This window comes from Bradyrhizobium lablabi (assembly GCF_018131005.1).
GTDB classification, from domain to species: Bacteria; Pseudomonadota; Alphaproteobacteria; order Rhizobiales; family Xanthobacteraceae; genus Bradyrhizobium; species Bradyrhizobium lablabi_D.
The window spans coordinates 1-57,671 of sequence record NZ_JAFCJK010000011.1 but is presented as its reverse complement, the minus strand read 5'-3'; the positions used below and the strand labels follow the sequence as shown (position 1 = coordinate 57,671).

49 protein-coding genes, 1 tRNA gene and 1 pseudogene (1 of these 51 running past the window's edge) are annotated in these 57,671 nt (G+C 62.4%); 40 read left to right on the top strand and 11 right to left on the bottom strand.

Annotated elements, in window-relative coordinates; all coding sequences use genetic code 11:
• Positions 1-68 carry the start of a phosphoserine phosphatase SerB gene (gene serB, locus JQ553_RS28010; protein ID WP_212503277.1) on the bottom strand. 826 nt of this gene lie to the left of the window's left edge, so only the first 68 of its 894 coding nucleotides appear in the window; the start codon lies at positions 66-68; its stop codon lies beyond the left edge, outside the window.
• Here serB and miaA point away from each other — a divergent pair.
• The 8 genes from miaA (at position 67) to ilvC (ending at position 8,120) form a co-directional block, all read left to right on the top strand.
• Positions 67-987, top strand: coding sequence for a tRNA (adenosine(37)-N6)-dimethylallyltransferase MiaA (miaA, locus tag JQ553_RS28005; RefSeq protein ID WP_212503276.1), 921 nt, complete (start codon positions 67-69; stop codon positions 985-987). The genes serB and miaA overlap by 2 nt on opposite strands.
• Before the next feature lie 342 nt (positions 988-1,329).
• Positions 1,330-3,105 carry an acetolactate synthase 3 large subunit gene (locus tag JQ553_RS28000; protein WP_212503275.1) on the top strand — a complete coding sequence of 592 codons (1,776 nt, stop codon included), beginning with the start codon at positions 1,330-1,332 and terminating at the stop codon, positions 3,103-3,105.
• Positions 3,106-3,119: 14 nt separating this feature from the next.
• On the top strand, positions 3,120-4,103 hold the full coding sequence (locus JQ553_RS27995) for a threonine dehydratase (protein ID WP_212503274.1): 984 nt from the start codon (positions 3,120-3,122) through the stop codon (positions 4,101-4,103).
• An 18-nt stretch (positions 4,104-4,121) separates the two neighbouring features.
• The gene (gene ilvN / locus JQ553_RS27990) at positions 4,122-4,664 is read left to right on the top strand and encodes an acetolactate synthase small subunit (protein ID WP_212503273.1); all 543 of its coding nucleotides are present in this window, start codon (positions 4,122-4,124) and stop codon (positions 4,662-4,664) included.
• Positions 4,665-4,667: 3 nt separating this feature from the next.
• Positions 4,668-5,351: a class I SAM-dependent methyltransferase gene (locus tag JQ553_RS27985; RefSeq protein ID WP_212503272.1), complete on the top strand. Its 684-nt coding sequence runs from the start codon at positions 4,668-4,670 to the stop codon at positions 5,349-5,351.
• 102 nt (positions 5,352-5,453) lie between these two features.
• A complete protein-coding gene (locus JQ553_RS27980; RefSeq protein WP_212503271.1) occupies positions 5,454-6,332 on the top strand; it encodes an EamA family transporter in 879 nt (292 codons plus the stop codon).
• 6 nt (positions 6,333-6,338) lie between these two features.
• Entirely contained in the window at positions 6,339-6,950 is a 612-nt protein-coding gene (locus JQ553_RS27975; protein ID WP_212503270.1) for a LysE family translocator, read from the top strand.
• 150 nt (positions 6,951-7,100) lie between these two features.
• A complete protein-coding gene (gene ilvC / locus JQ553_RS27970; protein ID WP_212503269.1) occupies positions 7,101-8,120 on the top strand; it encodes a ketol-acid reductoisomerase in 1,020 nt (339 codons plus the stop codon).
• A gap of 128 nt (positions 8,121-8,248) precedes the next feature.
• On the opposite strand, the gene JQ553_RS27965 is transcribed toward ilvC, so the two are convergent.
• The gene (locus tag JQ553_RS27965; protein ID WP_212503268.1) at positions 8,249-9,355 is read right to left on the bottom strand and encodes a DUF2336 domain-containing protein; all 1,107 of its coding nucleotides are present in this window, start codon (positions 9,353-9,355) and stop codon (positions 8,249-8,251) included.
• A gap of 415 nt (positions 9,356-9,770) precedes the next feature.
• Here JQ553_RS27965 and JQ553_RS27960 point away from each other — a divergent pair, with 415 nt between their 5' ends.
• On the top strand, positions 9,771-11,483 hold the full coding sequence (locus tag JQ553_RS27960; RefSeq protein WP_212503267.1) for a sulfatase-like hydrolase/transferase: 1,713 nt from the start codon (positions 9,771-9,773) through the stop codon (positions 11,481-11,483).
• Between the two features lie 50 nt (positions 11,484-11,533).
• Here the strand turns inward: JQ553_RS27960 and JQ553_RS27955 are convergent, their stop codons facing one another.
• From JQ553_RS27955 to JQ553_RS27945, 3 genes are all read right to left on the bottom strand, one after another.
• Positions 11,534-13,090: an ABC transporter permease/substrate-binding protein gene (locus JQ553_RS27955; RefSeq protein WP_212503266.1), complete on the bottom strand. Its 1,557-nt coding sequence runs from the start codon at positions 13,088-13,090 to the stop codon at positions 11,534-11,536.
• Positions 13,087-13,875 (bottom strand): ATP-binding cassette domain-containing protein, encoded by a 789-nt coding sequence (locus JQ553_RS27950; RefSeq protein WP_212503265.1) that lies wholly within the window; start codon positions 13,873-13,875, stop codon positions 13,087-13,089. Before JQ553_RS27950 ends, JQ553_RS27955 begins: the two co-directional genes overlap by 4 nt.
• A gap of 161 nt (positions 13,876-14,036) precedes the next feature.
• Entirely contained in the window at positions 14,037-14,252 is a 216-nt protein-coding gene (locus JQ553_RS27945; protein ID WP_212503264.1) for a hypothetical protein, read from the bottom strand.
• A gap of 230 nt (positions 14,253-14,482) precedes the next feature.
• On the opposite strand from JQ553_RS27945, the gene JQ553_RS27940 reads away from it, so the two are divergent.
• The 6 genes from JQ553_RS27940 to JQ553_RS27915 all read left to right on the top strand — a co-directional run bounded on the left by JQ553_RS27940 (position 14,483) and on the right by JQ553_RS27915 (position 21,492).
• A complete protein-coding gene (locus tag JQ553_RS27940) occupies positions 14,483-15,319 on the top strand; it encodes a metal-dependent phosphohydrolase (protein WP_212503263.1) in 837 nt (278 codons plus the stop codon).
• Positions 15,320-15,409: 90 nt separating this feature from the next.
• Complete coding sequence (locus JQ553_RS27935) at positions 15,410-16,120, top strand: hypothetical protein (protein ID WP_249144630.1); 711 nt, start codon at positions 15,410-15,412, stop codon at positions 16,118-16,120.
• A 201-nt stretch (positions 16,121-16,321) separates the two neighbouring features.
• On the top strand, positions 16,322-19,075 hold the full coding sequence (locus tag JQ553_RS27930; protein WP_212503262.1) for a calcium-binding protein: 2,754 nt from the start codon (positions 16,322-16,324) through the stop codon (positions 19,073-19,075).
• Positions 19,076-19,193: 118 nt separating this feature from the next.
• Positions 19,194-20,009 carry an ABC transporter ATP-binding protein gene (locus JQ553_RS27925; RefSeq protein ID WP_212503261.1) on the top strand — a complete coding sequence of 272 codons (816 nt, stop codon included), beginning with the start codon at positions 19,194-19,196 and terminating at the stop codon, positions 20,007-20,009.
• Positions 20,009-20,794 carry an ABC transporter permease gene (locus JQ553_RS27920; protein ID WP_212503260.1) on the top strand — a complete coding sequence of 262 codons (786 nt, stop codon included), beginning with the start codon at positions 20,009-20,011 and terminating at the stop codon, positions 20,792-20,794. Before JQ553_RS27925 ends, JQ553_RS27920 begins: the two co-directional genes overlap by 1 nt.
• 134 nt (positions 20,795-20,928) lie before the next feature.
• Complete coding sequence (locus JQ553_RS27915; protein WP_212503259.1) at positions 20,929-21,492, top strand: hypothetical protein; 564 nt, start codon at positions 20,929-20,931, stop codon at positions 21,490-21,492.
• Positions 21,493-21,670: 178 nt separating this feature from the next.
• On the opposite strand, the gene JQ553_RS27910 is transcribed toward JQ553_RS27915, so the two are convergent.
• Positions 21,671-22,693, bottom strand: coding sequence for a nitronate monooxygenase family protein (locus tag JQ553_RS27910; protein WP_212503258.1), 1,023 nt, complete (start codon positions 22,691-22,693; stop codon positions 21,671-21,673).
• Positions 22,694-23,102: 409 nt separating this feature from the next.
• Here JQ553_RS27910 and JQ553_RS27905 point away from each other — a divergent pair, with 409 nt between their 5' ends.
• From JQ553_RS27905 to JQ553_RS27890, 4 genes are all read left to right on the top strand, one after another.
• The gene (locus JQ553_RS27905; protein WP_212503257.1) at positions 23,103-23,291 is read left to right on the top strand and encodes a hypothetical protein; all 189 of its coding nucleotides are present in this window, start codon (positions 23,103-23,105) and stop codon (positions 23,289-23,291) included.
• Positions 23,292-23,328: 37 nt separating this feature from the next.
• Positions 23,329-24,039: a dihydrofolate reductase family protein gene (locus JQ553_RS27900; RefSeq protein ID WP_212503256.1), complete on the top strand. Its 711-nt coding sequence runs from the start codon at positions 23,329-23,331 to the stop codon at positions 24,037-24,039.
• 12 nt (positions 24,040-24,051) lie between these two features.
• On the top strand, positions 24,052-25,329 hold the full coding sequence (locus JQ553_RS27895) for an NAD(P)/FAD-dependent oxidoreductase (protein WP_212503255.1): 1,278 nt from the start codon (positions 24,052-24,054) through the stop codon (positions 25,327-25,329).
• 188 nt (positions 25,330-25,517) lie between these two features.
• Positions 25,518-26,783: an MFS transporter gene (locus tag JQ553_RS27890; protein WP_249144629.1), complete on the top strand. Its 1,266-nt coding sequence runs from the start codon at positions 25,518-25,520 to the stop codon at positions 26,781-26,783.
• A 182-nt stretch (positions 26,784-26,965) separates the two neighbouring features.
• Here JQ553_RS27890 and JQ553_RS27885 read toward each other — a convergent pair whose 3' ends face one another.
• Positions 26,966-27,415, bottom strand: a complete 450-nt coding sequence (locus JQ553_RS27885) for a cupin domain-containing protein (protein WP_212503254.1) — start codon at positions 27,413-27,415, stop codon at positions 26,966-26,968.
• Positions 27,416-27,639: 224 nt separating this feature from the next.
• Here JQ553_RS27885 and JQ553_RS27880 point away from each other — a divergent pair, with 224 nt between their 5' ends.
• The 10 genes from JQ553_RS27880 to JQ553_RS27835 all read left to right on the top strand — a co-directional run bounded on the left by JQ553_RS27880 (position 27,640) and on the right by JQ553_RS27835 (position 37,812).
• Complete coding sequence (locus tag JQ553_RS27880) at positions 27,640-28,668, top strand: ABC transporter substrate-binding protein (RefSeq protein WP_212503253.1); 1,029 nt, start codon at positions 27,640-27,642, stop codon at positions 28,666-28,668.
• A gap of 19 nt (positions 28,669-28,687) precedes the next feature.
• Positions 28,688-29,389 carry an NUDIX hydrolase gene (locus JQ553_RS27875; protein WP_212503252.1) on the top strand — a complete coding sequence of 234 codons (702 nt, stop codon included), beginning with the start codon at positions 28,688-28,690 and terminating at the stop codon, positions 29,387-29,389.
• 149 nt (positions 29,390-29,538) lie between these two features.
• Positions 29,539-30,849 carry an ABC transporter substrate-binding protein gene (locus JQ553_RS27870; RefSeq protein WP_212503251.1) on the top strand — a complete coding sequence of 437 codons (1,311 nt, stop codon included), beginning with the start codon at positions 29,539-29,541 and terminating at the stop codon, positions 30,847-30,849.
• A 23-nt stretch (positions 30,850-30,872) separates the two neighbouring features.
• Positions 30,873-31,646, top strand: coding sequence for an ABC transporter ATP-binding protein (locus JQ553_RS27865; RefSeq protein ID WP_212503250.1), 774 nt, complete (start codon positions 30,873-30,875; stop codon positions 31,644-31,646).
• 5 nt (positions 31,647-31,651) lie between these two features.
• The gene (locus JQ553_RS27860) at positions 31,652-32,356 is read left to right on the top strand and encodes an ABC transporter ATP-binding protein (protein WP_212503444.1); all 705 of its coding nucleotides are present in this window, start codon (positions 31,652-31,654) and stop codon (positions 32,354-32,356) included.
• A gap of 7 nt (positions 32,357-32,363) precedes the next feature.
• Complete coding sequence (locus JQ553_RS27855; protein ID WP_212503249.1) at positions 32,364-33,245, top strand: branched-chain amino acid ABC transporter permease; 882 nt, start codon at positions 32,364-32,366, stop codon at positions 33,243-33,245.
• Positions 33,242-34,252: a branched-chain amino acid ABC transporter permease gene (locus tag JQ553_RS27850; RefSeq protein ID WP_212503248.1), complete on the top strand. Its 1,011-nt coding sequence runs from the start codon at positions 33,242-33,244 to the stop codon at positions 34,250-34,252. The genes JQ553_RS27855 and JQ553_RS27850 overlap by 4 nt, the downstream gene beginning before the upstream one ends.
• On the top strand, positions 34,218-35,159 hold the full coding sequence (locus JQ553_RS27845) for a polyphosphate kinase 2 family protein (protein WP_212503247.1): 942 nt from the start codon (positions 34,218-34,220) through the stop codon (positions 35,157-35,159). The genes JQ553_RS27850 and JQ553_RS27845 overlap by 35 nt, the downstream gene beginning before the upstream one ends.
• A gap of 518 nt (positions 35,160-35,677) precedes the next feature.
• Entirely contained in the window at positions 35,678-36,181 is a 504-nt protein-coding gene (locus JQ553_RS27840; protein WP_212503246.1) for a hypothetical protein, read from the top strand.
• On the top strand, positions 36,178-37,812 hold the full coding sequence (locus tag JQ553_RS27835) for an ABC transporter substrate-binding protein (RefSeq protein ID WP_249144628.1): 1,635 nt from the start codon (positions 36,178-36,180) through the stop codon (positions 37,810-37,812). Before JQ553_RS27840 ends, JQ553_RS27835 begins: the two co-directional genes overlap by 4 nt.
• A 257-nt stretch (positions 37,813-38,069) precedes the next feature.
• On the opposite strand, the pseudogene JQ553_RS27830 reads toward JQ553_RS27835, so the two are convergent.
• A pseudogene (locus JQ553_RS27830) lies at positions 38,070-38,585 on the bottom strand (NYN domain-containing protein); the annotation flags it as partial.
• A 178-nt stretch (positions 38,586-38,763) separates the two neighbouring features.
• Between JQ553_RS27830 and JQ553_RS27825 the strand changes: the two are divergent.
• Complete coding sequence (locus tag JQ553_RS27825) at positions 38,764-39,822, top strand: AraC family transcriptional regulator (protein WP_249144627.1); 1,059 nt, start codon at positions 38,764-38,766, stop codon at positions 39,820-39,822.
• A 502-nt stretch (positions 39,823-40,324) separates the two neighbouring features.
• Positions 40,325-41,884, top strand: a complete 1,560-nt coding sequence (locus tag JQ553_RS27820; RefSeq protein WP_212503244.1) for a 2-isopropylmalate synthase — start codon at positions 40,325-40,327, stop codon at positions 41,882-41,884.
• Between the two features lie 8 nt (positions 41,885-41,892).
• Here JQ553_RS27820 and JQ553_RS27815 read toward each other — a convergent pair whose 3' ends face one another.
• Together JQ553_RS27815 and JQ553_RS27810 are read right to left on the bottom strand one after the other, a co-directional pair.
• Positions 41,893-42,144 (bottom strand): hypothetical protein, encoded by a 252-nt coding sequence (locus tag JQ553_RS27815; protein WP_212503243.1) that lies wholly within the window; start codon positions 42,142-42,144, stop codon positions 41,893-41,895.
• A gap of 127 nt (positions 42,145-42,271) precedes the next feature.
• The gene (locus JQ553_RS27810; RefSeq protein WP_212503242.1) at positions 42,272-43,477 is read right to left on the bottom strand and encodes a LanC-like protein; all 1,206 of its coding nucleotides are present in this window, start codon (positions 43,475-43,477) and stop codon (positions 42,272-42,274) included.
• A 1,331-nt stretch (positions 43,478-44,808) separates the two neighbouring features.
• Here JQ553_RS27810 and JQ553_RS27805 point away from each other — a divergent pair.
• The 9 genes from JQ553_RS27805 to JQ553_RS27765 all read left to right on the top strand — a co-directional run bounded on the left by JQ553_RS27805 (position 44,809) and on the right by JQ553_RS27765 (position 55,872).
• Entirely contained in the window at positions 44,809-44,973 is a 165-nt protein-coding gene (locus JQ553_RS27805) for a hypothetical protein (RefSeq protein WP_212503241.1), read from the top strand.
• Between the two features lie 802 nt (positions 44,974-45,775).
• On the top strand, positions 45,776-46,780 hold the full coding sequence (locus JQ553_RS27800) for a TRAP transporter substrate-binding protein (protein ID WP_212503240.1): 1,005 nt from the start codon (positions 45,776-45,778) through the stop codon (positions 46,778-46,780).
• A 192-nt stretch (positions 46,781-46,972) separates the two neighbouring features.
• Positions 46,973-47,545 carry a TRAP transporter small permease gene (locus JQ553_RS27795; protein ID WP_212503441.1) on the top strand — a complete coding sequence of 191 codons (573 nt, stop codon included), beginning with the start codon at positions 46,973-46,975 and terminating at the stop codon, positions 47,543-47,545.
• On the top strand, positions 47,545-48,828 hold the full coding sequence (locus JQ553_RS27790) for a TRAP transporter large permease (RefSeq protein ID WP_212503239.1): 1,284 nt from the start codon (positions 47,545-47,547) through the stop codon (positions 48,826-48,828). Before JQ553_RS27795 ends, JQ553_RS27790 begins: the two co-directional genes overlap by 1 nt.
• 122 nt (positions 48,829-48,950) lie before the next feature.
• Positions 48,951-49,541 carry a Spy/CpxP family protein refolding chaperone gene (locus JQ553_RS27785; protein WP_212503238.1) on the top strand — a complete coding sequence of 197 codons (591 nt, stop codon included), beginning with the start codon at positions 48,951-48,953 and terminating at the stop codon, positions 49,539-49,541.
• Between the two features lie 173 nt (positions 49,542-49,714).
• Positions 49,715-49,790 (top strand) — tRNA-Lys (locus JQ553_RS27780).
• Positions 49,791-50,969: 1,179 nt separating this feature from the next.
• A complete protein-coding gene (locus JQ553_RS27775) occupies positions 50,970-52,763 on the top strand; it encodes an adenylate/guanylate cyclase domain-containing protein (RefSeq protein ID WP_212503237.1) in 1,794 nt (597 codons plus the stop codon).
• Between the two features lie 832 nt (positions 52,764-53,595).
• On the top strand, positions 53,596-53,799 hold the full coding sequence (locus tag JQ553_RS27770; protein ID WP_212503236.1) for a hypothetical protein: 204 nt from the start codon (positions 53,596-53,598) through the stop codon (positions 53,797-53,799).
• 462 nt (positions 53,800-54,261) lie between these two features.
• Positions 54,262-55,872 (top strand): MASE4 domain-containing protein, encoded by a 1,611-nt coding sequence (locus JQ553_RS27765; RefSeq protein WP_249144626.1) that lies wholly within the window; start codon positions 54,262-54,264, stop codon positions 55,870-55,872.
• A 333-nt stretch (positions 55,873-56,205) separates the two neighbouring features.
• On the opposite strand, the gene JQ553_RS27760 is transcribed toward JQ553_RS27765, so the two are convergent.
• Complete coding sequence (locus JQ553_RS27760) at positions 56,206-57,186, bottom strand: AraC family transcriptional regulator (RefSeq protein ID WP_212503235.1); 981 nt, start codon at positions 57,184-57,186, stop codon at positions 56,206-56,208.
• Between the last annotated feature and the right edge of the window lie 485 nt (positions 57,187-57,671).

Below are 57,671 nucleotides of genomic sequence, written 5' to 3'. Positions count from 1 at the left end.
CCGTCGACAATGGTAGAGTCGAGCGCTGGGCTGGCGGGATTGCAAATGAGCGTTGCGACGAGGGACATGCGGGCGAATTCGGGGTCGTTGGACAAGGCTGTGCTTATCGCAGGGCCGACCGCCAGCGGCAAGTCGGCCCTGGCGCTCGGGCTTGCGCAGCGAACCGGCGGGGTTGTGATCAACACCGACTCGATGCAGGTCTATCGCGATCTACGGATCATCACCGCGCGCCCGACCGAAAATGAGGAGGCTCTGGTTCCGCACCGCCTCTACGGTCATGTCGATGCGAGCGTGAATTTCTCGGCCGGCGCCTGGATCGCCGATGCCGCAAAGGCGCTCGCTGACGCGCGTACCCAAGGCCGCCAGCCGATCTTCATCGGCGGCTCCGGCCTCTACTTCAAGGCGCTCACGCGCGGACTGTCGGCCGTGCCGCCGATCCCTGCCGCGGTGCGCGAGGGCGTGCGCGCGCGGCTGGAGCAGGACGGCGTCGAGGCACTGCATGCCGAGCTCGCGCAGCGTGATCCGGTGTCGGCCGAGCGCCTGAAGCCGCGCGACCGCACCCGCATCGCGCGCGCGCTCGAAGTGGTGGAGGCCACCGGCCGTCCGTTGCCCGACTGGCATCGCGACGGCCTGCCGCCGCTGCTGCCGCCGGGCGAATTTTCCGCGCTGTTTCTCGCGCCGCAGCGAGATGAGCTCTACGCCCGGATCGACGCGCGGTTCGACGCGATGCTTGCCGCTGGCGCGCTGGAGGAGGTCGAGGCTCTGGCGGCCCGGAAGCTCGACCCGCTACTGCCTGCCATGAAGGCCCATGGCGTGCCGGCCCTGATGCGGCATCTGAAGGGCGAGATCAGCCGGGGGGAGGCCGCCGAGATCGGCCGGGCCGATACCCGTCACTACGCCAAGCGGCAGTTCACCTGGTTCCGCCACCAGCTGCCGGAATTCGCCTGGGTCGCGCCCGAGGCGGCGACGCCGTGGTTTGTGGGGTAACGAGCTAACCTGCCATGCGCTGTTGCAGGCGCAAAACCGCTCGCCGGGCGACGGAAACCCCGTTAAGCTACAAATATCGAGAAAATCGCTGCCTTGCCTTGACATTCGGGCTTTGGCCGTTATGTTTCGCGCAACCTTCGGGAAGTCTGAGCCGCCTCATGCGTAACATTATTACCAAACTCCTTATCGCCGTCGTACCCAGGCGCACCGCCGGGGATGGCTAGCGGCCATCCAAATTCAGGCGGTGTGCATGGGGCCTCTGGGGCCCTTTTTTATTTCCCGAACCAGAACTGCAAGAAACCAAGAGAAGCCGCGCAAAAACCAGCGCATTCGGAGCGAGCCATGACCGATAAGAGCCACGACCCAAATCAGATGACCGGCGCCGCGATGATCGTACGCGCGCTCATCGATCACGGCGTGCAGCACATTTTCGGGTATCCCGGCGGCGCGGTGCTTCCGATCTATGACGAGATCTTCCAGCAGAGCGAGGTCGAGCACATCCTGGTGCGCCACGAGCAGGGCGCCGGCCACGCCGCGGAGGGTTATGCGCGCTCGACCGGCAGGCCGGGCGTGGTGCTCGTGACGTCAGGTCCCGGCGCCACCAACATGGTGACACCCCTGACCGACGCGCTGATGGATTCGATCCCGCTCGTCTGCATCACCGGCCAGGTGCCGACGCATCTGATCGGCAATGATGCGTTCCAGGAATGCGACACGGTCGGCATCACGCGGCCCTCCACCAAGCACAACTGGCTGGTGCGTAACGTCAACGACCTTGCCAAGGTGCTGCACGAAGCCTTCTACGTCGCAACCACCGGCCGCCCGGGTCCCGTCGTGGTCGACGTTCCGAAGGACGTGCAGTTCGCGACGGGCGCATACCATCCGCCGCGCAAATCGGACGTTCACGTCTCCTACACGCCGCGCGTGAAGGGCGACGCCACGCTGATCCGCAAGGCGGCCGCGATGCTCGCATCTGCGAAGCGCCCGGTGATCTACACCGGCGGCGGCGTCATCAATTCCGGCCCGGAAGCGTCGAAGCTACTGCGCGAACTGGTGGAGGCGACGGGCTTTCCGATCACGTCGACCCTGATGGGATTGGGCGCCTATCCGGCCTCGGGCCCGAACTGGCTCGGCATGCTCGGCATGCACGGCACCTACGAAGCCAACATGACGATGCATGATTGCGACGTCATGCTGTGCGTCGGCGCGCGGTTCGACGACCGCATCACCGGCCGCACCGACGCGTTCTCGCCGGGCTCGAAAAAAATCCACATCGATATCGATCCATCTTCGATCAACAAGAACATCCGCGTCGACGTGCCGATCATCGGCGACGCCGGCAACGTGATCGGCGACCTCCTCCAGGTGTTCAAGGCGGAGGCGAAGAAGCCCGACATCAGGGCCTGGTGGCAGCAGATCGCGCAATGGCGCGCGCGCAACTCGCTGGCCTACAGGAAGAACAACGATGTCATCCTGCCGCAATACGCAATCCAGCGCCTGTTCGAGTTGACCCGCGGCAGGGACACCTACATCACGACCGAAGTCGGCCAGCACCAGATGTGGGCCGCGCAGTTCTTCGGCTTCGAGGAACCGCACCGCTGGATGACCTCCGGCGGTCTCGGTACGATGGGCTATGGCCTGCCGGCGGCGCTCGGCGTGCAGGTTGCGCACCCCGACAGCCTCGTGATCGACATCGCCGGCGACGCCTCGGTGCAGATGACGATCCAGGAGATGTCGACGGCAGTCCAGTTCGAACTGCCGATCAAGATCTTCATCCTGAATAACCAGTACATGGGCATGGTGCGGCAGTGGCAGCAGCTTCTGCACGGCAATCGCCTGTCGCATTCCTATTCGGAGGCGCTGCCTGACTTCGTCAAGCTCGCCGATGCCTACGGCTGCGTCGGCCTGCAGGCGACGAAGCCGTCCGATCTCGACGGCGCGATCAGGGAGATGATCTCGGTCAAGCGCCCGGTGCTGTTCGATTGCCGTGTCGCGGCGCTCGAAAACTGCTTCCCGATGATCCCCTCGGGCAAGGCGCACAACGAAATGCTGCTGCCGGAAGAGGCGACCAACGAGGCTACCGCAACCGCCTTCGCCGGCGGCAAGGCGCTGGTGTGAGGTGAGAGGGGCAGATGTTTGACCTCGAACAGCTCGAACGCGCCCACGAGATCGTGGGCCAGGCGGTGCCGCCGACGCCGGCGCATGCCTGGCCGCTGCTGGCCGAGCGGCTCGGCACCCGCGTTGTGGTCAAGCATGAAAACCACACGCCGACCGGCGCCTTCAAGGTGCGTGGTGGACTGGTTTATCTGGAGCGATTGAAGCGCGGGCGGCCGGATGTGCCAGGGATCATCTCGGCGACGCGCGGCAACCACGGCCAGAGCCTTGCCTTTGCTGCGAGCCGCCATGGCGTGCCCGCGGTGATCTACGTGCCGCGGGGCAATTCGGTCGAGAAGAACCGCGCGATGCGCGCATTCGGCGCCGAGCTGGTCGAGCATGGCGAGGATTTCCAGGCGGCGCGGGAAGAGGCGGAGCGGCGCGCACAGTTTGCGGGTCTCCACATGGTGCCGTCTTTCCATCCGGATCTCGTACTGGGCGTTGCGACCTACGCGCTCGAGCTCTTCAGGAGCGCGCCGGACCTCGACGTGCTCTACGTGCCGATCGGGCAGGGCTCGGGCATCTGCGGCTGCATCATGGCGCGTGACCTGCTCGGTCTGAAGACGGAGATCGTGGGTGTGCAGTCGACCGAGGCGCCGTCCTACGCGCTGTCGTTTGCCGCGCGTACCGTGGTGAACACCGACAGCAGCAGCACGTTGGCCGACGGCATGGCAACCCGCAACCCGGACGCGGAGGCCCTCGCGATCATTCTGAAGGGCGCCTCGCGCGTCGTCCAGGTCACCGACGACGAGATCGCCTCCGCGATCCGCGTGCTCTGGACCGACACGCACAATCTGGCCGAGGGTGCAGGCGCCGCGCCGCTCGCGGCCGCGCTGCAGGAAAAAGCAAGTCTCGCCGGCAAGCGCGTCGGCCTGATCCTGAGCGGCGGCAACATCGATTTCGATCTGTTCCGCCGTTGGGTCGGGACGGACGCACCATCCGCCCAACGGGCGGTGGCGTGACGATTAGAGGGGACGACAATGAACCAGCCCGCATCCGCCTACTTCCTGGAAGAGCGCCAGGATCCGACCGAGACGCATACGCTATCCGTGCTCGTGCAGAACGAGCCCGGCGTGCTCGCCCGTGTGATCGGGCTGTTCTCCGGCCGCGGCTACAACATCGATAGTCTCACGGTGTCGGAGACCGAGAGCCAGAAACATCTCTCGCGCATCACCATCGTTACCACGGGCACGCCGATGGTGATTCAGCAGATCAAGAACCAGCTCGACCGTATGATCCCGGTCTACCGCGTGGTCGACATGACGTTGACCGGCCGCTCGATCGAACGGGAGCTGGCGATGGTCAAGGTGAAGGGCGGCGGCGACAACCGCGTCGAGGCGCTCCGGCTGGCGGACGCGTTCCGGGCGCGGGTGATCGATGCTACGACCGAGAGCTTTGTGTTCGAGATCACGGGCAATTCTGCCAAGATCAATCAATTCATCGACCTGATGCGTCCGCTCGGCCTGGTCGAAGTCTCACGAACTGGGGTGGCCGCGATTGGGCGCGGGCCGGAAGGGATGTGAATCATGTTGGCGCGCGACTGGTACTATACGCAACGGCGGCAGGTCGGTCTCGATACCGCGGTCGCTTCGATCTATGACAATCACGACGACAGCGATCTCCGCGCCCGCCACGCGTTGACCATGCTGGGGGTCAAGCCGGGTTGGCGGGTCGCCGACATCGGCTGCGGCAACGGCGTGCTCGCGACCGAGGCGGCGCTGATGGGCGCCGAGGTCGACGCAATAGACATTTCGCCGGCAATGCTCGGGCTCGCCGACATCTACGCCCGCGACCGCAAGGCGCGCATCCGCACACAGCCGGCGGGCCTGCTCAGCTTCGCCTACCAGCCGAACTCCTATGACCTCATCGTCAGCGAATTCACGCTGCACCATCTGCCAGACTTCTGGAAGGCGGTGGCGATGTCGCGGATCTTCAACGCGCTGAAGCCGGGTGCGAACTTCTATCTGCGCGACATGGTGTTCGTCAGCATGCCCGACGGCGTCGAGCGCGACGTCGAGGGCTGGGCCGACTTCTCGATCAAGAATCACGATTTCGAGCGCGAAAGCGTGATGACCCACATGCGTGACGAATACTCCACTTTCGGCTGGGTGATGGAGCGCATGCTGACCGAGGTCGGCTTCACGCTGGTCTCGGCCGATTATCACGCCCCGCTTCACGGCACCTATCTCCTGCGCAAGCCGAAGGGCTAGAACAACAAGACAGCGCGATCCGCGGCGACTGATGTCGACAGGATCATGCTCAGCAAGAACCGAGCCGGAAACGAAGAGCCACGCCAACGAAGAGCCAGGACAATGAAGCCGGCCGACGTCTGCATCGCGGTCATGGTCGCAGCGATCTGGGGACTTGCGTTCGTTGCGAGCCGGCTCGCGCTCGACGAACTGCCGCCCGAATTGATGACCGCCTTGCGTTTCGCCATTGCGGCCCTGCCGTGCCTGATTCTGCGCAAGCCGAGACAGGTGTCCTGGCCGCTGCTGATCGCCATCAGCTTCACGCTGTTTCTGGGCCAGTTCCTGGCGCAGTCGATTGCAATTGCGCATGGCGTGCCGGTTGGCCTTACCAGCGTGATCGTGCAGAGCCAGGCTCTGTTCACCATCGGTCTTGCCGCGCTCCTGTTCGGCGAATTGCCTTCGCGAATGCAGTCGGCCGGCATCGCTATTGCCGCGATCGGACTTCTGATGATCTGCGGCACGGTGGGCTATGACTTCAGCATCACGGCCTTTGCCATCCTGATGATCTCGCCGGTCTCGTTCGCGATCGGGAACCTGCTGCTGCGGCCGGCGCAAGGTGCGCCGATGTTCGATCTGTTCGCGTGGCTTTGCCTTTGCTCAGCGGTCCCGTTGCTCGTTCTGTCGCTGCTCACCCTTGGAGCGAAGCCGGTGTGGCAGTCGCTGTCGCAGATGTCGCCGACCGGCATCGTCTCCATGCTGTTCGTCGGCGCCGTCTCGACCAGCATCGCCTACTGGCTGTGGGGACGGCTGTTGCGGGACTATCCGGCGGCGCAGGTGGTGCCGTTTGCGCTGCTGGTGCCGTTCGTCGGCTCAGCGGCGTCGAGCATCGTGTTCGGCGAGAGGTTCGGGTCGCTGCGCCTCGCCGGCATGATCACCGTCATTGGCGGCATTGCCGTGATGCTGTTGTCGAAGCGGCCGAAAACCATGCCGAAGGTCGGGTGAGGGCACATGTCGCATTCATTGATGCTGGCTTTCGTCGTGTTCGCCGTGGTGATGTTCTTCACGCCTGGTCCGAACAACATCATGCTGCTGTCGTCGGGCCTGACCTACGGCTTCCGCCGCACCGTCCCTCATATCGCCGGCATCACGGTTGGCTTTGCCTTCATGATCGGCGCGGTCGGCGTCGGGCTCGGCACTGTCTTCATCGCCTATCCGGTGCTGCAGACCATCCTCAAATATGCGGGCGTGGCCTATCTGGTCTATCTCGCTGCCGCGATCGCGATGGCGGAGCCGCCGAACGCCGACCGGAAGGAAACAACTCCCGGCCGCGGCCCCATGACCTTCTGGGGCGCCGCCATGTTCCAGTGGATCAACGCCAAGGGCTGGGTGATGGTGATCGGCACCATCACCGCCTATGCGGCGATTGCAGCCTTCCCCTGGAACATCGCGATCCAGATCAGTTTGAGCCTGATCCTGGGCACCTTGTCCTGCACCGCATGGGCATTGTTCGGCACCGCGCTGCGGCCGATCCTGACCTCGCCGCGGGCGATCAAGGCGTTCAACGTGGTGATGGCGATCCTGCTTCTGGCCTCGCTCTACCCGGTCTTCATGGACGCATGATGCCGCACTGCGCCATGCGAGATGAGGGTTTCCCCTGAGGCGGAAAATGCTCTAGACAACGCCGGAAATTTGCGGGCGCCCGGCGGCTTTGTCCGCACTGAATGCCTGATCCATCGGCCGATTTGGCCCCCATTGAAACGAGGAACCACGATGAGAGTTTACTACGATCGCGATGCTGACCTGAACCTGATCAAGGGCAAGAAGGTCGCCATCGTCGGCTATGGCAGCCAGGGTCATGCTCATGCGCTCAATCTGAAGGACTCGGGCGTCAAGGAGGTCGCGATTGCGCTGCGCAAGGGCTCGGCCTCGGCCAAGAAGGCAGAGGCCGCCGGCTTCAAGGTGCTCGAGGTCGCCGAGGCCGCCAAATGGGCCGACCTCGTCATGATGCTGACCCCGGACGAACTGCAGGGCGACATCTATCGCGAGCACCTTCACGACAACATGAAGAAGGGCGCGGCACTGGTGTTCGCGCACGGCCTCAACGTGCACTTCAACCTGCTCGATCCGCGCGCCGACCTCGACGTGCTGATGATCGCACCGAAGGGCCCCGGCCACACCGTGCGTTCGGAGTATCAGCGCGGCGGCGGCGTGCCCTGCCTGATCGCGATCGCCAAGGACGTCTCGGGCAACGCACATGACCTCGGCTTGAGCTACGCCTCGGCGATCGGCGGCGGCCGCGCCGGCATCATCGAGACCACGTTCAAGGAAGAATGCGAGACCGATCTGTTCGGCGAACAGGTGGTGCTCTGCGGCGGCCTGGTCGAGCTGATCAAGGGCGGCTACGAAACGCTGGTCGAGGCCGGCTACGCACCCGAGATGGCTTATTTCGAGTGCCTGCACGAGGTGAAGTTGATCGTCGATCTGATCTATGAAGGCGGCATCGCCAACATGAACTACTCGATCTCCAACACCGCCGAATACGGTGAGTACGTCACCGGCCCGCGCATCGTCACCGACGAAACCAAGAAGGAGATGAAGCGCGTGCTCAACGACATCCAGTCCGGCAAGTTCGCTCGCGACTGGATGCTGGAGAACAAGGTCAACCAGACCTCGTTCAAGGCGACGCGCGCCAAGCTCGCCCAGCATCCGATCGAGGAGGTCGGCGCCAAGCTCCGCGACATGATGCCCTGGATCAAGAAGGGCGCGCTGGTCGACAAGAGCAAGAACTAAGACTGGACTCGTAGGTGGGCAATGCGCCAGCGTGCCCACCGTTGCGAGCATGGTGTTTTATGGCGGGCAGCGGCGCCGCGACGCGTTGCCCCCCATTTCGTCTGCGACGGTGCGAAACGCCGGATCGGCTATTCGACCGCCGTCGGCTGCTTCTCGATCCGGTTGTGCAGCTGCCAGAACCGCAGGGTGCGCTGCGCCGTCTGCAGCGAGAGCCGGCGGTAATCCCGTTGCGCGACCTCCAGCGTCGCCTCGTCGAGCGGGTGCGGCAGTGGCCGCTTGCGCAGGATGGTCTCGACCGTAGGCCAGTTGAGCCGCGCGGAGCGGCAGGGGATCAGGATCAGGTCGGAGCGGTGACCGAGCATCAGCCGCTCGATGACGGCGATCGGCATGTCGTTGAGGACAGCGAGCGCAACCGTGACCTCGTCGAACTTGTTGGCTTCGGCGAACTTGAAGACCGCCGCATCGTCGAGCTCGTTCAGTTGCTTCATCAGCTTGACGAGTTCTTCGGCGACGCCGTAGTTGCGGCGCGGGGCGCCGTTGCCCTCGCTGGCGATGTCGTTGAGCACCTTCTGTATCTCCTCGCGCACGGCCGGCGGCGCGATCGCGAGCAGGCGGGCGCGCACCGCGTCCTTGGCTCGGCGCAGCAGCTCGCGCAAGAGCTTGACCGGAAGATCGATCCGCAGTCCGAGGATTTCGACCAGTTCATCGTCGCCCTCGGCGCGGGCGACGATGTTGGAATACCCTTCGTCGGAGAAGCGCGCGCTCGCGTTCTTGGCAAGTCGGCGGACCACCTTGTCCTGGCCGCGATCGATGATCACATCGGTGACGGATTCGGGCAGATTGTCTCTCGCTGCGATCGCGAACAGATGGTCCTGTCCCTTGGTGCTGGCAATCTCGACCAGGGCTTCGGCGCTGAGCCGGCTCGAATGGGTCAACACATCGCCGGCGACCGAGATGTCATCGTCCCAGGCGAGATATTGGATCACCTCGAACGGAGCATAGTCGAGCGGCGCAAGGCGCTTGCTGAGCTCGGCGCGGGCCCGCGACTCGACGCGCGCGATCAGGAGGCAAAGCACGTCGTCGAAGACCTTGACCTGTTCCTCGCTGAGGCGGTCGCCGTCGTTCAGGAACAGGTCGGTCACCCGCCGCAGCGTCTGCACGCGCTTCGCGGCGGATCCTTCGCGGACAGCATCTTCGAGCTCGGCAATGATGGAATACGCCGGCTGTTGCACCATGAGGGGCAGCCTGTTGTTTGTTGAATGACACCCACGCGCAGGATGCAGCGCCCGCCTTACGCCTGCGTTAAGCCGCAAGCCCGTAGAATGACGGGTGCAGCGCATCCTTAACGGGAAGCCACCAATCATGGTTACCGGGACCCCATGCACGCCAATGCAATTGGCCCCAATGCGCGACGATTTGTGCCTTCGAGGCGTTCGGCCGATCTCGGAGGCGCCCAAAGAAGCGGCAGCGACAACAAAATCGATCCGCCAACCCATGCCCTCTTGCCGCAGGAGCCGGTAATTCATTGCGCGTTCATGACGATTCGATTACGTTTTTGTGACACGTCGCGGGCTCCGGCTGTGCCGTGCGCCTCCTGGCCGTTGCCAGCCAAGGCCCCCGTATTGCGCCGGGTTGTATTGCGTCTCACCCATGGCGCCCGCGCCAAATCAGAATTCCTCGGTCACCGCGCTGAGCGGCGGCCTGGGCGCCATTGGCCTCTGGCGGTTGATGGCGGTCGCAGCGCCGCATCTCGGCGCGCTGATCCTGATGCTGCGGACCGAGACTGATTTCGGATCGCGAACCTGCTTCCTGCTCACCTGGGGGATTCTCAACTTTCTCTTCGTCGCGCTGCTGCGGCGGCCGGCGCTGTCGGGCGCGCTGTCGCTGACGCTGGTCATGGTGCTGGTGCTGCTGTCGCGATTCAAGCACGACGTCGTGCAGATGACGGCGAACTTCGTCGACCTGATGGTGATCGACCGCGACACCGCGACCTTCCTGCTCACGATCTTCCCCGACTTGCGCTGGTCGATCATCGGCGCCGGCCTCGTCACACTGCCCCTGATGTATGCGCTGTGGTGGCTGGATCCGTTCCGCATTCGCCGCCTGCCGGCCGCCGCGGCCTGCCTTGCCTGCGCAGCGGCGCTTTCGGCCTACGCCTTCACCTGGCCGGACGAGGCCTGGCGCGGCTATTATGACGACGGCTACCTGTCGAAATTCGCGCGCTCCGGCATCGTCGCGCTCTCCGACTTCGTCAACCACGGCTTCATGGAATCGGATGCAACGGGCAACGAGCGGCTGAAGCTGCCGCTGGTCGATGCCTGCCATCCTGCCGGCCGGCGGCCGAACATTATCATGATCCACGACGAGTCCAGCTTCGACATTCGCCAGGCCCGTGGTGTGAAGGTGCCGCCGGGCTACGGCAGCCAGTTCAAGTCCTATGACGGGGTGGAGCGGATCTTCCTCGCCGAGAGCAATGGCGGACCGAGCTGGTTCACCGAGTACAACGTGCTGGCCGGCCTGTCGTCGCGCTCGTTCGGCCGTTTCGCCTATTTCGTCACCCGCATCGCCTCGGGCCGCGTCGAACGCGGCTTGCCGCTCGCGCTGCGCCGCTGCGGTTATACGACGCTGTCGCTCTATCCGGCGTTCGGCGCCTTCATGAGCGCGCGCAGCTTCCAGGCCACCACCGGCATCCAGCACTTCTATGACGCGCATGATCTGCACGCCAAGGATGTGGAGCCTGACGACTTCTTCTACGGCAAGGCGCTGCGCCTGATGGCGGAGCACAACACGCCTGTCTCGCCGCTGTTCACCTTCGTCTATCTCGCCGCCAACCATTTCCCGTGGGAGACGAAATTCCGGCCGGACCTGCTGCCGTCCTGGAAGAGGCCGGGCAACGCGTCGTCGATCGACGAGTATCTGCGCCGGCAGACGATGAGCGCCAACGACTATGCCGGCTTTGTAGCGGCGCTCAAGAAAAGGTTTCCGGCGCAGCCGTTCCTGATCGTGCGGTACGGTGATCATCAGCCGGAATTCTCGCCGCAACTGCTCGACCCCGAGCTCGACGAGGCCGGCATAGGCAAGCGGCTGATGGACTACGACCCGCGCTATTACGCGACGTATTACGCGATCGACGCCATCAATTTCGAGCCGGTGAAGAGTCCCACGGTCATGCAGACGATCGACGCGGCCTATCTGCCGCTGGTGATCCAGGAGGCCGCGGGCATCCCGCTCGATCCGTCATTCGAGGAGCAAAAGGCCATCATGCTGCGCTGCAACGGCCTGTTCTATGCTTGCAGGGATGGCGCCGAAGCCCGCCGCTTCAATCGTCTCTTGATCGATGCCGGGATGATCAAGGGGCTGTAAGCCGGGGATTGCTTCATCGGCCTCCCTGGTCGCAATGATCGCGACGTATCCTACTTTCCTCCGACCTTGTCCCACAGCCAGCGCGCCACCGCGTCCGGGGACGATGACGCATCGTTGCCCGACGCGCGCAGATTCGCCTCGCGCATCGCCGCGATGTCGATCTTGCCGGCGAGCGGTTGCAACGCGGCCTTCAACTTCTGGTCGTCCTTGCGTTTTGGCGACAACAGCAACACCGCATCATAGGGAGGAATGGCGTGCTTGTTGTCCTGAAGCATCACCAGGTCGTATTTCGCAATCAGTCCGTCGCTGGTGTAGCCGGCGATGACGTCGACCTCACCGGAGGCGACCGCAGCATACATGAAATCCGGCTGCATCTGCCGCTGCGAGCGGAACGACAGGCCGTAGGTCTTCTGGATCCCAGCCCATTCCGGCCGCGAGAAGATTTCGTAGTCGCCGGCGATCGACATGTTCGGCGCCCGGGCGGCGAGATCGGAGATCGAGCGGATGCCGAGCTCGTCGGCGCGCTTGCGCGTCATGACCAGCGCATAGGCGTTCTCGAAGCCGAGTTCGCCGAACAGCGTGATGTCCTGCTTCGCAAGTGTGGCCTTCAGATCGGCCAGCAGTTCGGTGCGGGGCTTGTTGTCGGTGTGGTGGAACTGGTTGATCCAAAGCGTACCGGAATAGTCGACGTAGACATCGATATCGCCGGCGACAAGCGCGTCGAAGATCACGTTTGAGCCGAGCCCGGCGCGGATCGTCGCGGACAATCCCGCCGCCTGCAGCCGCTGCGCGATCAGCGACGACAGCACATATTGCTCGGTAAAGGTCTTGGCGCCGACGGCATAGCTCGATTGCGAGCGCGCGGACGGCACGAGCGTGGCCGCGATCAGCGCGGCGAGGCCGAGCCCGCCGAGCGCGGCGCGGACGCGGCTGCGGTTGCGCAGGCCGTTCTCGATCAGCGCCAGCAACTGGTCGACGGTGAGCGCGAGCACGGCGGCGGCGATGCACCCGAACAGCACGAACACCCAGTTCTGGGTCTGCAACCCCGCAAAGATGTAGTTGCCGAGGCTGGTCTGGCCGATCGGAGTCGACAGCGTCGCGGTGCCGATCACCCACACCGCGGCAGTGCGGATGCCCGCCATCATCACAGGCAGCGCCAGCGGCAGCTCGACGGTGAAGAGCGATTGCCGCGGCGTCATGCCGACGCCCTGCGCCGCCTCCACGATCGCGGCATCGACGCCCAGCAGCCCGGTGATGGTATTGCGCAGCACCGGCAGCATCGAATAGAGCGCGAGCGCCAGCACCGCAGGCAGAAAGCCGAAGGCGGAAAAGCCGACGCCGAACCAGCTCAGCGTCAACGCGGCGAGTGCCAGCAAGAGCGGATAGAACAGCGCGAGCAGCGCGAGGCCCGGCACCGTCTGCACGATGCTCGCAAGGCCAAGCAGCGTCCCCCGCAACAGCGGCTTGTCGCGGGCAACGATCGCAAGCGGCAGGCTGACTGCAAGCCCGAGGGCCAGCGCGGCGACGCTCACACGCACGTGGTTGCCGAGGTAATCCGGCAGATGCGTGAGCGCCTCGGTCCAGCGCGGATCGTTGAAGAGGCTCATGCCGCGCCGTCCCGTGGCAGCAGCGCGCCGAGCCGCTCCGCCTGCCGCCGCGGCGTGCGCAGGAGCTCGCCGACGTAAGCATCGGCGCTGGTTGAAAGCTCGGCCGGCGTGCCCTCAGCGAGCAGCCTGCCGGAGCGCATCACCGCGACGCGATCGGCGAGCAGGATTGCCTCCGTCATGTCATGAGTGATCATGACGGTGGTGAGGCCGAGCTCGCGGTGCAGGGCGCGGTAGTCTTCGCCGAGCGCGTCGCGGGTGAGGGGATCGAGCGCGCCGAACGGCTCGTCCATCAGCACGATGCGCGGCCTCGCGGCAAGTGCGCGCGCCACGCCGACGCGCTGGCGCTGTCCGCCGGAGAGTTCGTGCGGCAGGCGCTCGCGATATTGCGCGCGGTCGAGCCGCACGAGGTCGAGCAAGTCATCGACCCGTTTGGCGATCTCCGCCTGCGGCCAGCCCAAAAGGCTCGGCGTGATGCCGATATTGGCGGCAACGGAAAGGTGCGGAAACAGCCCGCCGCTCTGAAAGACGTAACCGATGCGTCGGCGGAGCAGGATCGGATCGATGCGGCTGACATCTTCGCCCTCGACCGCGATGCGGCCGCGGTCGGCTTCGATCAGGCGGTTGGCGAGTCTGAGCAGCGTGGTCTTGCCCGAGCCCGACCCGCCGACGACAGCCACAAATTCGCCCTCGGCCACTTCGAGCGAGACATCGTCGACCGCCACCACGCGGCCGCCGTCAAAACTCTTGCCGACATGCACATAGGCGATCAGCGGCGTTACTGGCATCGCGGAGCAACCTCAAGCCTCACCATCATGAACGACAGTGATAGCCCATAAATGGGACCTTGACTCGAGCCGAAAGGCGCGTTCGCCGCCTCGGTTCTCGGGCTGTTCCGTGTCAGATAATCACGAAGCCGCGACCCTGCACCGGTCGGGCAGCGAACGGGTCACACCTGGTTCTTGGGCACGTATTTGCCCACGACGCATTTGTAGCGCTGCAGTTTCCAGGCGTGATATGGCCCCTTGGCGAGCCAGTCGGCGATACCGATTTGCCCGTTCACCGCGCAGGCGTTCATGGTAATGCCGGATTGATCGCTGGTGGTGACGACCTTCTCCATGCAGAGCTGGGCGTTGCAGAGGATGGCGACAAGAGTAACGAGCATGACGGCCTTTGCTGGTAGGGGATACCCGGTCTGACACGACTCACTCATGCAGGGTTCGTGCCATCATCACCGCCATCGGCGTCGCGGTGAGCAATCCCGGAAAAATACGGCCGGCCGAGGAGGCCGCGGCGTGCGGCGCGTAGCCGCCCGGCGACAGATGCGCTATAGTTTTCACAACGACGTAAGATTGAGGGCGGGCGAGGAGCGTTGCACGGGCCGGGGCAGCAGCGATGATGACGTTACCTGAGTTGGCAGCAAATGCCTTGGAGAAGTTTCTCGCGGCGCATGTGGATCGCACGTTCGGGGCTGAGCAGGCGCGCTTTGGGGAACTCCTCCCGGCCGCCGCGCGTATCGCGCTGGAATGCATCGGCAACAGCGATGCGCTCTACCACAACGTCGAGCATACGATGCTCGTCACGCTGGCGGGGCACGACCTCATCCGCGGCCGCGCGCTGCATACCCATGTCACCGCCGAGGACTACACGCATACGATCATCGCCTGCCTGACCCATGACATCGGTTACGTGCGCGGCCTCTTGAGGGGCGACGGTCCGGATGGCTACGTCATCGACGCGACCGGCAAGAAGGTGGCATTGCCGCGCGGCTCGTCGGACGCTGGCCTGATGCCCTACCATGTCGATCGGTCGAAGCTCTACGTTATGGACCGGCTGGCGAAGGTGCTCCCGCTCGACCGCGAGCGGGTCGCGCGCAACATCGAGGGCACGCGCTTCCCCGCGAATGAAGGTCAGGAATATGATGATGAGGCGGCGATCGTCCGTGCGGCGGATTTCATCGGCCAACTCGGCGATCCCAACTACATCAGGAAGGCCAATGCTCTCTATCACGAGTTCGAGGAGGTCGGGATCAATCGCCAGCTCGGCTATGATTCGCCGGCCGATATCGTCGACCGTTATCCCCAGTTCTACTGGAACATGGTGGCGCCACACATCCAGAGCGCGATCGGCTACCTCAACATGACGGCGAGCGGTCGACAGTGGATTGCGAACCTCTACAGCAATGTGTTTCGCGCCGAGCGCGAAGTCACGCTGTCCGGACCGCAGATCTGAGGAGATCCACGCAATCCACGTGCTGTGGGGCGGAGCCTTCACCCCTGCGTCAATTGTTGCGCAGTCGATCGAAATCGGCGACCTTGGGCCATGCGCCCGCCCATCGATCGCGTCACCAGTCGATCCCGCACGCTCGCATCCTGCGCCGCACGGCTGCTCGCAATCGCGTTCGGCTGCTGGCCCCTGTCCGCCGCTGCCGAGCCGGTCTACGACGTCGACCTTTATGCACTGATGTCCGGTACCTGCAGCCACCTCAACATCGCCGGACGCAGCTATACGTGCAGGGCGGTCGCCTACTTCCACAACCAGCGCGGCCGTTCGGAGTTCACCGTCGTGCTCAACGACCCCGCCGACACCAGCCACATCGTCTCGTTCTCCGGCGAGAACGCCGAGCGGGTCGGGGACAATCTCTTCGAACTCTCGGTCGACCGCATGCTGCTCAAATCCCGAGACCGCCCGAGGGTCGACGGCCTGCCGGTGCCGCTGGTGGAGATGTCGACCGGCTCGTGCCGCCAGGTCGGAAGCTTTGTGACGCGGCAGATATCGAGCATATCCTGCGGCGCAACCGATCTGCTCGGCAGGCGATACGAACTGAACTTCGAGTCGGACGGTTCGCCGATGACGTTGCGTCGCTTGCGGCAGACCTCGCTGCCGAGCGAGAACCGCAAGGCCCGTCTGATGGCGCAACTGGAGTGCCGCCTCAAGGCGCGTGCGGCGCGAATCCTGCCGCGCGACACGCCGGCCTTCGTCATCCGCTGTTTGGGCGAAGACGATGACAAGCCCGCGGCCGACCGCCAATAGCGCCACCTGATCGCGATCCAACCAGCAAAGAGGACCCGGTGAAGCGCCGGACCCACCACCGGCGTTATTAACCGGGCTAGCATCCAAGGCGTCGGCGCTCGCGCGTCATCGCACCGTCACGCACACCCGGTACCGGTCGCGGCTCGACTCGCGAATTTCCCGGCGCTGGTCAGCGTCATTTTCAGACACATTGGAGGGGGCATGTCTACTTTCACCGTGGCAAGCGGTTCTACGGTCGCGTCCGGTCAGACTGTTGGCGGCAACGATACCGGCACGATCGAGGCGGGCGGCGTCCTCTCCGCTACGACTGACATTACCTGGACCGGCGGGTCGACCACCCCCGGCGTCGTCATTGACAATGCCGGCACCATCAGTGCCGCCACCCGTGGCATCGACACGTCGGGTTCGTTCTCGACCGGCAGCTTCAGGCTGATCAACGAAGCCGGCGCCAAGCTGGTCGCGTCGAGCAACGACGCATTCCGCGTCAACACCAATGTCTCGAACGGGACGATCGCGGTCGACAATTCCGGCTATATCGTCTCCGGCGCGCTCGACGCCTCCAACAACATCGTCGCGCATGCCAGCGGCCAGGCGCTGGACTTCGCATCGATCACCTCGGCCACCGCGGTCATCAACATCATCAATCATGCTGGCGCGGTCATCGGAGCCAGCGGAGACGACGCGATCCGGCCGGGGGCGGGCACCACCACGATCACCAATGACGGGCTGATCGACGCCACGGCGTCCGCAAGCCGGGGCATCAACCTCAACACCTCGAGCCTCGCCAACCTCGCGTCGTTCACGCTGACCAACCAGCAGCACGGCGTCATCCAGTCGCAGGCTGATACCGTCCGCATCACCGCGAGCACCTTGCCGCTCAATGCGGCCTATGTCGTGACGCTCGACAATTCCGGAACGATCCAGTCGACCGGTACGGGTGCAAGCAACGGGCAGGCGATCGACTTCGCCGATCTGGTGTCGGCGACCGGCACGGTCCATCTGACCAATGGGTCCACCGGCCTGATCCAGGCGGCGGACGCCGATGCGATCCGCGGCGGCGTCAACATGGTGATCGACAATTCCGGGCGCATTCTCAGCCACAGCGCGCCGGGCAGCACCGGCAATGACGGCATCGACTTCCAGGGCAATGCCGGTGGGGTTGTCAACAATCACGATGGCGGCCTGATCGAGGGTGCTCGTCACGGCATCACCGGCGACCAGCCGGTGACCGTGACCAACGACCTCGGCGGCAGCATCATCGGCGACGCCGGCGCCGGCATCAACCTCGATACCGCCAGCACCTCAACGACCACCATCGTCAATGCCGGTTTCATCACCGGCCATGCCGATGGCATCGGCGATGGCGACGGTATCGATGTCGACGGTCTGATCGCCTTGACCAACCGCGGGACCATCACCGCGACCGGCCACACCGACGGCATTCTTGTCGAAGCGGTCACGGTCGGTGGCGGCAGCATCACCAATTACGGCACGCTCGACAGCGTCGAACGCGCCATCACCGTTGACGACAGCAATCTCGGCAACGCCTTCGCTGCGACCACGATCTACAACGAAGGCCTGATCCGCGGCGGCAACGGCGAGGCGATCTCGATCACCGATATCCTAGCCGACACCATCACCAACAAGGGTACGATCGACGGCAGCATCGGCATGGGTGGCGGCAACGACACGCTGAACGACTATGCGGGCTCGGTGTTCACGGCGGCGATCGACGGTGGCGACGGCATCGACACGTTTAACCTGCTTGGCGCCGGCGCGGGTACGCTGGCGCATGTCGCCAATTTCGAGGTGCTTAACGTGCAGGGCGGCAACTGGACGGTCGCCGACGCCGAAAGCTTTGCATCCGGCATCACGATCGAGGCAGGCGCGCGGCTGACGCTCGGCGCGGCCGGTTCCCTCACCGGTGCGATCGCCGACAACGGCGTGCTGGGCGTCAGCCACTCCGACACCTTCGTGTTCAACTCGGTCATTTCAGGCGAGGGCGGGTTCGACCAAGCCGGCAGCGGCACCACCGTGTTGACCCAGTCGAACAGCTATGGCGGCGGCACGAGCCTGCATGCTGGCACGCTTGAGCTCGCGTCGCTGGGCGCGGCCGGTACCGGGGCCATCACCTTCGAGGCCGGCGCGCAGACGCTTCGCATCGACAAGGCGGCGCTGGATCACGGCCATCTTGCCAACACGATCGAAGGCTTTGCCGTTGGCGACACTATCGATCTTGCCGGCATTGGCAAGGCGACGCATGCGACGCTGTCGGCCGATAACGTGCTCACCATCACCGGTGGCAACTCCGGCTCGATCTCGCTGCAACTGGATTCGCATGCTTACGCCTCCGGGCTGAACTTCCAGCTTGCGTCGGACGGTCACGGCGGCACCAGCGTCACCGTGGTCTCGGACAATCTGGTTCCGGGCACCAGCGGCAGCAATCTGCTGATCGCGAATTTGTTCAGCGCGGTGGGCAGCTTCCTCGACGGCAAGGGCGGCAACGACGTGCTGATCGGCGGCCTGCATTCCGACGTGCTCAATGGCGGTGGCGGCAGCGATCTGTTGTACGCCGGCGTCGGAGCCGACCAGTTCCGCTTCAACGGCACCGACCAAAGCGCGGGTCAGCGCGCGACCGATACCGTGTTCGACCTCAACTTCGCCAAGGGCGACAGCCTGGTGTTCTACGACTACGAGGCCGGCACCTTCGCGTCCAATGGCGCCCATCCCGCGACGGTGCTCGATACCGGCGAGGGCGGGGGGTCCGGCGTGGTGGTGAATTCGATGGCGGCTCTTGCCGACCTGATCAAGGGGTCCGCCGATGTCGCCGCCCATCGCGGCGGCCTCAACGATCTGGTGCTGGATATCAGCCAGAACAACGGCAGCCACGAGACCATCGTGCTTGATCAGCAGTGGCAGGCCTACGCGCACGCGACCAACGGGCTTCTCGTCTAATCTAACGCCGGTCGCGGGAGGGCAAGCGCGTCCTCCCGCACCGGGCCCGCCGCGTTGAACTCGCCGCGCATAACCGCTAAGCCATCCCGCGAACCAAAAGGGGAACACGCGCGTGGAGATGGCACAGCCAACAGCGGTCGCGCTCGGCGACGCGACGGTGGGGTTTCGATTGGCGGATGGCCGGGTCTATACCGCCGTCGAGAAGGCCAATCTGTCGGTGGCGCATGGCGAGTTCGTCGCCATCGTCGGGCCTACCGGTTGCGGGAAGTCTACCCTGCTCAACGTCGCGGCCGGGCTGCTGAAGCCGGTGTCGGGCGCAGTGCGGATCTTCGACAAGCCGCTGGCGGGTCTCAACCGCGATGCCGGCTATCTGTTTCAGGCTGACGCATTGTTTCCGTGGAAGACCGCGATCGACAATGTTGCGATCGGGCTCGAGATCAAGGGCACGCCGCGGGCTGCGGCACTGGAGCGCGCACAGAAATGGCTGACCTCGGTCGGGCTCGGCGCGTTCGCCAACCGCTATCCGCACATGCTCTCCGGCGGCCAGCGCAAGCGGGTCGGGCTCGCGCAGGTGCTGATCCGCGATCCGAAGATCCTGCTGATGGACGAGCCGTTCGGGCCGCTTGACGCGCAGACGCGACAGATCATGGGCAATCTGCTCCTGGAGTTGTGGACCGCCGACCGCAAGGCGGTGCTGTTCGTCACCCACGATCTCGAGGAAGCGATCGCGCTCGCCGATCGCGTGGTGATCATGTCGGCCGGTCCGGGCGCGCGTATCATCGGCGACTGGCGGATCGCGCTGCCGCGGCCACGAGACATATCCGAGATCCGCATGGAGAAGGATTTCCATGCCTTGCACCGGGAGATCTGGGGCGTGCTGAAGGACGAGGTGATGAAGGGCTATGCCCAGACGTCGCAGGCGGGGGCCGCCTGATGTCGCGAGTGACGCTGCTGTTTCTGCAAGTATTGGTCGCCGTCGTCGCGCTGGCGCTGTGGCAGGTCTTTGCCACCGTCCCGGTGTTTGGAACGGTGCTGCTGCCGCCGTTCTTCTTTTCCAATCCGGTCGACGTGTTCAGCCAGATCATAAAATGGTTCTCGACCGGCGTGATCTGGAAGCACCTTCTGATCACCCTGTGGGAATCGATCCTTGCCTTCGTGATCGGCTCGGCTGGCGGCGTCCTGGTCGGCTTCTGGTTCGCGCGTCAACCGCGCGTCGCCGCGGTGTTCGATCCCTATGTGAAGATGGTCAACGCGCTGCCGCGCGTGGTGCTGGCGCCGATCTTTGCGCTGTGGTTCGGGCTCGGCATCCTGTCCAAGGTCGCGCTCGGCGTCACGCTGGTGTTCTTCATCGTGTTCTTCAACGTCTACCAGGGCGTCAAGGAAGTCTCGACCACCGTGCTCGACAACGGCCGCATGCTCGGCATGAGCGAGCGGCAATTGATGCGCCACGTCTACTGGCCGTCGGCGCTGTCCTGGATGTTCTCCTCGCTGCACACCTCGGTCGGGTTCGCGGTGGTCGGCGCCGTGGTCGGCGAATATCTCGGCGCCGCGGCCGGCCTCGGCTACCTGATTCAGCAGGCCGAGGGCGTGTTCGACGTCGCCGGCGTGTTCGCCGGCATGTTCGTGCTGTCGGCGTTCGTCTTATTGATCGACATGGTCGTGACATTGGTGGAGAAGCGCCTCCTGGTCTGGCGGCCGGCGGCGGTTGTGCGGGATTAGGGCGGATCCACATGAATGCCGAAGCCTTAGGGCGCCGTCCTTTGTAGTAGTATCCTCGGCGCAACAGGTCAGTGCGCGGATTTCGCGGACGATAACGGAGATTTCGTGGAGATCTCCAAACCTCGGAGGAACTTATGTCCCCCATTCCGCTGAAAGTTTACATCACGCCGTTTGCCGAGCAGGGCGCCAAGGAGGCGGAGAAGTGGAGCTGCGATACGGCCAAAAAGGCCCTGAACGTGGTCAATACGATCTGGTCAAAGGCGAAGGTTGCGTTTGTGATCAAGGATTGCGTGATCGACAAGCCGCTCGACATGGCAAAGAGCGTGCGCAACAATGATCAGCGCGTGCTGGATGTTCTTAGCTTCCGGCATAAGCCGGACGATTTCGTCCACATCTACCTCGTCAATCCGATTGAAAATCTCTCCGCGGGCGGAGCTTCGTACCAGGACAGCGATCCCGAGCCGACCAGTTTCGTCCAGTGGTATGGAAATGACGTCGCCAATGGACGGGCCTGGGCCCATGAGCTCGGCCATCTGATGAGTCTGGACCATGTCGAGATCGACTACAGCAACGAGAAGCAGGCGGCGCAGCGCAGCAGCAACCTCATGACGAAGGGACTGAGCATGGGCAGGGACCTGACCAACCAGCAGATCGGTAGCGTTAAGGGTTCAAAGCTGGTGAAGCGATTTGGCGCCTGATGGTCAGATGCGTGCTTGCGCTTGTCCAGGCGGCTGGCGTTCCTGTCGCCGTCCTCGCCCGGCGTATGGCCGAACAGATGCAGTGCGGCGCTCACTCCGGGATTAAATCGTCGAGCGGAAGTGATGGCGCTTGCCAAGAATGACGGAAGACACGTGCCGGATCGCGTCGCTCTGGCCGTCAGTCTACGACCATCGATCCGAAACGCTTTCTGATCACCGATTCGGCGCCGCTGATCATTTCATCGATAATGGCGGCCGCGCTCATCAGTCGCCTGGTCTGACCGACGGATTCGCCGGCCAGCAGGCTCATCTCGTCGAAATCACCGGTGAATTCCGGGGTTGGCGGAAAGCCACAAAACCGTTTCATGGGAATTTCCTGCCCGTAGATGCAGGCTTGACCAATCACCGGAAGCTCCGATTCCGAAACCACCCTGTATGGCGGCGGATTGTCGCGCCGCTCCCATTCCCGCACGATGCGGTTGCGCAACCCGCGGGTCGAAGCATCGGGAAATTCCGGCCCGAAGATCAGATGGCGCGCTGTGTCCTCGACGCCGGCAGCGAGGACGCGCTCCTTGTACTGCGGGTGGGCATAGGCCTCGAAGCTCGCGAGCAGGCGCGTTCCCACCCAGACGGCCTCGGCGCCGAGTGCGAGCGCAGCAGCAACGGTCCGGCCATCGGCAATGCCGCCAGCGGCGACGACGGGCACGGACGGGACTGCGTCGATGACTGCGGGAAGCAATGAGAACGTGGCCGCGACCGCCCGGTTGTGGCCGCCGGCCTCGTTGCCTTGCACCACGATTCCCTGCGCGCCAGATCGCACAGCAGCTTCCGCTTCGGCCACGCTGCCAACCTGAAACCAGACGTGACTGCCGGCCGCCCTCAGGCGCGACAGCCACTCGTCCGGAACATCATCCCAAAAGAACACGACAACCGGGACCTTCTCCGCGATGCACACCTCGATGTGCTCGATTGCGCTGAACCGGGCAATGATGTCGACGCCGAAGCACTTTGGCTTGACTGCCTTGACATCGCGGATCGCCGCCTGCAGCACGTCCGGTGGCATTGCGGCGGCGCCCAACATCCCCATTCCGCCGGCCTCGCACACCGCCCGCGCCAGCGCCGCAGTAGCGATGAACGCCATGCCGGCGTTGATGAATGGAATCTTCAATCCATACTGCTCCGTGATACGAGTCTTCAACATGATGCCCTCGCTATCGCGCTATTCCCTCTCGGCGTTTACGTTGGTACGTGGAGTCGATAAGTCCCATCCAGCGTTTCCGAGTGAAGTGAATTCCGGTTCGCCGACCAAAACAAGAGGCTGGAGCTTCGGGTCTGATTCCATGGAATCAACAATGCTTGATGCGACGGGTTTTTTGCGGCAATCGATGCCACTGGCGGCGCCATGTCCCCGACAGCTTTCCTTCATGTCGATGCAGAGCAGGTCGATGGTGTCGCGCTACGTCCGGATTTCGTGCCCGGGATCTTGCGCTACGGTTGAGGTCTTGATCAGGAGAGCCGAAGGCAGCCAATATGACGTATAACACTTGGTTTATCATTCGTGACTCGTCTTCCGTCGGTCGCGCGTGCATGAAGGGCCGGGACTGTGGGAAATGGCCTGCCGTGTCGATGACGCTGCGCGCATTCACGACCGCGCCATGGTTGCGCTGGCGCGCGCACTAATGTCGCTCCGCCAGGTCGGCATGGGAACGGTCATCATTTCCGCGGTGGTCGGCTTCTGGTCTGACGGGTTCGGGGACCGGGGCGTTTGGCTGGAACTCAGCGGGCAATCGAGGGATTGATCGCGCACCACGCTGTTTACCGTTCAGAGAGGTCAGTATGAAACCACATGTCGTCTGCCTGATGGCGTCAAGTCTCGACGGCCGGACATGGTCCAGCCGCTGGCGACCCAAGGGCGCCGGCGACCTGTTCGAGCGGGTCCATGATGAGATTGCTGGCGACGCCTGGGTGATCGGCCGCATCACGGGACAGGAGTTTGCCAAGGGCAAGCCCTATCCGACCTCCGCCACGGAAACATTCCCGCGCAAGCCCTGGTTTGCGCGGCGCGAGGCCAAGGCGTTCGGCGTGGTGCTCGATGCGCATGGCAAGATTGCCTGGGGCCGCTCGGATATCGGCGGAGATCCGATCGTCGTCGTCCTCACGGAAGCAGTGTCGGACGCGCATCTGGCCGGCCTGCGTAGTGAAGGTGTGTCCTATATCTTCGCCGGGAAATCCGAGCTTGATCTCGCGCTGACGCTGGACATCCTCAATCGCGAGCTCGGCATCAAGCGCCTGCTCGTCGAGGGCGGAGGCGTTGCAAACGGAAATTTCCTTCGCGCGGGTCTGATCGACGAATTCTACCTCATTCTCTGCCCGGCTGTGGACGGCGCCAGAGGAGCGCCGCACGTCTTCGATTCCGCGGAGACAGAGTCGTCCGATCGGCGCGCGCCTATCACGGCCATGACGCTGGAGAGGACTCGCGATCTCGGTGGCGGTGCACTGCTGCTGCACTACAAGATCACCAATGCGGATGCCGCGGCATCTCGATAGGCTGCCGTCCAGATGACCAGATCGAATCCGGACCGCATCATCGTTGTGGGTGGCGGCGCAGCAGGGCTGATGGCGGCGCGCGAGCTGGCGCGGGCGCGCAGGCATGTCACGATCCTGGAGGCGCGCGACCGCTGTGGCGGGCGCATTGATCCACTCCCCGTGTCCGACTTCGGATATCCGGCGGAGGGGGGCGCGGAGTTCATCCATGGCAAGGCACCCGTCACCCATGGCTTGCTGCGCGAGGCCGGACTGTCGTTGCAACCGATCCAGGGCACATCATGGACGGCCGAGGACGGAAAATTCTCACGAAGGGCGAGCCAGAACCCTCACGAATCCGAATTGCAACGGGCCCTGGCCGAGCTGAAGGTGGATTTGTCTCTCGCGGAATTCCTGACGTCCCATTTTTCACATCCCAGATACGAGCAGATGCGACGCACAATCGAGCGGATGGTCGAAGGCTACGACGCCGCCGATCCCGCGAAGATCAGCGTGGCGGCCCTGCGCGAGGAATGGATGGATGGCGGGCGGAGCGCGCAAGCTCGCGTGGCCGGCGGCTACGGCGCGCTCATCGAATTCCTGGCAAAGGCCTGTCGCAACCATGGTGCCGACATACGTTTCGGTTCGGTCGTGAAAGCCGTCGAAATCGTCGACGGCCAGACGGTGATCCGTTGCGCCGATGGCAGCTCTCATCAATCCGATTGCACGATCCTGACAGCGCCGATCCCGGTGCTGAGCGAAATCGACCTTCCGCCGTCGGCGCGAGTGAGGGCTGCGGCCGTGGCGGACATCGGCTTCGGTAACGTCATCAAGATCCTGCTGTGCTTCCAGACGCGTTGGTGGATCGAGACGCCGTTGAAGGCCGCCGATCTGACATTCCTGATTTCGGAGGAGCAGATTCCGGTCTGGTGGACGCAAAACCCGAACCCGCAACCCGTGCTCACCGGCTGGTTCGGCGGGCCGAAAACGGCCGGCCTGGCGGCGCTTGATGAGAAAGAGCTGATCGAAGCGGGGCTGGGCTCGCTCGCGAAGATTTTTGGACTCGATCCGCGACGATTGACGGAGCGGATGGTCGCGGCGCGGGCGATCAACTGGGCAAACGATCCTTTCGCGCGCGGCGCCTACTCCTACGCGACGCCGGCCACCCGCGCGGCGCAATTGACGCTGGCGAAGCCGGCAGACGGGATCATCTTCTTCGCCGGCGAGGCGCTTTATCGCGGAGCCGACATGGGGACGGTCGAGGCGGCGTTGGACAATGGTATCGAGACGGCGCGCGCGATTCTTCGCCGATAAGTACGATGCATGGGTGGCTTCTTCGCTTCAGCGCAAAATTGCTTTGCAATTTTGTCGCGAGCGCCTCGCAATGACGGCGAACGGGACTGGAAGCGGATAGACGGTCTGTCTTCCGTAAGACCACCACGCGCGTGTAACAGTTGATCCATTATTCGTGACTCGTGTTTCGCCCGTCGGGCGTGCATGTAATGCCGGCCGTTCGCGAGCGGCCGGGACCGGGGTCGGTTATGCACGAGGAGACGTCACCGCGCTACGCCGGCTGGCGTGTCGTGCTCGCCTGCTTCCTGTTGGCACTGTCCATCTTCGGCTTCGCACTGTACGGGCAGGGCGTCTATCTGGTCGAACTGCAGCGGCTGAATGGCTGGCCGGCCTCGCTGATCTCGGGCGCCAGCACGCTCTCGCTGCTGATCGGCAATGTGATTGTCATCTTCACCGACGAGATCGTGGCGCGCCTTGGCTTGAAGCGCCTTGTACTTGTGGGAACGGCGTGTCTTGCCGTGTCGATGGCGCTGCTTGCATTCGCGACATCGCCATGGATGCTCTATGCGGTGTTCGCGCTGATGTCGCTCGGCTGGGTCGGCATGGGCACCGTGGTCATTTCCGCAGTGGTCGGCTCCTGGTTCGCGCGACGCCGCGGCCTGGCGATCAGCCTTGCGTTCCTGGGCGCAAGTTCGGGCGGTGTCATCGTGACGCCGCTCCTGGTGCTGCTCGTTGCGCAGGTCGGCTTCCGTACGGCGATGCTGATCGCTGATGCGATCATGCTCGCTGTACTCGTGCCCGTCATCCTGGCCTGGATCGGCCCTCCGCCATCGGCCGGCCCGGTCGATGTCAGGACCGACGATCGGTCCCGGCCGCAAGCAGGAACCGCGCCCAATGCCATCTCGCGCGCGGAGGTGGTGCGCCGGCTGGCGTTCTGGACGATCGCGATCCCGTTCGCGCTGGGCGTGATGGCTCAGGTCGGCTTCATCGTGCACCAGATCGCGATGCTGGAGCCAAAGATCGGCGCCGTGCGCGCGGGGCTGGCCGTCAGCGTAATGACGGCGATGGCGATTGCCGGGCGGCTTGTCCTCGGCATGTTCGCCGATCGGCTCGATCCGCGGATCGCGGCGGCGGCATCGCTTGCGAGTCAGGCGCTGGCTCTATCGACGATCTGGCAGACGGATGATGTTCGCATCGTCCTGGCGGCGACTGCCGTCTTTGGCTTTTCCGTCGGCAACCTCATCACGCTACCGCCGCTGATCATTCATCGCGAGTTCGAGGCCGCGAGCTTTACCGTCGTGATGGGACTGTTCACGGCGATCAGCGGAACGATCGGCGCGCTCGGCCCCGGTCTGATCGGCCTCGTGCGCGGCTGGAGCGGCGACTATGGGGCCGCGCTATTGCTCGCGATCGCCCTCGAAGTGACCGCCGCCGCGATCGTGCTGGTGCCGGAGCGCTCGCGCCAGATCTCGTAGGCTGGCAATGCGAAGCGTCTCCACCATTGCGACCGCGGTGCGACCAGGTACCCGCCATTGCGAGCGAAGCGAAGCAATCCACGGCTGCGCTTGCGGAGATATGGATTGCTTCGTCGCTTCAGCGCAAAATTGCTTTGCAATTTTGTCGCAAGCTCCTCGCAATGACGACAGAGAGATCGCCTCTAGTCCAGCAGCTTCGTATCGTCGGGCGCCTGCGGCGGCGTCTTGATCGCGATCGCCTTCAGCGCTCGTCCTTGCGGTTTGCTGCCGCCATGCGGCGTGCCCTTCGGGATCACCACGAGGTCACCCGGCTTCACGGTGACCTCCTTGTCGCCGAGCCAGATCGTGCCGGTGCCCTCGAGGATGTATTGCAGCTCGTTGGTGTTGGGGTGCATGTGCTTCGGTACGTTGCCGTCCTGGATCGAGACGGTGGCGCCGTCGGCGGAGACGAACATTTTTGAGCGGAAGCCGACATTGTTGGCGTTGCCGAGCTTGTCGCCCTCCATCTCGCCGGTGTGGATGATTTGCGCGGTGATGTTCTCGGCGGCGAGCGCGGGCCGCAGCAGATGGGTGACGCCGCAACCGGCGGCGAAGGCGGTGGCAATCGACAGCGTAGTGGCAATGCGGTTCATGGAGACCTCCCGTGACGTTTTTTGTGAGCACGATGCTATGCCGCGCCACCGGCATTGGCCAGCTTATGCGCCGGCAAAGCGGGGCGGATGCGACGAAAAGATCGTGCAAGGCGCATGGAATAATCGTGACGGGGCGGACATGGCAGCCATTGTTCGGCACCAAAGTCGCCTTCTCAAGGCCCGCGGGCTGTTTTATCTTGCCGGCCAATCGAACGGAGGAAGTCATGAACAAACTGCTTGGCAGGCTGGCCGGAACGCTGCTGGCGCTGACCTTGTCCACGGGCCTTGCGGCGGCGCAAAGCAAGATCACCATTGCGGTCGGCGGCGGCGCCTGCCTGTGCTACCTGCCGACGGTGCTGGCCAAGCAGCTCGGCGAGTACGAGAAGGCCGGGCTCGCGGTCGAACTGGTGGATCTCAAGGGCGGCTCGGACGCGCTGAAGGCCGTGCTCGGCGGCAGCGCCGACGTCGTGTCGGGCTATTTCGACCATTGCGTCAATCTCGCGGCCAAGAAGCAGGAGCTGCAATCCTTCGTGGTCTATGACCGCTACCCCGGCCTCGTGCTGGTGGTCTCGCCCAAGCATACCGGCGAGATCAATTCGATCAAGGATCTCGCCGGCAAGAAGGTCGGGGTCAGTGCGCCCGGCTCCTCGACCGATTTCTTCCTCAAGTATCTCCTGAAGAAGAACGGCCTCGACCCGACGGGCACCTCCGTGATCGGCGTCGGCCTCGGCGCCACGTCGGTCGCTGCGATGGAGCAGGGCCAGATCGACGCCGCCGTGATGCTCGATCCCTCCGTCACCGTGCTGCAGGGCAGCCATCCCGACCTGAAGATCCTGAGCGACACGCGCACGCAGAAGGACACGCTCGCGGTGTTCGGCGGCGAATATCCCGGCGGGGCGCTCTATTCCACTTCGGCCTGGGTCAAGGGGCACGAAAAGGAAACGCAGGCGCTGACCAATGCGATCGTCGCCACGCTGTCGTGGATCCACTCGCATTCGCCCGAGGAGATCATGGCCAAGATGCCGGACGAGACCGTCGGCAAGAACAAGGATCTCTATCTCGCCGCGCTGAAGAACACGATCCCGATGTATTCGGAGACCGGCAAGATGGACCCAAAGGGCGCCGACGCCGTGCTCGCGGTGTTCAGCGAGGGTTCGCCTGAAGTGGCGAAGGCAGGCATCGACGTGACCAAGACCTACACCAACAGGTTCGTCGACCAGGCCAAGAGAACGACCGGAATGAACGCCAAATAGTGCGCCGTGGTGCGGCGACATGCAGTCTCCCGTCATTCATCGCGTCACCTCGCTTGACCTGACCGTGCAGCGGCGGCCGTGGCCGTTCGCCGATGCGCGCCGCGCCGAGATCGACGCGCATTTCGCCACCCAGCGGCGCGCGCGATCCGGCCTGTGGAACGGGCGGGTGCTGCTCGGGCGCGATCCGGTCTTTGCCGATAGGCGCTTCAGCGCCAATTATTTCGAGACCGATTTCGCAAGCTTCCTTGCATGGCGCGACTGGGGCTTTCCCGACAAGGACGTTTTCAACGGTTTCGGCATGGGCGCGCTGCTCGCAAGCGACGGCGCCTTCGCGCTCGGCGAGATGGGCCAGCACACCTCGAATGCCGGGCGGATCTACTTTCCGTCGGGCACGCCCGACCTCGACGACATCAGGGGGGATACGGTCGATATCGCCGGCAGCGTGCTGCGCGAGCTTGAGGAGGAGACTGGGCTGACGGCGGCGGATTGCCGCGCGGATGCGGACTGGCACTGCATCCATACCGGACCCGCGGTCGCAATGATACGCATACTGCGCGTCGACATGCCGGGCGAGGCGCTGCGCGCGCGGCTCGAGGCCAACCTCGCTCGGCAACAGGACCCCGAGCTCGCGGCGATCCATCTGGTGCGCGGCCGCGCCGATTTCACCGCCACGATGCCGCGCTTCGTCACCGCGTTCATCGAAACCCAGCTTTCGGTGTAGCGCCGCATCCCCGCAACGCTGTGCTGAAGCTTTGATCAGCCTGCGCCGCGCGGACGCAGCCAATACGCTTGACATCCTCGGCCGCTCCCCCTGTGATAGGCGGCACAAAAAGCAAAAAAATGCAGTGCACAATCGTCGGGGAGGGATTCATGCGGGTCACGAAGGCTACGCGCTGGGTTGCCGTGCTGTCCGTTGCGGCAGCAGCGCTGGGGATGGCGGCCACCGCGCGGGCGCAGGACAAGAAGATCAAGATCGGCGTGATTTTCGACCTCACCGGCCCGCTCGCCGGCGGCGGCTCCGAGCTGCAATACACCGGCGTCAAGATCATGCTCGACCACTACGCCAAAACCGGTGTCGAGGGCTACAAGGTCGAGGCTGTCTACGCCGACGCGCAGAGCAAGCCCGACATTGCCATCAACGAATCGGTACGCCTGCTCGAGCAGGAAAAGGTCGACATGGTGATGGGCTTCTTCTCCTCGGCGCAATGCGTGCCGGTGGCCGCCCGTGTCGAGCAACTGAAGAAGTTCATGTGGATGACCACCTGCATCTCGTCGGCGGTGTTCGACGGCAAGAACTACAAATACGTGTTCCGTCCGCAGGCGAGCGGCGACCAGTTCGGCATGATGACGATGGACTTCATCGCCAACCAGGCCCAGTCCAAGTTCGGCAAGGAGCCGAAGGATCTCCGCGTCGCCATCATTCACGAGGACGGCGCCTACGGCGTCGACGTCGCCAAGGGCAATGAGGCCGGCGCGAAGAAGGCCGGCTTCAACATCGTGCTGAAGGAGGGCTATTCGGCGACCGCGCCCGATCTCTCCGCGCTGGTCACGAAACTCAAGCGCGCCAAGCCCGACGTGATCTTCCACACCGGCTACAATCCGGACATTACGTTGCTGTTCCGCCAGGCGCGCGAGCAGGGGCTGAAATTCGGCGCCATCGTCGGCCATGGCGCGGGCTACGGCGTCTACGAGAAGCTCAAGGAGGGCCTCGGCACCGACGCGAGTTATCTCTTCAACACCGATCCGATCTCGATCTGGCTCGCCAACCAGAAGACCATGGATACGAAGCTGCCGCCTGTCATCAAGATGGTCGGCGAGGAGTTCGACAAGCTAAAGCCGGGGGTCGCGATCCGCTCCGCTCATGTCGGCATCGGCGCCTCCAACGCGTTCGTCTTCATGGACGACGTGCTGCCGCGCGCGATCAAGAAGTATGGCGGCGTCGATCCGGACGCGCTGCGCAAGGCCGCGCTCGACACCGACATTCCGGAAGGCGGCACCATGCTGGGCTTTGGCGTCAAGTTCTACAGCGAGGGCACCCAGATGGCCGGCCAGAACGAGCGCTCGTTCCCGGTAGTGTTGCAGTACATTGACGACAAATCCTACGTGGTGTGGCCGAAGAGCCAGATGCAGCGTGAGACCGTGCTGCCGCTGCCGGCCGGCACGACCTACAGCTACAAATAGGTCGCGTTGCGAAAGGAGCCGCCGTGCTCGCCGTCGAGGGTCTGGTCAAGCGGTTTGGCGGCTTTCGCGCCGTCAACAACGTGTCGTTCCGCGTCGAGCAGGGCGAGATCCTCGGGCTGATCGGCCCCAACGGCTCGGGCAAGAGCACGATCTTCAACATGCTGTCAGGCACGCTGCCGCCGACCGCGGGCTCGATCCTGTTCGATGGTCACCAGATCGCGGGGCTCGCGCCGCACCGGATCATCAACCGCGGCATCGGCCGCACCTTTCAGATCCCGCGCCCGTTCCGTCGGCTGAGCATTTTCGAGAATGTGGTGCTGGCCGGCTTCTATGGCCAGGGCCGCCACAGCCGCGCCAGGGCGGAGGAGGCGGCCGAGCGTTCGCTTGGGATGGTCGGACTGCCCACCGACCGCAACGCCGGCGTCGACGGCCTCGGCGCCGCGGGCTTGAAGAAGCTCGAGCTCGCCAAGGCGCTCGCCACCGGGCCGAAGCTTCTGCTCGCCGACGAAAGCCTCGGCGGCCTCGACGAGAAGGAGATGGACCAGGCCGCCGACATGCTGCGCAAGATCCGCGACGAGCTCGGCATCACCATCATCTGGGTCGAGCACATCATGGGCGTCCTGATGCGCGTGGTCGACCGCGTGATGGTGCTCGATCACGGCGAGAAGATCGCCGAGGGCCTGCCGGCCGATGTCGCCGGCGACCGCCGCGTGATCGAGGTCTATCTCGGCACCGATGCCGATGCGAGTCTCGCGGCCGCCGCCGCCGCGCAGGCGCGCCGCCGGATCGAGGCGTGACCGACATGCTGGAATTGAAATCGATCGACGCGGGCTATGGCAGCTTCCAGGCGCTGTTCGGCGTCAGCCTCGAGGTCAGGGCGGGCGAGGCGGTCGGCGTGATCGGCCCGAACGGCGCCGGCAAGACCACCCTGATGCGGGTGATCTCCGGCCTGATCCGTCCGACCAAAGGCGCGATTTCGATGGAAGGCACCGACGTCGTGAAGACGCCGGCGCATCGCATCGTCAGCCTTGGCATTGCGCATGTGCCGGAGAACCGGCGGCTGTTTCCGCGGCTCACCGTCGAAGACAATCTGAAGATGGGCGCGTATATGCCGGGCGCGCGCGCCCAATACACCGCGCGGCTGGACTTCGTGTTCGACCTGTTCCCGCGCATGAAGGAACGCCGCCACCAGATGGCCGGCACCATGTCAGGCGGCGAGCAGCAGATGTGTGCGATCGGCCGCGCGCTGATGTCGAACCCGAAGCTTCTTTTGCTGGACGAGCCCTCGGCGGGGCTCGCGCCGGTCGTGGTGCAGCAGGTGTTCGAGCTCGTCAAGCGCATCCGCGCCAGCGGGCTCACGGTCCTGATCGTCGAGCAAAACGTGCAGCAGGTGCTGCGCGTGGTCGACCGCGCCTATCTGCTCGAGGCCGGCACCATTCGCGCCGCCGGCACTTCGGCCGAACTCGCGGCCAGCGACACCATCAAGCAGGCGTATCTGGGAGTGTGAGCAAGCAATGCAATCCTTCCTCGACATCTTCGACATCTACCTGCTCGAGGCCGTCATCAACGGCATCCTGCTCGGCGGCGTGCTGGCGCTGCTTGCTCTGGGCCTGAACCTGATCTTCGGCGTCATCGACGTCACCTGGATCTGCTACGCCGAGCTCGTCATGATCGGCATGTACGGCATGTACTATCTCGTGCAGTACTACCATTTGCCGTACTGGGCGGCGGCGCCGCTCGTCATCCTGCTGGTCGCGCTTCTCGGTGCGGCGCTGCACTACCTCGTCATCGCGCCTCTGCTCACCGCGCCGCCGATCAACCAGCTGCTGGCGACCGGCGGCGTGCTGTTCATCCTGCAGAGCTTTGCCACCGTCGCCTTCGGCATCGATTTCCGCAATCTCGGCATCCGTCTGCCAGTGCTCGCGATCGGCGACATGAATTTCAGCTATGCGCGGCTATTGTCCTTCGCGGCGGCGCTGATCGGCATGATCGGCATCTATTTCTTCATGACGCGCACCTACACCGGCACGGCGATCCGCGCCATCGCGCAGGACCGCCAGATCATGCCGCTGATGGGCGTGGACGCCAAACGCATCTACCTCATCACTTCGGCGATCGGCGGTGGGCTCGCCGGTCTCGCCGCGTGCCTGCTGGTGCTGCAATATGACGTGCATCCGTTCGTCGGCCTGTCGTTCGGTCCCATCACCTTCCTGATCTGCGTGCTCGGCGGACTCGGCAATTTCATCGGCGGCTTCATCGCCGCCTTCGTGTTCGCGCAGATCATCTCGCTCGGCGGCCTGTTCTCCGATCTCGAATGGGGCTACGTGCTGGCCTTCGCCTTCTTCATCGTCATGATGTTCATCCGGCCCGCGGGCCTGCTCGCGAGGCGGTCGTGAACAGGCAAGTCGCCGGTTGGATCGTGGCCCTGGCGGTGCTGGTCGCGCTGCCCTTCGTGCACCGCGATCCCTACCATCTGCATCTCCTGGTCTTGATCCTGATCTGGTCGTTCGCCTACACCTCGTGGTCGATCATGGGTCGCTTCGGTCTGGTCTCGCTCGGCCATGGCGGCTTCATGGGCATCGGCGCCTACGTCACCGCGTTGCTGTGGAATCATCTGGGGGTCTCACCCTGGATCGGCATTCCCCTCAGCATGGTGACCGCTGGCGTGCTCGCGCTGATCGTCGCCTATCCCTGCTTCCGCTTCCGCATCACCGGCCATTACTTCGTTCTGGTGACGCTCGCGCTGTCGGGAATCGTGCTCCAGGTCATCACCGCGACGCGCGACTATACCGGTGGTTCGCTCGGTTACACGCCGCATCGCGCCCAGAGCGGCAAGGGGCTATACGCGCTGCAGTTCGACGACAAGACCACCTGGTATCTGATCGCGCTCGCGGTCTGGCTGGTCGGGCTGCTGATCTGGCGCTGGATCGACCGCAGCATGAGCCGCCATGCCATGGAGGCGATCTCGGAGGACGAGGACGCCGCGGCGGCGGCCGGCGTCAACGTCACTGTCGAGAAGCTCAAGATCACGTTGATCAGTGCGCTGATGACCGCGCTCGCGGGCGCGCTCTATTGCCAGTACCAGATGTTCATCTCGCCCGACACGGTCAGCGGCATCGCCGTTTCCTTGCAGATGGTGTTCGCGGTCATCGTTGGCGGCGTCTATGTCGCGTTGGGCCCGACCGTCGGCGCCGTCATCACCATCCTGCTCGCCGAGATCCTGCGCATCGGCTTCGGCACCAGGGCGGTCGGCTGGGACAACCTCGTCTATGGCCTGCTGCTGGTGCTGTTCATCATCTTCCTGCCCAAGGGTATTCTTGGTAGCGTGATCGACTGGATCAAAGCGCCACCCAAGATGTCCCGAGGTCATGAGCAAGAAACCATCAAAGCCGCTCGCCGATGAACTGAAGCCCTTTGTCGCGCCGTTCCGTTTCGACGGCACGGGAGAGTTTCACCTGAAATCGCAACGGACGGCCGAGAAGGGCGGCCTCGACAAGGACGCTGGCGGCAAGGTCATCGAGGCCAACCGCAAGCGGTTGAACGACTTCCAGGAAAAGCTCTTCGCGCAGGATCGCTGGTCGCTGCTTTTGATCTTCCAGGGCATGGACGCCGCCGGCAAGGACTCCGCGATCAAGAGCGTTTTCGAGGGCGTCAATCCGCAAGGCTGCGAGGTCTGGTCCTTCAAGCAGCCTTCGACCCACGAGCTCGATCACGACTTCATGTGGCGCGCCATGATCGCGCTGCCTGAGCGTGGGCGCATCGGCATCTTCAACCGCTCCTATTACGAGGAATGCCTCGTCGTGCGCGTGCATCCGGAAGTGCTGGCGAAGGAGAAGATCCCGAAGCGGCTGGTGACCAGAAATATCTGGCGCGAACGCTTTGAGGACGTCTCCGCGATCGAGCGCTACCTCTCGCGCCAGGGCACGGTGATCCTGAAGTTCTTTCTCAACGTGTCCAGGGAAGAGCAGCGCCAGCGCTTCCTCGACCGCCTGGAGGAGCCCGCCAAGAACTGGAAGTTCTCGATGGCCGATATCGCCGAACGCAAGCTATGGGACAAATACCAGGCCGCCTATCAGGAGCTGATCCGTCACACCTCGACCAGGGAGGCGCCGTGGCACGTCGTGCCCGCCGATCACAAATGGTTCGCCCGCGTCGTGATCGGCTCGACCATCGTGGGCGCACTCGACAAGCTCGACCTGCATTTTCCCGAGGTCGACAAGGCCGAGCTGGGCGAATTCAAGCGCGTCCGTGACGCGCTGCTGGCGGAGGGAAAGGGGAGCGCGGCGGCAAAGGCGTCAGCGAAGAGGTAGTGCAAGTAAATCGTCGATATGCTGCTCGGGAAGCATTGACTGCCGCCGAAAAGGCTTTGTCTGCATTATCTCCGCCAGATTGCGAGCGGGCGGCGGAAGCCGGGATTTCGGAGCCCGATCCCGTCCCTAAGAGCCCGAGAGAACCGTCGGCTGACGAATCTTAACTCGGTTCCGCCTCAATTCGAACTTAATAATAATGCGCTAACTTCATCACTCCGAGTGAAAGTTCCGCAGCGTTTGCGCGGAATATCCACCCGCGGGCAGGCGGACGGATGTGGAATTGGGGCAACGGGGATCGGGTGGGGCGGTGAAGTTTGGAATTCTTTCGCGGTTAGATGCGTATGGCATCCCGCGATGTTGGATCGGCATCCGACACTTTGATTCAAATTCTTCCGGATCGATGGCTGCGGCTCGATCGAGACGACGGAAACGTCCGTCGCCGCCCTCTTTGCTTTCAATTTTTCTTGAGGACAGCGAGCACACCAATCCGCAACGGCTGAGCATCACAGGAGTAGCGTATGAGTGCCTTGAGTGAGCAAGACCGAACTGCCCCGCACGATCCACTTTACTATGCACCCCGCCGATTGCGCGAAAGGCCAAGGTCGCCATTATCCACTTTTGACGAATTGCAGTTCGAACCAGACAGCCCCCGCTCTGAGCGGCGCACTCCAGTCGACACCGCGCTCGACAATGCGGTCTACCAATCGTTGCGTCGGCCGCTCGAGCCTGATGTCATCAACGAGCCCTCGATGCCGAGACGCGATCGGAGTGGGCGCAAGATGTTGTTTGTGGCGGTGGCGGTTGGCGTTTCGGCTGTCGCGGCGCTGTTCTTTGTTCTGAGGGTCCAGACTCCCCTGGAGTCGGGCGTTGCCGCGTCCTTTGCGGCGGCCATGCAGTCGACGAAAACCACGCAGCCACAGCCACGCGCCGGCCAGACCGTCACGCCCGAAGAGTCCGAAGAGCTGCTTCGGCAATTTATGCAATGGCGCCAAAAAGCCCGTTCCGCCGAGACATCTCAATGATTGAAATAGCATATGCCGAGGCAGCGACGATAGGCGATATCGGATCCAGCGTCGCGCTCGTGCGGAGCTCGCGATTGCGTTGGGTAGCGGCTGCACTCGGCGCTCTGTTTGCGACCGCCGCGGGCGCCGCACCGAGCAATGATTTGAACATCGTGCGCGACCTGGCGGGCCGCGTCGGACCGATCATTGGTTCGGCGCTAGCGTGCCCGGACGTCGCGCGCCCCCGGATTCAGTCCATTGTCGACAAGTTCCAGGCGGTGATAAAGGCAAACGCGTCCAACGAGGCCGAGCGCGACGATCTTTCGCGGCTGTTCGATCGCTATGTCGCAGATGGCCGCTATGCCCTGACGGCAGGCCGGACCAATTGCGGGACTGCGGAGCGCCAGCTTGCCGAGCTCGAACAGTCGCTTGCCGGGAAGCCGACATCAGTGATCGGCGCGATCGGGCCGACGCCGGCCGCTGCCGCGACGGCGCCCGCGGCACCCATGCCGCAAGCGGCTCTCGCGTCGACTGCGCGCGGCGTGACCGCCAACGAGCTCCGGTTCGGGATGGTGGCACCGTTTTCCGGTCCGGCGAAGGAACTCGGGCGGCAGATGAAACTCGGGATCGAGACCGCTTTCAACCAAGCCAACGACGCGGGCGGCGTGGAGAGCCGGATGCTCCGGCTGATCTCGGCGGACGACGGTTATGAGCCGACGCGGACTGTGGACGCCATGAAGCAGCTCTACGAGAAGGATCAGGTCTTCGGCTTCATAGGAAATGTGGGAACGCCGACCGCGGCCGTTGCGATACCCTACACACTCCAGCGGCGGACATTGTTCTTCGGCGCGTTCACGGGTGCGAATGTTCTGCGCAACGATCCTCCCGATCGCTATGTGTTCAACTATCGCGCGGGCTACGCGGAGGAGACCCACGCCGCCGTCCGCTATTTGATAAAGCTGCGCCGCCTGCAGCCCCGACAAATCGCCGTATTCGCTCAGCAGGATTCCTATGGTGATGCCGGATTTACTGGCGTCTCAAAGGCGTTTCGTTCGCTCGGCCTGAACGACGCCTCCATTCTTCGGCTCGACTACAAGCGGAATACGGTGGACGTCGACCAGGCGGTCAATCAGCTAAAGGCCCAGAAGGGCGCGATCAAAGCTGTGGTCATGGTTGCAACATACCGGGCCGCCGCCAAGTTCATCGAGAAGACGCGGGACCTTTTTCCTGCAATGATTTACACCAACGTCTCGTTCGTTGGCAGCACCGCGCTTGCCGATGAATTGATGCTGCTTGGGCCGCGCTTTGCCAATGGCGTCATCGTCACGCAGGTGGTACCTGCGGTTAGCGGCTATTCTAGCGCTGTCCTCGAATACAAGAATGCGCTCGCCAAGTATTTTCCTGGCGAGGCGCCGGATTACGTGTCGCTCGAAGGGTATATCGCCGCCAACGTCCTGATCCAGGCACTCAAAAGGACGGGCTCGCAGCTCGATACTGAACGCCTGATCGACGTTCTTGAGAATACGCACAATCTCGATCTGGGTGTCGGGACACCCCTCAATTTCAGCCGTGCCGAACACCAAGCGTCGCATAAAATTTGGGGAACGACGATTGACGAAAACGGCCGGTATCGGTCTCTCGAGCTTGAATGAGTATCGGAGCATCGGGCGAAGCTGCGAGCCCGTCCGATGCCCTGCCTCTCCGGGTCAAATCTGACAGCTTTGAAGATTCCATCTTGAACCGCGCGATCGGCTCGGCGGCGAGCATGTGACCGGTCCATGATTGTCGACCAAGCCAACCTTGCTTGGATGGGTTGGCGGCATCGATTTCTCATCGGCCTTCCAACCGTGTTCGATTGCAACCTGAACGGCCCGATCATCGTCGCCGCGCTCGAGCAAACCGGCTAGCAGCGCGCAACCAAGGTCCTTAGCGCAATCAAGTCCGTGAAGCGATCGGCCTTCCGCCGCAGTTCATCGGCGATCATGGCCGGTTGAGTTGCGATCGTGGAAACCACGTGCACCTGCACGCCGCGCCTTTGCATCACATCGACAAGCGTACCGAAAGTTCCGTCACCTGAAAACAGCACCATTTCGTCGATACGACCCGCCAGTTCGAGCGCATCCACCGCAAGTTCGATATGCAAGCTTCCCTTCAGCTTGCGGTTACCATTTGCATCGAACACCTCCTTCGCCGCCTTCGTCACAACAGTGTATCCGTTGTAGTCGAGCCAATCGATCAACGGTCGGATCGTTGAGTGTTCCTCATCCTCGATAACGGCGGTATAGTATGAGGCGCGTAGAAGCGCTCCTCGATTGTGGAATTCATTCAATAGGCGTTTATAATCAATATCGAAGCCGAGTGCCTTGGCCGTCGCCTGCAAGTTGGCGCCGTCGATAAACATCGCGATCTTGTTGAGGCCGGGCATGACAATACCGTGTTGATCCAGGTCAATGAGGTGAGGGCCGGGAAAAGCTGGATTTCGACCAAATGTGGTCGACGCAAGCGGCGAGTTTCCTACTCGATGATCACGATCAGGTCTTGTGATCGCATGCCAATTACTTGGGTGTTGGGGTCAGAGCAGCGCTTGCGAGGTAACAGAGCTCATGGATTCTGACGAAACCAGAAACGTTGGCTCAGTACCAAGCGCGACAGGGGGAATAGCCCGGCTGGCATGTGACCAATTGCGCGAAGCCGGCAAGGACTTGACCGGCGTGCTGTCCAAGGCAGATTTGACTCTCGACGAGATTGACGATCGCGTCCGCAGGATCGAGGTGAGCGCCCAGATCAGATTACTGGGGCTCGCCGCTGAAGAATTGCCGGATGATTTCCTCGGCTTTCACTTGGCTCACAAATTTGAGCTCGGCGCAGTTGGATTGCTCTACTACGTCATGGCCTCATCGGACCATCTATTGGATGCTCTCCGCAATGCGGAGCGGTATGGCGCAATTGTCAACGAGGGCATTCGTTTGCGCGTTCGGCTGGATGGATCTACCGCTATCGAGCTGAACTACGTAGGCGTTGATCGCGGATCAGACCGCCATCAGATCGAATTCTGGCTGGTCGCGATGGTCCGCATCTGCCGCAAGCTCACTGAGACCCGATTGGCGCCGCTACAAGTCAAGCTCAGGCATTCCAGACCGGGCACACCGCCCGAATTCAGATCGTTTCTGGGCTGCGACATCGAATTCAACGCATCGACCGACGAGTTGGTGTTCCCCGCTGCGAGCGCATCGTTACCGATTGTCGGTGCCGATGTTCATCTCAATCACCTGTTGGTTGGCTATGCGGACCAGGCACTCGGCGATAGGTCGGCACGAGGCGCCACTGTTCGTTCTCGCGTCGAGGACTTGATTGTGCATTTGCTTCCTCATGGCAAAGCCAATGTGTCCGAAGTCGCGCGCCGCCTTGGCATGAGCCGCCGGACATTGGCGCGGTCGCTTTCCGCCGAGGGCGCAACGTTCTCAGAGGTCCTTGAGCAAGAACGAACGGCCCTTGCAAAGGGATATCTCGACGACAAGGAATTGCCGATTTCACAGGTCGCGTGGCTGGTCGGTTACCGCGAGATAAGCTCGTTCACACATGCTTTTGCACGATGGACCGGAATGACGCCCAGGCGATTTCGGATGTCCGCAGGCGGTGCTGACGGCCCTCTATCGGCTTGATCGAGTGGGTAGGGCGAGGCTTCGCTGCAAAGAAGGCAGTTCGGGTTGGAGAACGACTTGCGGCGGTAGGCCCCGGAGCGAGAGAATCATGGACCGCACGTAGCGCACCGGTGCTCCTCATATGGGTACAATCGCACCTGTTACGTCAGCCTAGCTGTCCATCTTTCCCCGTTGCAGCCGATTGCCATATTCGTCTAGAACGGGCGCCAGGACGCAGGTCACGGCAACCAACCGTCAATGGTTTGGGCCGAGGATCTGGCCTCCTCAAGGGTCTGGCAATGCTGATTCGCGGCCAAATATACGGAGTTCGGGCTGGGGCTGCTGCCCCTACGATTCCGGCTGCGACTATGCCCACCCTCCTTCTTGGCGGGCTTCTGCTTCTTATCGGCCCCTGAGGGCCGTCTGGGCCGTTTGCGCCTGGGCACTCAGGGGTTGCGAGAGAACCTTGGAAACCCTTCAGCGCTCATCAGACGGCGCGACTCATCCAAAAGGAATTTTTGAAATGGCCCACGTCAACAAGTCCGAGAAGGACCGCGTCATCATTTTCGACACCACGTTGCGCGACGGCGAGCAATGCCCCGGCGCCACCATGACCTTCGAGGAGAAGCTCGAGGTCGCGGAGCTCCTGGATGACATGGGCGTCGATGTCATCGAGGCCGGCTTCCCGATCACCTCGGAAGGCGACTTCCAGGCCGTCAGCGAGATCGCCCGCCGCTCTAAGAACTCGATCATTGCCGGTCTGTCTCGCGCCCACCCGGCCGATATCGACCGCTGCGCCGAGGCGGTGAAGTTCGCAAAACGCGGCCGCGTCCACACAGTGATCGCGACCTCGCCGCTGCACATGCGCGTCAAGCTGAACAAGACGCCGGAGGAAGTGATCGAGACCTCGGTCGCCATGGTCGCTCGCGCCCGCAACCAGATCGACGATGTCGAGTGGTCGGCCGAGGACGGCACTCGCAGCGAGATGGAATATCTCTGCCGGATCGTCGAAGCCGTGATCAAGGCCGGCGCTACCACGGTGAACATCCCCGACACGGTCGGCTATACGGTGCCGGAGGAATACACCCACTTCATGAAGACGCTGATCGAGCGCGTGCCGAACTCCGACAAGGCGGTGTTCTCGGTCCACTGCCACAATGATCTCGGTATGGCGGTCGCCAACTCGCTGGCCGGTATCGTCGGCGGCGCCCGCCAGGTCGAATGTACGATCAACGGGATCGGCGAGCGTGCCGGCAACGCCGCGCTGGAAGAGATCGTGATGGCGATCAATGTGCGGAACGACAAGTTTCCGTACTGGAACAAGATCGACACCACACAGCTCACCCGCGCGTCCAAACTGGTGTCGGCCGCGACTTCGTTCCCGGTGCAATACAATAAAGCGATCGTCGGCCGGAACGCGTTCGCCCATGAGAGCGGAATCCATCAGGACGGCGTGCTCAAGGACGCCTCGACCTACGAGATCATGCGTCCCGAGGTGGTCGGCCTGAAACAGTCGTCGCTGGTGCTCGGCAAGCATTCCGGCCGCCACGCCTTCGTGCACAAGCTGGAGGAGATGGGCTACAAGCTCGGCCCCAATCAGCTCGAAGACGCCTTCACGCGGATGAAGGCGCTCGCCGACCGCAAGAAGGACATTTACGACGAGGATATCGAGGCGCTGCTCGACGAGGAGATCGCTGCTGCCCACGACCGCATCAAATTGACCTCGTTGACTGTGATCGCCGGTACCCATGGCCCGCAGCGCGCGACCATGAAGCTCGATGTCGATGGCCAGATCCGAATCGAGGAAGCCGAAGGCAACGGCCCGGTGGACGCGGTGTTCAACTGCATCAAGCGCCTGGTGCCGCACGAGGCCAAGCTCGAGCTCTATCAGGTTCACGCAGTGACCGAGGGCACCGACGCACAGGCGGAAGTCACCGTGCGTCTCGCGCATGAGGGCCGTTCGATGAGCGCCCGCGCCGCCGATCCGGACACGCTGGTGGCCTCCGCAAAAGCCTATCTCGGCGCGCTGAACAAGATAGTGATGAAGCGGCAGCGCGACATCCCGGCGGCCGCCGCGAGCTGATCTTCATTCTATCGTTGCAGAACGCGGCGCTTCGGCGCCGCGTTTCTGTTTCGGGAGCACTCACGCCGCAAGTACCGGAGGTAGGCAACGCGGCTCTCGCCGAGCGGGTAGCCGTCACCTTGCCGCTGGTTCACGCCTTCGCCTTCGAGCTTGCCGATGTACGCGCGGCTGCAATCAAGCTGCGCCGCCAAAGCCGACGCGCTGACGGTGGCAGCCCCCTTGGCGGCGGGCGGGTCATCAACGATAACGGTCTCAGGCATCGTGTTGGTTCCTGCTGCGTCGCCGCAGGATAGCTTACTTCCGCTTGCGGCGGCATAGCTGACCATGTCCGGACTGGCCGCTGGCCAACCCGGTCGCGAATGATCCACAGCAGAAATTGGATGTTGGCTAGAAGAAGTCTTCGGTTGGAAAAAGATCGTCGCCTTCAATACATTTTGAGAGGAAGATCGCAAGCCCTAGATCGCCGGTCCACAACGTATAGCGGTACTGACCATACTGTTGCTTTGCTACCTCACACTGGCGTATTGCGTGGGCCGCGAACTGTCGGGCACGATCCAGCCACATCTCGCTTCCGGTGCGCTTGAATAATTTGAGAAACGCAAAGCCGTTTCCAGCCGTGCCGTGACAAATACAGCTACCTTTTTTCAGCGGGCCGGCTTGCCAGATCGTCTCGCCAGCCGCAGTCAAGAGATCGTCAATGGCTGAGCTCGGAAATGTGGCCATGGTGTTCACAATGCCAGGCGCACCATGACAGTGCTGCATTAGCATTGCGGTGCGGCCCGGTCGATGTTTGCCAACTGATTGCGGCCAATTGATCAACTCCCCCTCGCGGACTGCCGTCGCTCGCAGCGTGCGAACAATGCAATCCAGCCACTGTTTTTGCTCGTTCTCGGGCAAGAGATGTTGGCCGCGCAACGCAGGAAAGGCATTTCCCGCGAAGCCGTGAACTGCGCCTAGATGTGTCGCCTTATGTCCTTGAAGATTTTGCTCCCAGATCAGGCAATCCGCGCCCTCGCAAGCTTCAAGCCGATCCCACAGAAGCCTGACATCGCGAAGGAACCGCGACGCCCAAATGACATCACCAGTTTCCTCAAACAGCGCGAGTGATAGGGTTGCTGTCCCAGGAGACCCGAACATGAATTCTCGCACCGGATTGTCCTTGGTATTATCAACAGCGGCTCCCAATTGATCTGCGACGGTGTTCAGCCCCGCCAAACGGCCCGCAACTAGAAGCAGTCCAGCGTCACCGATCAGAAGGCCGTCAGCGCCGTGGCTGCGCCACCGTCCGCATTCGATCTTGGCGCGGTTGGCCTCCCTTAATTCAGGTATTACTTCCAGAAAATCGGGATGATCGACAATGGCCCCGATACGCCTCAGGTGGTTGAGCGCCCACACGACACCACCCGCGCCAACGTAGAGACTATAAAAGCGAGTGCCCGGACGGGCTTCCTCCAGCGGATGTGTTGGCCATAGGTCGCGGCGAGAAAATGTTGCGCTGGCGTCGGCTGCAATGCGTTGAATGTATTCGCGCGAAGTCGCTTCGTTCCAACTTGACCCATTGAGGGCTTCGTGACGCGCTGCCTCGTAGATCATCGGGGAATATCCTTAGATGCTCGGCTGCCGCCCCTTCGCACCGTCCGGTAACCCGTCTTGATGTCCAATCATCGTGCTGAAATGGTATCGCGTCAATGTGCCAACACTTCCGAAAGTGACCCTTCGCGACCTTTCCCTGCGCGGCAAAATCCGGTCGTCATCCGGGCAAAGCGGACATCGAGTAGGACGCACTGCATTCTCGATTTATGAGAACGCGCGTGTTGCCTTCCCTGTAACTGCAACCACGGATTTTCTCGCAGCAGATATTCTCGATACGGGCCGTCGCGCGGTCCCCGCGCTTTTCTCTGACCTCCACAGTACCTTGCGATCATCCTGCATCTGACCGTGGCCTGCCCAAATCGTGCAAGACATTGAGGCGGCGGCCTTTTAGTCGGCGTGCCGACTATCCGGCGCTCAGATGCTGTCAAGCCGCGCGCGTGGCCGCTGATCTCGATAATCCATCGGCGCGCCAAGCTGCTTGCTTAGCTCTGGCCTGAGGCGGCCTTATTCTTCTGCCAGCTTCTTCTCGATGCAGGCGTTGACAGTCTCAGCGAATTCGCGCCGGTCTCCGAGAACGGCGTTCTGCTGGGCCAGGACGTCTTGCTGGACGAGCTGGAGGCCGCCCTTTGCGGGCTCCGCGGAAGGTAGCATTCCAATATTCGTCGACGGCTCTTCCTTGGGCCGCAGGTTAGGTATTTAGCCGATGGAGAGACTTCTGATCGTAGCCGTTCTAGCCTTTTTGCCGACGACGGCCGTCGCATCCTTTCAGGAGCAAGAGAAATGCCTTGAAGGATGCAATAGTAGTTGGAATATGTGCGTTATGGTCTGCGGCGGAGACAGCAAGGGACACGGATCACCAAGCGCACACGATAGGATCGAAGCTTGTGTGGCCTCAAGGCGTTGCCGCCCAAACTATGATGCTTGCGTTGCGAACTGTTCGCGAAAGCACAACTAGAAGACGGTCCCTCCACCCCGCAAACCGCGTCCAATCTCATTATTTCCGACCCTACGCAGGCACGCTCGCGCGGCTGCAAGACGTTGAGGCAGCGAGGCTTCCGCCGCACGACGACGGTCCGGCCAGCGTCACGCGCTCACGAGCTTCGGCGACAGCGCCAGCGTCGAGCGCGCCGACGTTCGCACCAGCGGCAGGCATCAGCGGCAGCCGCACCAAGCCCGCAGGAAGGCCGCACAGCGCGCCGGGAGCGCAGGGCTACGGGGCTGAAAGGGTTCCTTCACCTTGATCTGGGGAACACCCGAATTGGCTATAGCCAGGGCACGCCCTTCGCGTGAAAAATCAGACTGCCGCTGCTGGGGGCCAACGGAGTTCTCCGATGGGTGTAGCAGGCTGGCGCTTTGCGCATGTGAAGAGAACTATCCGCGTCCGGACGGCCCTTGTCAGCCTGCTGGAAGAGTTGCCGTTTATCTGCCCGGTGGTGGTAGCAGTCAGTTCGACGGTCATGATCGTGATCAAGCTCTGCAAGGATTTGCCGCAGTGATGCGGCCCGACTTATCAAAGCTCAAATCATCTCCAATGATCTGCAACCTCCTCGATGTGAACCGATGCATTGCTCGCCCGCGACGGCGAAGCAACGCGCGGCCGTACAACGCGTGGCGGGTGCGTAGGGCTACAGATACCGCCTAGACCGCACCAGCGCACAGGGTGTGAAACTAGGGCCTATCGGGGCCCAGCGGGTTTGGGCGAGCCTTTCGCGGGTCGAGGAGAAATCGAAAAAGCCCTTAATTTTCGGGCGCTTTTCGCATTTTCAACAGGTTGAAAAACAGGCTAAACATTAAGTCGTGTGGTCCTGACGCCCCAGTGGCTGGTGTTAAGTCCTTCAGAAGCTCACGCTTCTCTGGGGCGACGGTGGCAACAAAGCCCGGTCTCACCGAGGAGAGCGCGAAGTAAGCCGTAAAACCATCGCGCAGGGAAAGCCGGGCTGTTTCCGGTTACACCTGTGGTCCTACCCCCGTGCTTTTTGTTGCACGGGGCCCATGGGTGCGATCGGCACCCGGCTTTCCCTGCGCCCTCATTCCTCATGAGGGCGGAGATGAAAAGCTCGGGCGTATCGTGCCGCGAGAAGGCGTACGCACATCCTCATCGCTGTTAGACATTTCATCCGCGAATGCCGCCATGTTGCTTTTTGCAGTGCAGCAAGGATGCGCGCCAGAACCTGCTTGATGCAGCATTGGACCCTGCTAAAGGGGCAATGGCTTTCGGCACGGCTTCTCGGTAATGGTGCCGCTGGTATACAAGTCCCGGGGCCGGTAAACCGTGCTCCGCAATACGCAGGAGGAAACATGCGTAAGTTAATTTTGGCGGCCGCATCGATTGCGGCGCTGACTTTTGTTGGGCCGGCGTCGGCGCAGTCGCCGATCGTGATCAAGTTCAGCCATGTGGTGGCTTCCGACACGCCGAAGGGCAAGGCGGCCGACAAGTTCAAGGAACTTGCCGAGAAGTACACGGATGGCAAGGTGAAGGTCGAGGTCTACCCGAACTCGACCCTCTACAAGGACAAGGAAGAGCTCGAGGCGCTGCAGCTCGGCGCCGTGCAGATGCTGGCGCCATCGAACTCGAAGTTCGGCCCGATCGGCATCAAGGAATTCGAAGTCTTCGATCTGCCCTACATCCTCCCCGACCTGAAGACCCTGCGCAAGGTGACCGATGGTCCGCTCGGCGCCAGGCTGCTCAAGCTCCTGGACTCCAAGGGCATGACCGGCCTCGCCTATTGGGACAATGGCTTCAAGCAAATGACCGCGAACAAGAAGCTGGTTGCGCCCACCGACTACAAGGGTCTGAAATTCCGTATCCAGTCGTCGAAGGTGCTGGAAGCCCAGTTCCGCGCGCTTGGCGCGATCCCGCAGGTGATGGCGTTCTCGGAAGTCTATCAGGCGCTGCAGACCGGCGTGGTGGATGGTCAGGAAAACACCTGGTCGAACATCTACACCCAGAAAATGCATGAGGTGCAGAAATACGCCACCGTCACCAACCACGGCTATATCGGCTATGTTGTGATCGTGAACAAGAAGTTCTGGGACGGCCTGCCCGGCGACATCCGCGACCAGCTCTCCAAGGCGATGAAGGAAGCGACCGAATACGGCAACGGCCAGTCCGCGAAGGAGAACGACGACGCGCTCGCCGAGATCAAGAAGGCCGGCAAGACCGAGGTCGTCACGCTGACGCCGGAGCAGGACGAGGCGATGCGCAAGGCAATGATGCCGGTCTACAAGGACGTCGCCTCGCGCGTCGGTCAGCCCCTGATCGACGAGTTCCTGAAGGAGACGGGCCGCGGCCCGATGAACTAGGCTGGTGCACCCCGCGCGCTCCGCGTGCGGGGGTAAGATCGGCTCACATCAAAATGTGACCTGGGTGAGGGGAATCTCCGCGAGCGCATCAGCCATCGTGCGCGCGCAGAGAACTCCTCGCCCCAGTCTTCTCCGCGTGGGACGGAGAAGGAGACATCGCTCTGGCCGGGGGCGGCCATGACGGGGATATCAATGCTGCTACGAATTCTGGACAGACTTGAGGAAATCATCATCGCGAGCCTGATGGGCGGTGCGACGCTGCTCACCTTCGTCACCGTCGTGCATCGCTTCCTGGTGGACGTTCCGTTCCTCTACCCGTACCTGTTCGGCATCAACCTCGCCTGGTCGCAGGAACTGTGCATCTACATGTTCATCTGGATGGCGAAGTTTGGCGCCGCCTATGGCGTGCGCGCCGGCATCCATGTCGGCGTCGACGTGCTGATCAACCGTCTCAACGATTATTGGCGCAAGCGCACGATTCTGTTCGGTCTGCTGGGCGGTGCGCTGTTCACCGCCATCGTCGGCACCATGGGCGCCAAATTCGTCTACGAGCTGATGCACACCGACCAGGTGTCGCCGGACTTGGAAATTCCGAGCTGGATCGTCTATGCCTGCATTCCGCTCGGCTCCTACCTGATGTGCTTCCGCTTCCTCCAGGTGTGCTGGAATTATTGGTGGACCGACGAGCTGCCGCACCATGACGCCTCCCATGTCGAGGGCGTGGAAACCAGCAAGACCGCGCCGATCGCGCTCGGAGAAGCGTGATGAGCGCCGCCCTGATCTTCGGACTGCTGTTTGCCCTGATGCTCACGGGCATGCCGATCTCGATTTCGCTCGGTCTCACCGTGCTGACGTTCCTGTTCACGATGACGCAGGTGCCGATCGAGAGCGTCGGGTTGAAGCTGTTTTCGGGCCTCGACAATTTCGGCATCATGGCGATCCCGTTCTTCATCCTCGCCGGCACGTTCCTGACCCGCGGCGGCGTCGCGCGACGCATGATTGCATTCACGACCTCGCTGGTCGGCCATCTGCCGGGCGGCCTGGGCCTGGCGGGCGTCGCCGCTTGCGCGATGTTTGCGGCGATCTCGGGTTCGAGCGTTGCGACCGTGGTCGCGATCGGCTCGATCATGATGCCGGCGATGGTCGAGCACGGCTATCCCCGTCGCTTCGGCGTCGGCGTGATTTCGACCTCGGGCGCGCTCGGCATCCTGGTGCCGCCCTCGATCATCCTCGTACTCTACGGCGTCTCCACCAACACCTCCATCGGCGCGCTGTTCATGGCCGGCATCGTGCCGGGCATCCTGCTCGCGCTGATGCTGGCCGCGGTGACCTTCGTCGTGGCGCTGCGCAACGGCTATCCGAAAATGCCGAGGGCTACACTTGGCCAGCAGTTCAAGGCGTTTCGCGAAAGCATCTGGGGTCTGCTTCTGATCGGCATCGTGCTCGGCGGCATCTATGGCGGCGTCTTCACGCCGACCGAAGCGGCCGCGGTGGCGGCAACCTACGCCTTCTTCATCACGGTGTTCGTCTACAAGGAATTGAAGCTGTCGGAAGTGCCAAAGGTGCTGCTGCAGGCCGCGAGCATGAGCTCGATGCTGCTCTACATCATCACCAATGCGGTGCTGTTCTCGTTCCTGATGACGCATGAGCAGATTCCGCAGGAAATGGCGGCCTGGATCATCGACAAGAATTTCTCGGTCTGGATGTTCCTGCTGGTCGTCAACGTCATCCTGCTGCTCGCCGGCAATGTGATGGATCCGTCGTCGATTCTACTCATCATGGCGCCGATCCTGTTTCCGCTCGCCACCAAGATCGGCATCCATCCGGTGCATCTCGGCATCCTGATGATCGTGAACACTGAAGTCGGACTGTGCCACCCGCCGGTTGGCCTCAATCTCTACATCGCGAGCAGCATCGCCAAGATGGGCATCAGCGAGATCACGATTTCCGTGCTACCATGGTTGTGCGCAATGCTGGTGTTCCTCGGCCTCGTGACGTACGTGCCTGAGATTTCGCTGTGGCTGCCGCGGCTGTTGGGAATGATCTAGAATGTTTCCGGCTGATGGCGAGTGCGGATTACATCTTGGTAAGGTAAGCTCCCTGTCAAATCCGTAAGTTGAAGGGGCAGGCAAGGGGGCCCATCTTCTTGCAACCTTCAAAGGAGGTTCGCATGAAGAAAGCTCTGCTCGCCGGCGTTGCGGCACTCGCAATCGCCGGTTCGACCGTGGTCTATGCCCAGCATCGTCCCTGGTTTCAGGGACAGATGCGGATGAGCCCTGAGGACAGGGCGGCCTTCCTCGACGCGCGCATCGCCGCCGTCCACGCGGGGCTGAAGCTGACCGCGGATCAGGAGAAGCTGTGGCCGCCGGTGGAAGCCGCGGTGCGCGACTTCGCCAAGATGCGGATCGATCGCGCCAATGCACGGATGGCCGCGGGCAGGGACAGGGATTCGGACGACGCGCAGAAGCCCGATGATCCGGTGACGCGGCTGCGCGAGCGCGCCGACAACATGGCCGCGAGTGCGGCCGCATTGAAGAAGATCGCCGATGCCGCCGATCCGCTCTACAAGACGCTCGACGACAACCAGAAGCGGCGGCTGATGGTGCTTACCCGCATGGAGCACCGTTTCGGAGCCGAAGGCTGGCGCCGCCATCGCTTCGAGCGCGGGGACCGAGACGACCGCGGGCCAGGCCGCGGCTACGACCACGACCGTTACGACCGCGATGGCGGTTCGGACGGCGAGCGATCAGGCCGGCTCTGACGGCGGTTTGCCGCCGCCCGTCTAAGCCTCGGAAAGGCCGCCGGGATTTGGCGGCCTTTGGCGCGTCGGGAGGCTGCCGAAAGACGGGAAAAGTCGTTGCAGTTTGCTGGACATCCGGGGGTCGCTTTGCTAAACGACGGCCCTCTCGCGAGGGTCAATTCCGGACCGGTTCCGGGCGCATAGCTCAGTTGGTAGAGCAGCTGACTCTTAATCAGCGGGTCCCAGGTTCGAGCCCTGGTGCGCCCACCAAGCTTTTCAATAGCTTAGGGACTACTCGTGGAGAACGACGGCAGAACGCTTGTCCCGGGTTTGCGACTCGGTTTGTGGTCTTTGTTCCTAAGCTGTTCGCTCGCTCTTCAGTTCTCAGATGTTTCGTGCAGAATTCGCTGCGAACGTGTGTAGCCCCTTCATCAAAAAGGCCGGTGTACCGAACGAGGACGTATACAGATTTGAGCAACGGCTCAAAGCCCCGGGGAAATTGCATCGGTTAGGCAAACGACTGGATAAGCTAGAGCACTCGGTAGGGAGGACGCGCCGGAGCAAACCGGTCTTTTCTTCGAAGCTAAAGACGATGAGGTGCCCCATATTCGCCGTGTAGTATTCAGAGAGAAGGCGACTGTGCCTCGACGGAAATCCAGAGGTCCTAAGACAGGCAAAGCACCTCAGGGCGCCCCAGATCTGCTCACCTCAAATTAGATTTTGTGCAAACGTCGCCATTAACTTTACGATCGCCTGTTCGGCCAATATGGAGACAGTTCCTAGAATGGGCCTGTTTCGAAAACGAACCCGCCGCGCCCGGTGATGGGCCGAGGTGAAAGCAAGGCATACCTCAGGATTTGCGGCTTGAGCGGAGATCGTGTGCCGAACGTCGGGGCGGCAACGAAGATGCCTCCTGAAAGCTAGTCTAGGTTGGTTCGCCAGGACGGCGCGAACTTGCCGATCGCCTAAACGGAAAGCCCGCGCAGGTTATCGATCGACATGACGCTCCCATTGAGGAATTGAGTGACGCGGAACTTCACATTATTGCTTCGCGCGTGCCGCAGAAACTTAAGGTCTTGCTGATTCCGTCATATGCAAACGGCTTCGGTTTGCATCTGCAATGTCCCCGATTGCATCCGCGACGATCCATTTCTTAGCTGCGGAAATTCTCCGACGAAGGCGCGGCTACCTCCGATTGCCGGTACTGACCCCTGGCCGTGTAAGAACTCAAAGACCGAAACCGGACGAAGAGTGATATAGTTCAGCTCGAACTCTAAGTTGAATCCGCTTGCGCGTTGAGCGGCCAAGACGTTCTCGGACGAATGATTTCTTCCCTCGCGATTGGCGTCTTCGTTTTCACACAGCCAAGACCCAACTCGGAGATTGGGCAATCGGACATCGGCATATTTTTGTGCTAGTAGTCACTTGATTTCCCAGCCGAGGTGCGTCTTGAGCGAAGAGCGCGTGGAACGGCGACTGGCGGCTATTCTTGCGGCGGACATCGCGGGATATAGTCGGCTGATGGGAGATGACGAAGAAGGTACGCTGGCCCGGCTAAAGTCCGTCAGGAAGGCCATCGTTGACCCCGCCATAGGCTCCCATCGAGGCCGCATCGTCAAGACGACGGGTGACGGCATGCTGATCGAGTTTGTCAGCGCCGTCGACGCGGTGCGCTGTGCGGTCGAAGTCCAGCGCAGCATGGCCGAACAGAATGATGCTGTGGCGCCGGATCAGAGGATCGATTTCCGGATCGGCATTCACGTCGGTGACGTCATTTTCGACGATAACGACATCTTCGGTGATGGCGTAAACATTGCTGCCCGCCTTGAAGGCATCGCCGAACCTGGCGGGGTCTGCATGTCCGATGATGCCTATCGGCAGGTCCGAGGCAAGGTCGAGATTGCTTGGGACGATATGGGACATCAGTCCCTCAAGAATATTGCTGAACCTGTGCCGGCGTGGCGGGTGCGACTGCCTGGTCAAATCCCGTCCGCGGCAAAATCAGGTTCGGCTGTGAGCCAGCCGCAAGTTCTTCCGCCCCCCGACAAGCCGTCCATCGCCGTGCTCCCATTTCAAAACATGAGCGGCGATCCGGAACAGGAATACTTTGCCGATGGAATGGCCGAGGACATCATCACGGCGCTGTCCCGTTTCAAGGCGCTATTTGTCATCGCCCGAAACTCCAGCTTCACCTACAAGGGGGCCGCCGTCGACGTGAAGCAGGTGGGGCGCGAGCTTGGGGTGCGCTACGTGTTGGAAGGGAGCGTTCGCAAGGCGGCAAACCGAGTGCGCATCACGGGACAACTGGTCGATACCGCTACTGGAGCACATCTTTGGGCCGATCGGTTTGATGGCGGGCTCGGCGACATCTTCGATCTTCAGGACCAGGTGACTGAGAGCGTCGTCGGGGCGATCGCGCCTGCGGTCGTGAAAGCCGAGATCGAGCGCGCCAAGCGCAAGCCGACCGAGAGTCTCGACGCCTACGCCCTCTATTTGCGCGGTCTGGCCCGGCTTCATCAATTTGGTAACCGGCAAGCGAACGAAGAGGCACTGCGCCTGTTCAACCGCGCGATCGAGTTCGACCCGGAATTTGCCTCCGCTTACGGTCGTGCAGCCTTTTGCTACGTCATTGCCAAGATCAATGGCTGGATTTCAGATCCAGCGAACGCGATTGCCGAAGTGAAGCGGCTCACCCAACGGGCGGTTGAGTTGGGCAAGGATGACGCGATCGCGCTCGCCGCTGGCGGGAATGCGTTAGCGTTTGTTGTTCGGGATCTCGGAGTAGGCGCCGGCTTAGTCGATCGCGCGCTTGCGCTTAATTCCAATTTGGCCGAGGCATGGAATTTCGGCGGCTGGGTACAAATCTGGCTCGGCGAGCCGGAAACGGCGATCGAGCGCTTCGCGCGTGCCCTGCGCCTGAGCCCACTTGATCCGTGGCTGATGGCAATGAGAGCCGGGACCGCGTATGCACATTTCTTCCTGGACCGCTACGACGAAGCGGCATCATGGGCGGCCATGGCATTGCAGTGCAGTCCGGACTATCAACCTGGATTACGTATCACCGCTGCAAGCAACGCAATGGCCGGGCGGCCGGAGCAAGCGCACAAGGCGGTGGCTCGGCTGCGCGAACTGAACCCCACGCTGTGCCTTTCCAATTTCAAGGAGATGCTTGGCCCTTATCGACGTGCTGAGGACGTCGCGCGATATGAAGAAGGATTGCGGCAAGCAGGGCTGCCCGAATGACCCTCACCCCTGTTGACGAGATGATCGAATAAGCGCGATTTCCGCTAATGGCCTCAAACAGCCGTTGGGGGATGTCTGCTATTCCGCCGCTGTCAGAGGATAAGCCGACATCCGGCGAACGGGCCAAAAGTGACGCAATTGACCCCGGAGCGGACATGACGTCCGTGATGTCCGCCTTCGAGCGCTGAAGCGGACATGTCCATGATGCTGACCGATAGCCGCCTTGAGCGCACGTGCACGGCCTTAGTATTCCAGGCTTTGAAATAGGTGATTTGCGTCGTGGCGTCGAGCCTGGCCTTAGGCGGCCGTGACCGCGGTGGATTCGTTAAACAGTTGATCTGCAACGGCTCTCATGTCTCCATCGCTTCGAAGATAGCGAAGCTGTGCCGGCATGCCGACCCTTCGATAGGTGCCTGCTCGGTCGCCAGACCGGACATGGCGAAGTAAACCGCCACTTCCGCCAATTGACCACAACCTGAAATTTTTGAACCCAGCCGGCCACGGCCGCGATCGAAAATTGCTGGTATGCAACAATTCCGCACCTCGTGAACGCAAAACATTTGACGCGCTAGACTTTCTCTGCGCTTAGATCATGGCTCTCGTCGCGGGTGAAATTGCCTGCACTCTTGAGGACCGTCATGCGCAACGCACGCACACGCTTCGCAGCGACTGCTGCCCGCGTCCGGCCGCTTACTCGGCCGGCCGATTGGTCGTGCATGTCCGTGATGACACGGGGTCCGAATCTTCAGCTCGAAGCGGGGCTGATCCGTAAAGCAAGAGTGTAAGTCTCGGCGCAGGGTCGCTCCCTCCGCCGCACCGGCAGGAGGGCAAGATGAACGCCCGCAAAGACGTCAAGAGAACATCCGATCAGAACCTGGATGCGAGGCTTGTGCTGGCAGCGGCTCGACTGCGATTTGCCGCGCGGGTTGATTTCCTCGTGGCTCGCTGGCTCGAGCGCTGCGCCACGAACGCCGAGACCGCACAATGGAAGTTCAAGTTCGATCGGAAACCCACACGTGAGCCCGAGTGGGCGTGAGCCTTGTCGTCTCGTCTCCACTTTGGGATGAATCCCCATGACGTGAGCAGGCGGCGGGTGGAATGGCATCAAGGTAGAAAGAGGCTGCCCACATGGCAGCCTCCCTTACTTCATGCAGGCCACCGGCGTTGACCTGGTGAGTCCTCAAAGCAAGCTTGCTCGAACGCGCGGGCTTCGATGGCGACCTTCACGAAGCGGACCTGATCAACCGATCTGACCATGTCTGCTTACGCGGGTGACAAAGCGGACCTCTCCATTGCACCTCCGGACTTCCGAGTTTGACCCCCGGACCAGACGTCGATATCCACGTTCAAACCAAATATACTTATCCCAGCTTAGTCGGGAAAACCCGAATCATGAGCGTTCGTCACTGGCGCTCGCACGGTCGCAGGAACCGTGGGAATGGCGAAGCCGTTTGAACTTTCGTGCCTTGCAGTCCAGTGACTGCCAAGAGTCGCTCCGATGATGCAACCGGCCGTCTCTGTCCCAGAGGATCAGCCTCTCACCCTTGCAACCCTACCGCCCGGCCGGGTGCAGAAATGGCTTGCCCTTGGTGTCGTGCTGGCCTCGCTGGCGGCGTTCTCAATCACGGCTGGCCCGCTCTCGACTTTCCAGTTGAGGCGGATCGACGCCTTCGTCCCGGCTTATGGCACGGCGATCTTTGTGAACGACCTGATCACCGCGATCCTCCTGTTCAACCAGTCGTCCCTTCTACGTTCGCGTGCCCTCGTCGCGATGGCGAGTGGGTATCTCTTCGCAGGACTCATGGTCGTTCCGTGGCTGCTGACCTTTCCGGGGCTGTTCACGCCAGGCGGCCTGCTGGGCGCGGGATTACAGAGCACGGCTTGGCTTTCCGTTCTGCGGTACATCGGCTTTCCCACATTCGCCATCGCATATGCCCTTTTGAAGGATGCGGATCCGCCCGAGCGATTTTGGGAGGGATCAGTGGGCGCGACCATCCTTTCGAGCGTCGCGATAACCGTAGCCGTCGTGTGCGCCGTGACAGTTCTAGTCATAGCGGGTGATGCATATTTGCCCCCCATCGCAATCGATCGGGTCCATTTTTCTACCTTCTGGCATTATCTTGCCGGTTGTCTAATCCTGTGGAACGCGGTTGCGCTCATTTTGCTCTGGATGATCCGCCGGCGCTCGGTCCTCGATCTGTGGCTGATGGTGGCCCTTTGCGCGTATGCAATTGAGATCTATCTGAGCGCGTTTGTCGGTCCAGCCCGGTTCAGTGCTGGCTGGATTGCCGCCCGGATCTTCGGGTTCCTGTCCAGCATTCTGGTGCTATCGGTCCTGTTGTATGAGATAACGACGCTTTACACGCAACTGCTTCGCGCAGTCCTGTCGTATCGCCGCGAGCGCGAGGCACGACTGATGACCGGCGACACGGTCTCGGCTTCACTTGCGCACGAAATCAAGCAGCCATTGACGACGATCCTTGCCAGTGCGAACGCTGGATTGAATTGGCTTGATCGTGTCGAGCCCGACCTCGATCGTGCCAAGGATACATTGCGGCGCATCGTGACCGCAGTACACCGTACAGATGCCGTGATCGAAAATGTCCGGGCGAATTTCAAGGTACGTGCACAGACCCGCACTTCCCTTAATGTCGACGATGTCATCCAGGGAGCCTTGGCCGTCGTTCGCGACCGACTGCAACTACATCGGATCGCAGTCCAAGCCGACCCTGATGAACGGCTGCCGCGGATAATGGGCGAACAGATACAGCTCCAGCAAGTTCTGGTGAATCTGATGATGAACGCAATTGATTCCATGGCCATGAAGGATGGGGAGCGGGTGCTATCCATACGGTCTGAAGTCGATCACTCCAAATACGTGATGGTGTCGGTGAAAGACACGGGGAAAGGCCTGGAGCCCGGCGCCACCGATTGGATATTCAACCCGGCGTTCACAACCAAAGCCGACGGCATGGGCATGGGGCTGTCGATCTGCCGATCGATTATCGAAGCGCATGAAGGGCGGATATGGGCAACTGCCGGCGAGGGCCGCGGCGCCATTTTTCACTTTACGGTGCCTGTAGATCCGGGCAGTCCATCATCACGGTGATGTATGACCCACCCGGTTAAGGTCGTCCTGGACGAATAATTTCTTCTGTCGCCGTCGCGTGCCTTGGCGTTTGTGCACGGCCAACACCCTTTTGAGACCTGCGCGCCACGCCGGGTTTTCGGTTTGCGCCAACAGCGATAGCAGCAATCGCTCTGCAAGTAGCTCAATCGTTCGGGGCCAACGGAGCACCCGGTTCGCCAGGTCATTCCCGTGTCAAGCCCAAGATCCCGCCATGGCCCGGCTCCCCGGCAGCCCCACCGCGCCGGCGTCTATCGTCGACGCGCTGAAAACAGTAGCCGGTGATCCGCCAAGCATTGGCCGCGGCCGCCTACGCTATCTCACTGGCGAAGAGCGCTGATCCGGCGCGGCATCCGGAGCTGTCTTAGATTGCGTCTCTCGTTCCGAAGCGCCAAGCGCTTCGCGGCGCCACACTCCGGGACTGACGCCAACAAGACCCGAAAACACGCGCGTAAAATGGCTTTGATTGGCAAACCCGGCCGATATCGCGATCTCGACCAACGGCAGGTCTCGGACCGTCATCAATTGCTTGGCCACCCTTATGCGCTGTTGCAGGAGCCATTGGTGTGGAGGCAGACCGGTGGAGGCTCGAAACGCGCGTGAGAAATGGCTGACCGAGAGATCGAACTCGGCCGCGATTTGCTCCAGCGGGAGTCTTCCGCCGAGATCGGATTCGAGCCTTTCACAGGCACGCTTCGTCTGCCACGGCGCAAGACCGCCGCGGCTCGGTTCGGTGATACGCCGCAGGCTGCCATAGGTTTGGGCGACGTGCGCAGTGAGCGCGAGCATCATATGATCGATGAAAAGCTGATTGGTCTCGTCCGACCGGTGCAGCGCCTCCAGGAGGGACGCACCGAGATGACGGACGACCGCGTCATCGTGGCCGACGCCGGGCTCGTAGGCAAGTTCGCCAATGCGGGATGCACCGGTCTGCTTGGCGATGTCGTCGAGCGCGAAGCGCGGCAAATAGAAAAAGACGGAGTGGAATGGCTTGTTGATCACGTAGCGGGGATCGCGCTTCAGGTCATACAGATATGTCGCTCCGGCGCGGATATCGCTCTTGTTGACGCATCGTCCGCGTTCCCAGCACTCGCAGTCCGGGTAATCGCGAATCTTGACGCTGATGAGATAGGCATCCTCGGAAGGAAACGAGCCGGAAAGACCCGGCACGGGGTTGTCATCCCGAGTTTCGGTAACCGCGAGTTCGGCGCTGCGCAGGGAGCGCGCGATCAGCGAGGGCGCGTCCTTCAGATGCAAGGGCTGCCCGAGCTTCTGTCCGTACATTACCATTGTCATGGGCGGGCCCATCCGTCGGGTTGGAAGGGCAAATCACCCGTCTCACCGCGAGGTCGCCACGCATTATCCGGGATCGGCGAGCGGCGGTCTAGGCTCGGGGCGCGATGAGCAGCTATTGTAAGTGCGCTGCGCCAAGACGATTTTCAGAGTGATTTCAACGCCCGGATGCGAACGCGACAAGTGCATCGTTCAGTGATCCTGACCAAAAATCCGGCACAAAATGTCGCATTCGGAGTTCTTGCAGCAGGATCAGGCAAAGCACGGCTGCTTCAGGAAAGACCGCGTAATTCTGGACGCCTAGAACACACACGGAAAACTCGCGGCACCTCCGGCATCCCTACCGGCAGAGCGTTGAGGCCCGGATGTTTTCCTCACCGGCATTCGAACCCAGCGAAGTGTCTCCAGTCGTCGACAAGGGAGGAGCGACCATGAAGATCGTCGTGATCGGAGGCACCGGCCTGATCGGCACGAAGACCGTTACGATT

Bases quoted from the DNA above. Each gene is read 5' to 3' on its own strand.
- miaA (WP_212503276.1), top strand. From the start codon at position 67: ATGCGGGCGAATTCGGGGTCGTTGGACAAGGCTGTGCTTATCGCAGGG.
- JQ553_RS28000 (WP_212503275.1), top strand. From the start codon at position 1,330: ATGACCGATAAGAGCCACGACCCAAATCAGATGACCGGCGCCGCGATG.
- JQ553_RS27995 (WP_212503274.1), top strand. From the start codon at position 3,120: ATGTTTGACCTCGAACAGCTCGAACGCGCCCACGAGATCGTGGGCCAG.
- ilvN (WP_212503273.1), top strand. From the start codon at position 4,122: ATGAACCAGCCCGCATCCGCCTACTTCCTGGAAGAGCGCCAGGATCCG.
- JQ553_RS27985 (WP_212503272.1), top strand. From the start codon at position 4,668: ATGTTGGCGCGCGACTGGTACTATACGCAACGGCGGCAGGTCGGTCTC.
- JQ553_RS27980 (WP_212503271.1), top strand. From the start codon at position 5,454: ATGAAGCCGGCCGACGTCTGCATCGCGGTCATGGTCGCAGCGATCTGG.
- JQ553_RS27975 (WP_212503270.1), top strand. From the start codon at position 6,339: ATGTCGCATTCATTGATGCTGGCTTTCGTCGTGTTCGCCGTGGTGATG.
- ilvC (WP_212503269.1), top strand. From the start codon at position 7,101: ATGAGAGTTTACTACGATCGCGATGCTGACCTGAACCTGATCAAGGGC.
- JQ553_RS27965 (WP_212503268.1), bottom strand. From the start codon at position 9,355: ATGGTGCAACAGCCGGCGTATTCCATCATTGCCGAGCTCGAAGATGCT.
- JQ553_RS27960 (WP_212503267.1), top strand. From the start codon at position 9,771: ATGGCGCCCGCGCCAAATCAGAATTCCTCGGTCACCGCGCTGAGCGGC.
- JQ553_RS27955 (WP_212503266.1), bottom strand. From the start codon at position 13,090: ATGAGCCTCTTCAACGATCCGCGCTGGACCGAGGCGCTCACGCATCTG.
- JQ553_RS27950 (WP_212503265.1), bottom strand. From the start codon at position 13,875: ATGCCAGTAACGCCGCTGATCGCCTATGTGCATGTCGGCAAGAGTTTT.
- JQ553_RS27945 (WP_212503264.1), bottom strand. From the start codon at position 14,252: ATGCTCGTTACTCTTGTCGCCATCCTCTGCAACGCCCAGCTCTGCATG.
- JQ553_RS27940 (WP_212503263.1), top strand. From the start codon at position 14,483: ATGATGACGTTACCTGAGTTGGCAGCAAATGCCTTGGAGAAGTTTCTC.
- JQ553_RS27935 (WP_249144630.1), top strand. From the start codon at position 15,410: ATGCGCCCGCCCATCGATCGCGTCACCAGTCGATCCCGCACGCTCGCA.
- JQ553_RS27930 (WP_212503262.1), top strand. From the start codon at position 16,322: ATGTCTACTTTCACCGTGGCAAGCGGTTCTACGGTCGCGTCCGGTCAG.
- JQ553_RS27925 (WP_212503261.1), top strand. From the start codon at position 19,194: ATGGCACAGCCAACAGCGGTCGCGCTCGGCGACGCGACGGTGGGGTTT.
- JQ553_RS27920 (WP_212503260.1), top strand. From the start codon at position 20,009: ATGTCGCGAGTGACGCTGCTGTTTCTGCAAGTATTGGTCGCCGTCGTC.
- JQ553_RS27915 (WP_212503259.1), top strand. From the start codon at position 20,929: ATGTCCCCCATTCCGCTGAAAGTTTACATCACGCCGTTTGCCGAGCAG.
- JQ553_RS27910 (WP_212503258.1), bottom strand. From the start codon at position 22,693: ATGTTGAAGACTCGTATCACGGAGCAGTATGGATTGAAGATTCCATTC.
- JQ553_RS27905 (WP_212503257.1), top strand. From the start codon at position 23,103: ATGGCCTGCCGTGTCGATGACGCTGCGCGCATTCACGACCGCGCCATG.
- JQ553_RS27900 (WP_212503256.1), top strand. From the start codon at position 23,329: ATGAAACCACATGTCGTCTGCCTGATGGCGTCAAGTCTCGACGGCCGG.
- JQ553_RS27895 (WP_212503255.1), top strand. From the start codon at position 24,052: ATGACCAGATCGAATCCGGACCGCATCATCGTTGTGGGTGGCGGCGCA.
- JQ553_RS27890 (WP_249144629.1), top strand. From the start codon at position 25,518: ATGCCGGCCGTTCGCGAGCGGCCGGGACCGGGGTCGGTTATGCACGAG.
- JQ553_RS27885 (WP_212503254.1), bottom strand. From the start codon at position 27,415: ATGAACCGCATTGCCACTACGCTGTCGATTGCCACCGCCTTCGCCGCC.
- JQ553_RS27880 (WP_212503253.1), top strand. From the start codon at position 27,640: ATGAACAAACTGCTTGGCAGGCTGGCCGGAACGCTGCTGGCGCTGACC.
- JQ553_RS27875 (WP_212503252.1), top strand. From the start codon at position 28,688: ATGCAGTCTCCCGTCATTCATCGCGTCACCTCGCTTGACCTGACCGTG.
- JQ553_RS27870 (WP_212503251.1), top strand. From the start codon at position 29,539: ATGCGGGTCACGAAGGCTACGCGCTGGGTTGCCGTGCTGTCCGTTGCG.
- JQ553_RS27860 (WP_212503444.1), top strand. From the start codon at position 31,652: ATGCTGGAATTGAAATCGATCGACGCGGGCTATGGCAGCTTCCAGGCG.
- JQ553_RS27855 (WP_212503249.1), top strand. From the start codon at position 32,364: ATGCAATCCTTCCTCGACATCTTCGACATCTACCTGCTCGAGGCCGTC.
- JQ553_RS27845 (WP_212503247.1), top strand. From the start codon at position 34,218: ATGAGCAAGAAACCATCAAAGCCGCTCGCCGATGAACTGAAGCCCTTT.
- JQ553_RS27840 (WP_212503246.1), top strand. From the start codon at position 35,678: ATGAGTGCCTTGAGTGAGCAAGACCGAACTGCCCCGCACGATCCACTT.
- JQ553_RS27835 (WP_249144628.1), top strand. From the start codon at position 36,178: ATGATTGAAATAGCATATGCCGAGGCAGCGACGATAGGCGATATCGGA.
- JQ553_RS27825 (WP_249144627.1), top strand. From the start codon at position 38,764: ATGGATTCTGACGAAACCAGAAACGTTGGCTCAGTACCAAGCGCGACA.
- JQ553_RS27820 (WP_212503244.1), top strand. From the start codon at position 40,325: ATGGCCCACGTCAACAAGTCCGAGAAGGACCGCGTCATCATTTTCGAC.
- JQ553_RS27815 (WP_212503243.1), bottom strand. From the start codon at position 42,144: ATGCCTGAGACCGTTATCGTTGATGACCCGCCCGCCGCCAAGGGGGCT.
- JQ553_RS27810 (WP_212503242.1), bottom strand. From the start codon at position 43,477: ATGATCTACGAGGCAGCGCGTCACGAAGCCCTCAATGGGTCAAGTTGG.
- JQ553_RS27805 (WP_212503241.1), top strand. From the start codon at position 44,809: ATGGGTGTAGCAGGCTGGCGCTTTGCGCATGTGAAGAGAACTATCCGC.
- JQ553_RS27800 (WP_212503240.1), top strand. From the start codon at position 45,776: ATGCGTAAGTTAATTTTGGCGGCCGCATCGATTGCGGCGCTGACTTTT.
- JQ553_RS27795 (WP_212503441.1), top strand. From the start codon at position 46,973: ATGCTGCTACGAATTCTGGACAGACTTGAGGAAATCATCATCGCGAGC.
- JQ553_RS27790 (WP_212503239.1), top strand. From the start codon at position 47,545: ATGAGCGCCGCCCTGATCTTCGGACTGCTGTTTGCCCTGATGCTCACG.
- JQ553_RS27785 (WP_212503238.1), top strand. From the start codon at position 48,951: ATGAAGAAAGCTCTGCTCGCCGGCGTTGCGGCACTCGCAATCGCCGGT.
- JQ553_RS27770 (WP_212503236.1), top strand. From the start codon at position 53,596: ATGAACGCCCGCAAAGACGTCAAGAGAACATCCGATCAGAACCTGGAT.
- JQ553_RS27765 (WP_249144626.1), top strand. From the start codon at position 54,262: ATGATGCAACCGGCCGTCTCTGTCCCAGAGGATCAGCCTCTCACCCTT.
- JQ553_RS27760 (WP_212503235.1), bottom strand. From the start codon at position 57,186: ATGACAATGGTAATGTACGGACAGAAGCTCGGGCAGCCCTTGCATCTG.